The 57,371-nt window shown below is 63.5% G+C and carries 51 protein-coding genes and 3 pseudogenes (2 of these 54 running past the window's edge); 26 read left to right on the forward strand and 28 right to left on the reverse strand.

The window, feature by feature from the left end; all coding sequences use genetic code 11:
- Together NCS67_RS30160 and NCS67_RS32075 are read right to left on the reverse strand one after the other, a co-directional pair.
- Positions 1-969, reverse strand: the 5' portion of a protein-coding gene (locus tag NCS67_RS30160; protein WP_250437761.1) for a UvrD-helicase domain-containing protein. 408 nt of this gene lie to the left of the window's left edge; 969 of the gene's 1,377 nt are visible here — the first part of the coding sequence; the start codon lies at positions 967-969; its stop codon lies off the left edge, out of view.
- 923 nt (positions 970-1,892) lie between these two features.
- Positions 1,893-2,090 carry a TrfB-related DNA-binding protein gene (locus NCS67_RS32075; protein WP_350029148.1) on the reverse strand — a complete coding sequence of 66 codons (198 nt, stop codon included), beginning with the start codon at positions 2,088-2,090 and terminating at the stop codon, positions 1,893-1,895.
- Positions 2,091-2,201: 111 nt separating this feature from the next.
- On the opposite strand from NCS67_RS32075, the gene dcm reads away from it, so the two are divergent.
- The 3 genes from dcm to NCS67_RS30175 are packed head-to-tail and all read left to right on the forward strand — an operon-like array spanning position 2,202 to position 5,372.
- A complete protein-coding gene (dcm, locus tag NCS67_RS30165; RefSeq protein ID WP_250437762.1) occupies positions 2,202-3,581 on the forward strand; it encodes a DNA (cytosine-5-)-methyltransferase in 1,380 nt (459 codons plus the stop codon).
- Positions 3,582-3,583: 2 nt separating this feature from the next.
- Entirely contained in the window at positions 3,584-4,063 is a 480-nt protein-coding gene (locus NCS67_RS30170) for a very short patch repair endonuclease (RefSeq protein ID WP_350029147.1), read from the forward strand.
- Positions 4,041-5,372: an MvaI/BcnI family restriction endonuclease gene (locus NCS67_RS30175; protein ID WP_250437764.1), complete on the forward strand. Its 1,332-nt coding sequence runs from the start codon at positions 4,041-4,043 to the stop codon at positions 5,370-5,372. Before NCS67_RS30170 ends, NCS67_RS30175 begins: the two co-directional genes overlap by 23 nt.
- A 247-nt stretch (positions 5,373-5,619) precedes the next feature.
- Here the strand turns inward: NCS67_RS30175 and NCS67_RS30180 are convergent, their stop codons facing one another.
- The gene (locus tag NCS67_RS30180; protein ID WP_250437765.1) at positions 5,620-6,714 is read right to left on the reverse strand and encodes a DNA cytosine methyltransferase; all 1,095 of its coding nucleotides are present in this window, start codon (positions 6,712-6,714) and stop codon (positions 5,620-5,622) included.
- A 21-nt stretch (positions 6,715-6,735) separates the two neighbouring features.
- Positions 6,736-7,695 carry an ATP-dependent nuclease gene (locus NCS67_RS30185; RefSeq protein ID WP_250437766.1) on the reverse strand — a complete coding sequence of 320 codons (960 nt, stop codon included), beginning with the start codon at positions 7,693-7,695 and terminating at the stop codon, positions 6,736-6,738.
- Between NCS67_RS30185 and NCS67_RS30190 the strand changes: the two genes are divergently transcribed.
- The 11 genes from NCS67_RS30190 (at position 7,594) to NCS67_RS30240 (ending at position 19,547) form a co-directional block, all read left to right on the forward strand.
- The gene (locus tag NCS67_RS30190; protein ID WP_250437767.1) at positions 7,594-8,577 is read left to right on the forward strand and encodes a helix-turn-helix domain-containing protein; all 984 of its coding nucleotides are present in this window, start codon (positions 7,594-7,596) and stop codon (positions 8,575-8,577) included. The genes NCS67_RS30185 and NCS67_RS30190 overlap by 102 nt on opposite strands.
- Before the next feature lie 351 nt (positions 8,578-8,928).
- Positions 8,929-9,603 carry a PIG-L deacetylase family protein gene (locus NCS67_RS30195; protein WP_250437768.1) on the forward strand — a complete coding sequence of 225 codons (675 nt, stop codon included), beginning with the start codon at positions 8,929-8,931 and terminating at the stop codon, positions 9,601-9,603.
- Positions 9,596-10,543, forward strand: coding sequence for a glycosyltransferase family 2 protein (locus tag NCS67_RS30200; protein WP_250437769.1), 948 nt, complete (start codon positions 9,596-9,598; stop codon positions 10,541-10,543). The genes NCS67_RS30195 and NCS67_RS30200 overlap by 8 nt, the downstream gene beginning before the upstream one ends.
- Positions 10,544-10,727: 184 nt before the next feature.
- The gene (locus NCS67_RS30205) at positions 10,728-11,999 is read left to right on the forward strand and encodes a glycosyltransferase family 4 protein (RefSeq protein ID WP_250437770.1); all 1,272 of its coding nucleotides are present in this window, start codon (positions 10,728-10,730) and stop codon (positions 11,997-11,999) included.
- Positions 11,996-12,574 carry a D-glycero-alpha-D-manno-heptose-1,7-bisphosphate 7-phosphatase gene (locus tag NCS67_RS30210; RefSeq protein ID WP_250437771.1) on the forward strand — a complete coding sequence of 193 codons (579 nt, stop codon included), beginning with the start codon at positions 11,996-11,998 and terminating at the stop codon, positions 12,572-12,574. Before NCS67_RS30205 ends, NCS67_RS30210 begins: the two co-directional genes overlap by 4 nt.
- Complete coding sequence (locus NCS67_RS30215; RefSeq protein ID WP_409014186.1) at positions 12,571-13,731, forward strand: glycosyltransferase family 9 protein; 1,161 nt, start codon at positions 12,571-12,573, stop codon at positions 13,729-13,731. The genes NCS67_RS30210 and NCS67_RS30215 overlap by 4 nt, the downstream gene beginning before the upstream one ends.
- A gap of 3 nt (positions 13,732-13,734) precedes the next feature.
- Positions 13,735-15,480 (forward strand): carbamoyltransferase family protein, encoded by a 1,746-nt coding sequence (locus tag NCS67_RS30220; protein WP_033535668.1) that lies wholly within the window; start codon positions 13,735-13,737, stop codon positions 15,478-15,480.
- Between the two features lie 32 nt (positions 15,481-15,512).
- A complete protein-coding gene (locus tag NCS67_RS30225; RefSeq protein WP_051078954.1) occupies positions 15,513-16,529 on the forward strand; it encodes a glycosyltransferase family 2 protein in 1,017 nt (338 codons plus the stop codon).
- Positions 16,526-17,581: a glycosyltransferase family 9 protein gene (locus NCS67_RS30230; RefSeq protein ID WP_250437772.1), complete on the forward strand. Its 1,056-nt coding sequence runs from the start codon at positions 16,526-16,528 to the stop codon at positions 17,579-17,581. Before NCS67_RS30225 ends, NCS67_RS30230 begins: the two co-directional genes overlap by 4 nt.
- Positions 17,568-18,527, forward strand: coding sequence for a glycosyltransferase family 4 protein (locus NCS67_RS30235; protein WP_008345361.1), 960 nt, complete (start codon positions 17,568-17,570; stop codon positions 18,525-18,527). Before NCS67_RS30230 ends, NCS67_RS30235 begins: the two co-directional genes overlap by 14 nt.
- Positions 18,528-18,554: 27 nt before the next feature.
- A complete protein-coding gene (locus NCS67_RS30240; RefSeq protein WP_250437773.1) occupies positions 18,555-19,547 on the forward strand; it encodes a UDP-glucuronic acid decarboxylase family protein in 993 nt (330 codons plus the stop codon).
- 60 nt (positions 19,548-19,607) lie between these two features.
- On the opposite strand, the gene NCS67_RS30245 is transcribed toward NCS67_RS30240, so the two are convergent.
- The 3 genes from NCS67_RS30245 to NCS67_RS30255 all read right to left on the reverse strand — a co-directional run bounded on the left by NCS67_RS30245 (position 19,608) and on the right by NCS67_RS30255 (position 23,234).
- Positions 19,608-22,271 carry an ATP-binding cassette domain-containing protein gene (locus NCS67_RS30245; RefSeq protein WP_008345359.1) on the reverse strand — a complete coding sequence of 888 codons (2,664 nt, stop codon included), beginning with the start codon at positions 22,269-22,271 and terminating at the stop codon, positions 19,608-19,610.
- Positions 22,268-22,567, reverse strand: a complete 300-nt coding sequence (locus NCS67_RS30250; RefSeq protein ID WP_175982411.1) for a hypothetical protein — start codon at positions 22,565-22,567, stop codon at positions 22,268-22,270. Before NCS67_RS30250 ends, NCS67_RS30245 begins: the two co-directional genes overlap by 4 nt.
- Positions 22,568-22,964: 397 nt before the next feature.
- A complete protein-coding gene (locus NCS67_RS30255; protein ID WP_008345357.1) occupies positions 22,965-23,234 on the reverse strand; it encodes a hypothetical protein in 270 nt (89 codons plus the stop codon).
- Between the two features lie 353 nt (positions 23,235-23,587).
- Between NCS67_RS30255 and NCS67_RS30260 the strand changes: the two genes are divergently transcribed.
- Together NCS67_RS30260 and bamA are read left to right on the forward strand one after the other, a co-directional pair.
- Positions 23,588-23,977 carry a hypothetical protein gene (locus tag NCS67_RS30260; protein WP_008345356.1) on the forward strand — a complete coding sequence of 130 codons (390 nt, stop codon included), beginning with the start codon at positions 23,588-23,590 and terminating at the stop codon, positions 23,975-23,977.
- Between the two features lie 36 nt (positions 23,978-24,013).
- Positions 24,014-26,308: an outer membrane protein assembly factor BamA gene (gene bamA / locus NCS67_RS30265; RefSeq protein ID WP_250437774.1), complete on the forward strand. Its 2,295-nt coding sequence runs from the start codon at positions 24,014-24,016 to the stop codon at positions 26,306-26,308.
- 53 nt (positions 26,309-26,361) lie between these two features.
- On the opposite strand, the gene NCS67_RS30270 is transcribed toward bamA, so the two are convergent.
- Complete coding sequence (locus tag NCS67_RS30270; protein WP_250437775.1) at positions 26,362-27,114, reverse strand: winged helix-turn-helix domain-containing protein; 753 nt, start codon at positions 27,112-27,114, stop codon at positions 26,362-26,364.
- Between the two features lie 2 nt (positions 27,115-27,116).
- A complete protein-coding gene (locus tag NCS67_RS30275) occupies positions 27,117-27,410 on the reverse strand; it encodes a DUF2866 domain-containing protein (protein WP_051078953.1) in 294 nt (97 codons plus the stop codon).
- 206 nt (positions 27,411-27,616) lie between these two features.
- On the opposite strand from NCS67_RS30275, the gene NCS67_RS30280 reads away from it, so the two are divergent.
- Entirely contained in the window at positions 27,617-29,224 is a 1,608-nt protein-coding gene (locus NCS67_RS30280) for an ATP-binding protein (RefSeq protein ID WP_250437776.1), read from the forward strand.
- Between the two features lie 3 nt (positions 29,225-29,227).
- On the forward strand, positions 29,228-29,920 hold the full coding sequence (locus tag NCS67_RS30285) for a response regulator (RefSeq protein WP_008345351.1): 693 nt from the start codon (positions 29,228-29,230) through the stop codon (positions 29,918-29,920).
- Between the two features lie 8 nt (positions 29,921-29,928).
- Here the strand turns inward: NCS67_RS30285 and NCS67_RS30290 are convergent, their stop codons facing one another.
- Positions 29,929-31,233 carry an ATP-binding protein gene (locus tag NCS67_RS30290; protein WP_034471160.1) on the reverse strand — a complete coding sequence of 435 codons (1,305 nt, stop codon included), beginning with the start codon at positions 31,231-31,233 and terminating at the stop codon, positions 29,929-29,931.
- An 11-nt stretch (positions 31,234-31,244) separates the two neighbouring features.
- Positions 31,245-31,964 carry a response regulator gene (locus NCS67_RS30295; RefSeq protein ID WP_008345349.1) on the reverse strand — a complete coding sequence of 240 codons (720 nt, stop codon included), beginning with the start codon at positions 31,962-31,964 and terminating at the stop codon, positions 31,245-31,247.
- A 387-nt stretch (positions 31,965-32,351) separates the two neighbouring features.
- Between NCS67_RS30295 and NCS67_RS30300 the strand changes: the two genes are divergently transcribed.
- On the forward strand, positions 32,352-33,497 hold the full coding sequence (locus NCS67_RS30300) for a porin (RefSeq protein ID WP_008345348.1): 1,146 nt from the start codon (positions 32,352-32,354) through the stop codon (positions 33,495-33,497).
- Between the two features lie 63 nt (positions 33,498-33,560).
- Here NCS67_RS30300 and NCS67_RS30305 read toward each other — a convergent pair.
- From NCS67_RS30305 to NCS67_RS32135, 4 genes and pseudogenes are all read right to left on the reverse strand, one after another.
- Positions 33,561-33,959 (reverse strand): annotated as a pseudogene (locus NCS67_RS30305) (fumarylacetoacetate hydrolase family protein); the annotation flags it as partial.
- Complete coding sequence (locus NCS67_RS30310; protein ID WP_239295323.1) at positions 33,902-34,453, reverse strand: shikimate dehydrogenase family protein; 552 nt, start codon at positions 34,451-34,453, stop codon at positions 33,902-33,904. The gene NCS67_RS30310 and the pseudogene NCS67_RS30305, both read right to left, overlap by 58 nt.
- Positions 34,450-35,208 (reverse strand): hypothetical protein, encoded by a 759-nt coding sequence (locus tag NCS67_RS32130; RefSeq protein ID WP_502801889.1) that lies wholly within the window; start codon positions 35,206-35,208, stop codon positions 34,450-34,452. The genes NCS67_RS30310 and NCS67_RS32130 overlap by 4 nt, the downstream gene beginning before the upstream one ends.
- A 100-nt stretch (positions 35,209-35,308) precedes the next feature.
- Positions 35,309-35,659 (reverse strand): annotated as a pseudogene (locus tag NCS67_RS32135) (CoA-transferase); the annotation flags it as partial.
- 127 nt (positions 35,660-35,786) lie between these two features.
- Here NCS67_RS32135 and NCS67_RS30320 point away from each other — a divergent pair.
- A complete protein-coding gene (locus tag NCS67_RS30320) occupies positions 35,787-36,128 on the forward strand; it encodes a helix-turn-helix domain-containing protein (RefSeq protein WP_250437777.1) in 342 nt (113 codons plus the stop codon).
- Positions 36,129-36,130: 2 nt separating this feature from the next.
- On the forward strand, positions 36,131-37,459 hold the full coding sequence (locus NCS67_RS30325; protein ID WP_250437778.1) for a type II toxin-antitoxin system HipA family toxin: 1,329 nt from the start codon (positions 36,131-36,133) through the stop codon (positions 37,457-37,459).
- A 9-nt stretch (positions 37,460-37,468) separates the two neighbouring features.
- Here the strand turns inward: NCS67_RS30325 and NCS67_RS30330 are convergent, their stop codons facing one another.
- From NCS67_RS30330 to NCS67_RS30380, 11 genes are all read right to left on the reverse strand, one after another.
- A complete protein-coding gene (locus tag NCS67_RS30330) occupies positions 37,469-38,776 on the reverse strand; it encodes a chloride channel protein (protein ID WP_008345342.1) in 1,308 nt (435 codons plus the stop codon).
- Between the two features lie 48 nt (positions 38,777-38,824).
- Complete coding sequence (locus NCS67_RS30335) at positions 38,825-39,223, reverse strand: MarR family winged helix-turn-helix transcriptional regulator (protein ID WP_008345341.1); 399 nt, start codon at positions 39,221-39,223, stop codon at positions 38,825-38,827.
- A 49-nt stretch (positions 39,224-39,272) separates the two neighbouring features.
- Positions 39,273-39,674 (reverse strand): hypothetical protein, encoded by a 402-nt coding sequence (locus NCS67_RS30340; protein WP_008345340.1) that lies wholly within the window; start codon positions 39,672-39,674, stop codon positions 39,273-39,275.
- An 11-nt stretch (positions 39,675-39,685) separates the two neighbouring features.
- Positions 39,686-42,946, reverse strand: a complete 3,261-nt coding sequence (locus NCS67_RS30345; protein WP_250437779.1) for an adenylate/guanylate cyclase domain-containing protein — start codon at positions 42,944-42,946, stop codon at positions 39,686-39,688.
- A gap of 70 nt (positions 42,947-43,016) precedes the next feature.
- Complete coding sequence (locus NCS67_RS30350) at positions 43,017-43,781, reverse strand: bestrophin-like domain (RefSeq protein ID WP_250437780.1); 765 nt, start codon at positions 43,779-43,781, stop codon at positions 43,017-43,019.
- A 10-nt stretch (positions 43,782-43,791) separates the two neighbouring features.
- Complete coding sequence (locus tag NCS67_RS30355; RefSeq protein WP_175982406.1) at positions 43,792-44,319, reverse strand: hypothetical protein; 528 nt, start codon at positions 44,317-44,319, stop codon at positions 43,792-43,794.
- A 9-nt stretch (positions 44,320-44,328) separates the two neighbouring features.
- Positions 44,329-46,386 (reverse strand): alkyl/aryl-sulfatase, encoded by a 2,058-nt coding sequence (locus tag NCS67_RS30360; protein ID WP_250437781.1) that lies wholly within the window; start codon positions 46,384-46,386, stop codon positions 44,329-44,331.
- A gap of 180 nt (positions 46,387-46,566) precedes the next feature.
- Positions 46,567-48,105: a purine-cytosine permease family protein gene (locus NCS67_RS30365; protein WP_175982404.1), complete on the reverse strand. Its 1,539-nt coding sequence runs from the start codon at positions 48,103-48,105 to the stop codon at positions 46,567-46,569.
- 85 nt (positions 48,106-48,190) lie between these two features.
- The gene (locus tag NCS67_RS30370; protein WP_250437782.1) at positions 48,191-49,141 is read right to left on the reverse strand and encodes a LysR family transcriptional regulator; all 951 of its coding nucleotides are present in this window, start codon (positions 49,139-49,141) and stop codon (positions 48,191-48,193) included.
- 10 nt (positions 49,142-49,151) lie between these two features.
- Positions 49,152-50,618, reverse strand: coding sequence for an NAD(P)/FAD-dependent oxidoreductase (locus NCS67_RS30375; protein ID WP_250437783.1), 1,467 nt, complete (start codon positions 50,616-50,618; stop codon positions 49,152-49,154).
- Positions 50,619-50,651: 33 nt separating this feature from the next.
- Positions 50,652-50,999, reverse strand: a complete 348-nt coding sequence (locus NCS67_RS30380; RefSeq protein ID WP_008345333.1) for a cupin domain-containing protein — start codon at positions 50,997-50,999, stop codon at positions 50,652-50,654.
- 201 nt (positions 51,000-51,200) lie between these two features.
- Between NCS67_RS30380 and NCS67_RS30385 the strand changes: the two genes are divergently transcribed.
- From NCS67_RS30385 to NCS67_RS30395, 3 genes and pseudogenes are all read left to right on the forward strand, one after another.
- The gene (locus NCS67_RS30385; protein ID WP_008345332.1) at positions 51,201-52,046 is read left to right on the forward strand and encodes a helix-turn-helix transcriptional regulator; all 846 of its coding nucleotides are present in this window, start codon (positions 51,201-51,203) and stop codon (positions 52,044-52,046) included.
- A gap of 113 nt (positions 52,047-52,159) precedes the next feature.
- Positions 52,160-53,107 (forward strand): annotated as a pseudogene (speB, locus tag NCS67_RS30390) (agmatinase); the annotation flags it as partial.
- Between the two features lie 19 nt (positions 53,108-53,126).
- The gene (locus tag NCS67_RS30395; RefSeq protein WP_250437784.1) at positions 53,127-54,596 is read left to right on the forward strand and encodes an aldehyde dehydrogenase family protein; all 1,470 of its coding nucleotides are present in this window, start codon (positions 53,127-53,129) and stop codon (positions 54,594-54,596) included.
- A 69-nt stretch (positions 54,597-54,665) separates the two neighbouring features.
- On the opposite strand, the gene hfq is transcribed toward NCS67_RS30395, so the two are convergent.
- Both hfq and NCS67_RS30405 read right to left on the reverse strand, forming a co-directional pair.
- Complete coding sequence (gene hfq, locus NCS67_RS30400) at positions 54,666-54,944, reverse strand: RNA chaperone Hfq (protein WP_008345329.1); 279 nt, start codon at positions 54,942-54,944, stop codon at positions 54,666-54,668.
- A gap of 225 nt (positions 54,945-55,169) precedes the next feature.
- Positions 55,170-55,835, reverse strand: coding sequence for a TetR/AcrR family transcriptional regulator (locus tag NCS67_RS30405; RefSeq protein WP_008345328.1), 666 nt, complete (start codon positions 55,833-55,835; stop codon positions 55,170-55,172).
- Positions 55,836-56,023: 188 nt separating this feature from the next.
- On the opposite strand from NCS67_RS30405, the gene NCS67_RS30410 reads away from it, so the two are divergent.
- Both NCS67_RS30410 and NCS67_RS30415 read left to right on the forward strand, forming a co-directional pair.
- Entirely contained in the window at positions 56,024-57,151 is a 1,128-nt protein-coding gene (locus NCS67_RS30410; RefSeq protein WP_008345327.1) for an HlyD family secretion protein, read from the forward strand.
- Positions 57,144-57,371: the start of an MDR family MFS transporter gene (locus tag NCS67_RS30415; RefSeq protein WP_034474155.1), read on the forward strand. Its footprint extends 1,347 nt past the window's final position; 228 of the gene's 1,575 nt are visible here — the first part of the coding sequence; it begins with the start codon at positions 57,144-57,146; its stop codon lies beyond the right edge, outside the window. The genes NCS67_RS30410 and NCS67_RS30415 overlap by 8 nt, the downstream gene beginning before the upstream one ends.

Below are 57,371 nucleotides of genomic sequence, written 5' to 3' on the forward strand. Positions count from 1 at the left end.
GCGAAGGCGGATTTCGGTGCCAGACGCGGCGTCGCTGTGACCCATAAGCATTTGCCAGACGCGCAACGCTTCCCCGTTCGTGCGCGTCAGAATGGCCATCGAATGCTGTGGAAGTTGGGCCCGCACTCCGGCGCCGAGTTTCTCGTCCGTGGAAAACAGCGGAAGGTCACCGAGAAATCTCTTCATGGCCGCAAGTTTCGCGTCGGCATCGATCGACGAAGTGCCAAGAGTTTTGCGCAGACCCGCGGCCATTGCAGCAAGCTGCTTCGTGGCGCGATGGTTTTGTATGAGCGCGATCTCTCGCAGGCTCGGCCCCATCCGCTGCCTCAGCCCAGCCCATGGGTCGGCAGGGGCGAGGCCGTTCTCGCTTCGGGCAGCGAATCGATAGATCGACTGCGCCGGGTCGCCAAGCACGGTAAATCCGCAACGTTTTTCCGACTTTGGATTGAGATGCCGAAGTAATGCCATCACCATTTCCGCGCGGACGCCCGGCAGATCCTGAAACTCATCGACAATCACATGACGAATCGTCGAGAGCCGATCGCCGAATGGGGTTTCCGCCCCAAGCTCTTTGGTCACGCTCGCAATGTTCTCATCGTGAGACCTGCGCAAAAGGTCGGCGGCATCCACGCCGTTCTGACGCAGCATGCGGAACGCCCACGCATCGAATGTGCGAATTGCGAGATGACGCAGATCCTCGACGATAGCCTCGTCCTGTACAGTGAGACTTGCAATTCGACGCATAAGTGCAGCGACAGCACTGCGCGAAAAGCTTAGAACGAGAATCTGCGCCGGCCGAAGCCCCTGTTGCAACAGATGCGCGAGACGCATTGCGGCGATTTGCGTCTTTCCGGTGCCGGGCCCCGCTTCAACGAGAAGCCAATCATTGACCCGCGCTTCAAGCACGGTGCGTTGCTCGGGATTCGGGAGGAAGCCATTAGCAAAAGCGACATCGCAACGGCTATTCATGCAACTTCTCCGCAGTGACCAACATTTGCGATGTTGAAAACCAATTCTCGCTGGAAATCAGCATTGGTCGCAGTGCGCGCTCCGATTAACGTCGCTATCCCACGACGTGGCGACAGCATCGTTGCTTTCGCCGAGCCAAGATCATTCATCGTCGCCTCGCCTCGCACCACGTCGCACCACGTCGCATCGCATAGCATCGCGTCGCCGTAGCGCGAGATGAGCAGAACATCCCCGTCCGACGAAGTCGCACAGCCATCGGTTGTCGATACATCTTCCCCTCGCGTCTTTGTTCTCGATATTCTCAACGAAGATGCAACCTACGACAGAGTCGTCATGGCACACCGGATGTATTACGGCTGAAGCCTGCAAAAACTTAAGTACGGCCCCGAACCAAATTCGATCCTTGGGGGATCCTTGGTGTTAGGCATCAAACGGACTTCTGAGACCGAAAGGGCTTACGTTTCTATGCCGATGGGCAGGCAATGAGAATGTCTTTCATTGACTAGCGTGCGGGAAAAGAATGTCACCACTGAGTTCGCAGGTAGTCTCAGCGTCTACCGCCTGCCGGACATTAAGATCAGGTCCTGATGACAGCGAGGCGTGCAAACGCGAGCGACAATGCAAGGGATCGCAGACTCTTCATAGAAAGGTAATCTACCGATTTGGCTGGCGCAGACTCTAGCCGTCGCTGCAAACACGTTTGAACCGTGACGGCGTGAGGTCGCTTACGGCATCGCACGCATTCGGCATTCAGCGAAACTTACGTCTGCGCACTAGACGCGGCCATTGACCGGGATGCGGCAGCGTTCACGCCACGAATCCACTGAAATAGGCGTGTTGACGCAGCCTTTTGGACAAGCCGTTATGTTTTCGATACGCCGCTGCGGAATATCGGGCACACCTTTGGCGTTGGCGAATGTGTATCAAGTTTCCGATTTCAATCGGGACAGAGCTTCTTCTGCCATGCGGCGAACGTGCAAGGCTGATCCGGGCGGCAGCCAGACATCAACGTGCTCCCAATGAGGAAGGACTTCGTGTGCGGCGGCAAGCACGGTCTTTATAAGCGCACCGATCCGTTGCTTTGTCATTCTGCTCTCTTGCGCAGCTTGGACCTGCGACATCCCGTCGACTGAGCTAGTCAAGCCTCGTCCTTGTTGCTAATCGCCTATTCTCTCCGCTGGGTCAATTGAGTGATAAAATATCACACGAGCAACCCATCACCAAAAGCCACCATGGATGCGTCCCTGGACGAGTTCGATCTCGTCAAACAAGTACTCGAAATCTACGACCAAAAGTATGTTGCGGCCTTTCTCAACGAGGTAGCTCCGGGCTCTTGGTGTCGCGAGACCATCAATCGATGGATTAATGGGAAGGCTTCGCCACGTTTGCGACACATCGAGTACTGCGCCTTGAAGACGCTGTTACCGTCGCGGCCAACGCGTACGTCATACGAGTTCGACTTCATTGACCTCTTTGCTGGTATCGGAGGAATCCGGAGAGGCTTTGAGGGCGTTGGCGGGCGGTGCGTTTTCACAAGTGAATGGAACGAGCAGGCCGTTAGAACGTATAAAGCTAACTACTATTCGGACCCTCGCTACCACAAGTTCAACGACGACATTCGGAAGGTTACCCTTAGCGATCAGGGCGACGTCCCGGAAGCAGATGCTTACCGCCACATCGACGCAAATATTCCTGACCACGACGTGCTGCTCGCCGGGTTTCCTTGCCAACCGTTTTCGATAGCGGGTGTCTCAAAGAAGAATGCCTTGGGGCACGTTCACGGTTTCGAATGCAAGACGCAAGGTACGCTCTTCTTCGATGTCGCCCGCATTCTAGCGGCCAAGCGCCCGGCCGCGTTCGTTCTGGAAAATGTCAAGAACCTGAAGAGCCATGACAAAGGACAGACATTCAAGGTTATCGTCGACACTCTGCGGGAGCTCGGCTATTGGATAGCCGACCTCGATGCCTCCGGGTCCGACGATCCGAAGATCATCGACGGCGCGAACTTCGTTCCTCAACACCGGGAGCGGATCGTGTTGGTGGGTTTCCGGGAAGATCTTGGTCTGCATACCGGATTCACCCTACGTGACATCTCGAAGAAATTTCCGAAGCAACGGCCAATGCTTGAGGAGATCTTGGATACGAAGGTCGACGACAAGTACATCCTCACGCCGAAACTATGGGAGTACCTGTACAACTACTCGATCAAGCATAAGGCAAAAGGCAACGGCTTCGGGTACGGCCTAGTTAAGGGATCCGACATCACGCGAACGCTGTCGGCCAGATATTACAAGGACGGATCCGAAATATTGATTGATCGCGGCTTCGCTCCGAACAAGGATTTCCATGATCCAGAAAACCTTCGGAACCGTCCACGTCGGCTTACGCCACGCGAATGCGCCCGCTTAATGGGGTACGACGGAGTGGGAAAGTCCGAGTTCAAGATTCCGGTCTCCGATACGCAGGCTTATAAACAATTTGGTAATTCTGTTGTTGTACCCGTTTTCGCCGCTGTCGCGAAGCTGATGAAGTCGCGAATCGTGAAATCGCGAACGATCACTGTCCAACGCGATCTCTTTACCGACGACGCAGCCCAAAGCATTGCGGCATAGCTGTGACAGACGTCCATAGCCCCGAGGTGCGTTCTAGAAATATGAGGGCAATCAGGGCTAAAAACACTCGCCCCGAGATGCTTATCAGAAGCGCGCTGCACAGGAGAGGACTTCGTTTTCGTTTGCATGCGCGGGAGCTGCCGGGCTCCCCCGACCTAGTGCTTCCAAGGTTGCGCTCAGTGGTCTTTATTCACGGATGCTTCTGGCATGGGCACAACTGCCATCTGTTCAAATTGCCGCGCACTCGAACGGAGTTCTGGATGGAAAAGATTGAACAGAATATGCGGCGCGATACAATCGCGCAGGAAGCTTTGCGCACACTTGGCTGGCGCGTTGCGACAGTCTGGGAGTGCTCAATCAAGGGGCGGCGCAAACAGCGTTTCGATACAGTGATTGATTCGTTGGAGACGTGGCTCCTCGACTCTCAGGCTTTGACCATAGAACTGAGGGAGTCCGACATTGAACGAGTTTCAGTCCCTTGAATCGCTGCTCGCGCGGTTCAGGGAACTCGGTACGCGCCACGTCTACTGCAAGCTTCTTGCAGAAAATGACAACAGCAAGCAGCAGATTTACCTCGGAGGAAGCTTCGAAGTTCTGAAACTCTTGGTGTTCGGGACTATCGAGGCAAACACGAGCGTCAAGTACCAGAACTTCAAGGCGCGCATGCCGCTCTCGTGGATCGATGCACAACTTCACGTTGCGGAGGCTCATGGCGCACAACTGATTTTATACCCGCAATACCCCGAAGTTCGTCTGTCGGGCTTTATTAAAGGATGCCCGCTGGCTCCCGGCAACGATTTTCAGCCGATTCCGAAAGCCGACCGCCGGTTCAATAACGGCCCCGACGGCAGAGTACTATTCCTCGCCGTAGCAGAAAAAATGGTTTTCGCGTATCTGGCGAGAGCCGACTCTGCGATCGCCAAGGCAATTCACGACAATCCGCCTAGAGCGGCATTGCTGGACGGCGGAACACTACGTGAAGTGGGCATCGGCGAAGCAACTGACGCTCGGGAGGAGCTTATCCGGAGGCTGAGTGAGATCCACCGCACGAGCCCCCATCTTTCGATGCGCCTCGATCGCTATGGCAACCGCGTGACTTATACCGCTCCGAACGGCGGAGGCTACACGCTTGAGGCATTGCTGGATATCGTGCCCAACGGAAGGTCCGCGCCTGACTTCATGGGTTGGGAGCTGAAGGCATATAGCGGATCGAGAATCACCCTGATGACACCCGAACCCAACGCAGGCTTCTACGGCCAACATGGCGTTGAAGCCTTCCTAAGGAAGTATGGACGCCGACTTCCCGGGGACACTATATACTTCACAGGTTCGCATAAGGTCGGTGTTCGGTCGCAGACGTCCGGACACACGCTTGTGATCGAAGGCTTCGACGCTTCGTCAGCTAAGCTAAAGGATGTTGGCGGCGGCATACGCCTTCTCGATTCCGCGGGCGACATCGCAGCCGAGTGGACATTCTCCGGTCTCGTTGAGCATTGGGGAAGGAAGCACGCCGCAGTCGCGTACGTTCCTTATGCGAAGACCGCCGAGACTCCTCCGCACTATTACTACAGAACTCCTGTCCTTTTGGGGGAAGGGACTGAATTTGCGCTTTTTCTTCAGGCGATGGTAGACGGTGCTGTGATATACGATCCGGCGCCGAAGCTTGTGGCAGCCAGCGGCCCGCTGTCGAGAACGAAAGCACGAAGCCAGTTTCGCATATCAACGAAGAATCTAGCTTCTCTGTACAGGAAATTTGAGGCCGTTCTTCTCGACACCGGAACCGCAACATAGCGTACGAGATGATCAATGTCCTGGCATCGTGTCAGTCGATTGAACTTCAGAAATGACGTGCAAGCTGGAGCGGGCGGATCAGTCACGTTGACTCGGTAGTTCGGCTTCCCAGACAGAGCCGCCATCCACCGCATGGATACGATTGGCGGCTTCGTGCTAAAGGGGCGATCCTCTGCCACGTTGCGACTCGGCTGACGCAAGCTTACTCATTCACCCCCCGGTACTGCTGCCGGGCGGAACCGCGAGGTCATTGAGCGCGTCGAGCGCGCAGAAGCGCATTGCGCAACGCACCCGCGTGCGCCGCAATGAACGGCGGAGGAAGAGCATTCCCGATCATCAGCGCAATCGCTTCCTTGCCATGGGAGACGTCAAAGCAATATTCCGGTGGGAAGCCCTGTAGCAATGCGGCTTCGCGCAAGGTGATCGTCCTGTTCAACGACGGATGAAGAAAGCGGCCCTTCGACGGGTTGTGGCATCCACTGGTAATAGTAGGCGCGACATCGTCCCAGGCCATCCGCCCGTAAACGTCACGAAACCCGCCACTTTTCTTGTGGCAAGCCAACTGAAATTCGTCGCCAAGGTCTGACCGGCTGCCGCCATTCTTCGGAATGCGGGCAATGATCTCGCGGACTGCAGGACTGCGCTTCTCAGGCATAGCTTGAAGCCGGTCCTTTGTTCGGGAAGGCGCCGCTAACCCCCCCAACGCCTGACGCACCGTGACCCGCTGGTCGGCCCTTGGTGCGACACGCGGCTCATGCACAAGGGAAGCGAGCATAATCAGGCGCTTTCTTCTTTGAGGCACGCCGTAGTCGGCCGTGTCCAGCACGTGCACGACAGCCTCATACCCGAGGCTTCGAACCTCTTCCAGCATGTTGTTGAACCGCTGATCCTGAGCCAGCGCCGGGACATTTTCAAGCATGATCGTCTTCGGCTGCATCGCGCGGACATAACGCAAGAAATCGTGCACTAGGTTGTTTCGATCATCTTCAACCGAAACGCGTTGATTCTTGGTACGAAGACGCGAGAACCCCTGACAAGGTGGGCAGCCCGCGAGCAGGTCCAGCTGACCTGGCTTAAGCCGCGCTTCCCGAAGGATTTCATTTGGATCAAGGTCCCGAATGTCGCGGTGATAGAGCGCGACATCCGGATGATTAAGGCGGTACGTAATTTGCGCCTTAGGATCGATTTCTACAGCGGCCACAACACCGAAGCCGGCATCTTTCAAGCCACGACTCAACCCTCCGCAGCCGCTGAATAGATCTACAGCGGTCAGAGATCGCTTGTTCGTGTTCTTTTGCTTGCTGTTTGACATGGTGAGAATAAATTCACTATGGTCGGGCATGTTTTCTTATGAATGGCCCTACTATCGCACGCTCGCCAGCCATGCGGTTAATGTGTCCCTAAGTTCAATAAGATGAGCCGAGTCGGCCTTGCATCTTGCCAGAGACATCTCTTCATAGCTGTCCGTTTGCTCGCTGTTAGCCTTGCGGCCGAGCGCATCAGAGGCGATGTTGTGAAGAATGGCCTTGCACTTTTGGGAACGTCCGGCCGCTTCAAGCGGCACCAGTCCCTCCGCGTGGAGTATCAACTCTTCCGGGCAACTTGTCGGTATATACCGGAGGTTCTCATACACCCATGCAAGGTATTTGCGCTGTGCAATGACACGTTGCCCTTCATTGCCGCCCGCCGCGCCTCCGTCGATCTGGAACGAAGGCTTCGCTCCAAGCTCAGCAAATATCTTGTCGCCAAGCTTTGGATTATCGGCAGGCGGGATGGTTTCCGGATGTGATGTCTTATCGGACATCCGCTTATCCCCGTCAAGCAAGACGAGGACGCGTGTTCCAGTTTCTGCGAAGACGGGCATTCGATAGTTGAGTATTGATTCCGCTCCTCCCGCGGCTACCTCAACCCGAAACACGCTTCTCGCCGCCTCGTCTGCAATAAGCGAGACAGCCAGTTCCACGACGCTCTTAGCGAGACGATCTTCGACGACAACAAGCAGATCACGACCATGGTCCGCGCCTAGTCGACGGAATGCTGCATACGGATGCGTGCCCGGAAGCACTGAAAACGAGCCATCGGGAAGTTGGAAGAACGTCTTTATCGCATCATCAGGAAGCGACGAAACCAAGTGCGGCGAGTGGGTCGAGAAAATGATCTGCATCTGCTTCTGCCGGGCCGACTTCGTAAGGAACGCGAGCAATCTTTCCTGAGCCCCAGGATGCAAGGATACCTCCGGTTCGTCAAGCAACAGAAGCGTCCCCCGAAACCAGCCTACGAGCATGTCGAATTCGGCGCGGACTGTTCGGTGCGGGTTTACCATCGGCGGCTCGCGCGTATTCCATTCGAATGGCATCACCATCCGGAATACGAGCTGACGCTGACGATGAACAGTCACGGCAAGCGCTATATCGGCGATTCGGTGAACGACTATCAGGCCGAGGATCTCGTCCTCGTGCCGCCTGATTTGCCGCATACGTGGTCGTCGAACCGGTCGATCGACTCGTCGTTGCCGCAAGTCGCGATCGTCATCTGGTTCGACGGCGACTGGGCGCGGCGCATGGCGGACTGCTGCCGCGAATACGAGCCGCTTCGCAAGCTCCTGCGCCGTGCGGCGTGCGGGCTGGCGTTCGAGCCTCCCGCCGGCGAACGGATGCGCAGCCGTCTCGGACAGTTGCTCTCGACCGCGCCGCGCGAACGCCTGAGCGCCGCGCTCGATGTCCTGTGCACGCTCGCCGATGCGCCGGGCCACCCGCTCGCGTCGCCGAGCGCTTTCAATCAGACGAACGCGGGGCCGTCCGGTCACGAGCCCGAGCGCATCAATCGCGTTCTTTCGATGATCGATGCGCGCTTTGCCGAACCGCTCCGGCTATCGGAGCTATGCGAAGCGGCGAGCCTTTCGGAGCGCACCTTGACGCGCTATTTCGTGCAGCACATCGGCGAGAGCGTCGGGCGATACATCGCTCGCGTTCGAATCGGCCATGCGTGCCGGATGCTGGGCGACACGTCCCTGCCGATATCGGTCATCGCTGCGCGCTCGGGATTTGCGAACGTCGCCAACTTCAATCGGCAATTCAAGGCCGCGAAGCAAACGACGCCGGCGGAGTACCGGCGTCAGTTCATCGATGCAGGCGCGCTCGTCAAGGACACGGCGAACAGCCTGACCGAACGGCCGCCTTCGCTTCAGCAGAAGCGGCGGCGTTGAAGTTATCGCGATGCGCTGAGCCTATGCTCTGCATCGCGCGACAATCTCAGATAGCCCACGATCGTCCGGCTCGCCTTCTTGTGCGCCGGCGTGCTCACGCTCTTGTTAAGCGTCGGTCGCGGCCGATGCGCCTGGGTCGGAGCGGACCCCGGCGGTGCCTTCATGCGAATGGGCTGAAGTCGTCTCCGCGTTGCGATTAGCTTGGGTTCCTAATCAATCGACACGCGCCGACCGCGCACGATCAGACGATTACCTGCAGACCGGCGCGTCGAGGCACGCACATTGCGCAGTGGCTTCGGATCGATTCATCGAAAGCAACCGGCCATGCCTCTCTCCGCTCAAAGAACCCTGGTGATTTCCCCGCATCTCGACGATGCCGTCTTCAGTTGCGGCGCCCTGCTCGCCGCGTCGCCGAGCGCATCCGTCTGCACGATATTCGCGGGTGCGCCGGACACGGCGCTCGCCACCGACTGGGACGCGCAGTGCGGCTTCGCGGACGCACATCAGGCGATGCGCGAGCGCCGTGTCGAAGACAAAGCCGCGCTGCACGTCCTGGGCGCTCGCGCCGTGCATCTCGGCTTTCTCGACTCCCAATACACGCAAGGCGGCACGAGCGCGACCACCGCCAAGATCGCTTCGGCCATTCGCGACGTGATGCGCGAGACGGATTGCACTACGCTCCTCATCCCGCTTGGCCTCTTTCATTCCGACCACGCGCTGGTTCATACGGCCGCGCGCGAGGCGTGCCTTTCGGACGCGACGGCATGCATTGCGTACGAAGACTGTCTATATCGGCGCATGGATGGCCTCGTGCAGCAACGGCTCGTCGAACTCATCGGAAGCGGCATCGAAGCGACGCCGCTGCTCGATCCGATCGATGCCGCCACGCTCTCGCGCTGCATCGAAGCGAAGCAACGCGCGGTGCAATGTTATGCGAGTCAGCTCAAAGCCTTCGGGCCCCACGGCTATGACGACGTGCTCGCGCCCGAACGCTTCTGGACTCTGCGAGCCGTCGACCATGGCTGAACCGGCAACACTTTCCGAGCCCGATCGCGCGCGGCTCACCGTCGTCGTGCTGACGTACAACAGAGCCGATCAGGTGCTCGACACGCTCGCAAGACTTGCCGCGCTGCCGGACCGCATCCGCATCGTAGCGGTCGATAATGCGTCCACCGACGGCACGGCCGAGCGCATTGCGGCGCAGTTTCCATCGGTCGAACTCGTCGAGGCGCCGGACAATCTCGGCGCGGCCGGACGCAATCTCGGCGTCGCTCGCGTCGCGACGGAGTACGTCGCATTCTGCGATGACGACACCTGGTGGAGCGCCGGATCGCTGTCGCGCGCCGTCGCGATCCTCGACGCGGCGCCGCGCGTCGCGGTGCTCAACGCGCGCGTCGTCGTCGGTGCCGACGGCGCGGCGGACGAGACCTGCCAACGAATGCGCGAAAGCCCGCTGCCGCATCGTGGCTTGCCCGGTCCCGCGCTCGTCGGCTTCATGGCGGGCGCGTGCGTGTTCCGCACCGACGTCTTCCGGCAAGTCGGCGGCTACGAGCCCAGGCTTTTCATCGGCGGAGAAGAAACGCTCGTCTCGCTGGATGTCCTGTCCGCCGGCTACGAGATGGTCTATATGGATGACCTCGTCCTTCATCACCATCCCTCACCGCTGCGCGACAGCGCACAACGGCGCAGGCTCCTCGCGCGCAACGCCGCGTGGGTCGCATGGATGCGCCTGCCATTCGACCAAGCCCTTCACGCCACCGGAAAAGCCTTCCTCGTGGCATGGCGCGAGCGCACGCTGATGCGCGATTTACCGATCCTCGCAAGCGGCATCGCATGGGCGATGACCAGGCGCCGCGTGATCCCCTCGCGCGTCCAGGACATGCGCCGCGTCGTGCGCGAAGACGATTTGCGCCGCGCCAGGCAGACGAAATCGTCGGCGTCTTTCGGTTCTACACGCCCCACGTAAAAACGCGTGCGTCGCGCGACGAACCAAACGAAATTTGGTTCGTCCCGCATCGAACCGCAAATCGTTTCGCAGTTCTCGCCAGTTCGACAACGAGTGGCACAGGGAATGCTGAACGCTGGTGACTGATCCACGCGATGGCGCGCCGCGCACACGCACATTGGGATCGCAAGATAAGGGGACTTCCGTGAAAATCGCATTGATCAGTGAGCACGCATCGCCGTTGGCGATCGCGGGTGGCGTAGACAGCGGCGGGCAAAACATCTATGTGGCGAATGTCGCGCGTCAGCTCGTTCGCATCGGTCACGACGTCGATGTGTTCACGCGTTGCGACCGTTCGTTATTGCCGCTCGTCTCGCGCTTCGAAAACATCCGCGTGATAAATGTACCGGCCGGTCCGCCCGTGCAGTTACCGAAGGAACAGCTTCTGCCGCATATGGATGCGTTCGCCGGCTTCATGATCGACTTCATGAAGAACGAAGCGCAACCGTATGACATCGTGCACGCGAACTTCTTCATGTCGGGCCTCGTGGGTCTGCGCATCAAGGACGCGCTCGGCGTGCCGCTCGTCACGACGTTTCATGCGCTGGGGCGCGTGCGACGCCTGCATCAAGGCGAATCGGACGGCTTTCCCGATGCGCGCTTCGATATCGAAGACGAGCTCGTCAGGCGCTCCGATTCGGTCATCGCCGAATGTCCCCAGGACGAGAACGATCTGATTCATCTGTACGACGCCGATCCCGCGCGCATCGACCTCGTGCCGTGCGGCTTCGATCGCGCGGAGTTCCATCCGCTAGACAAGGCGGCAGCGAGAGAACGTCTCGGCTGGCCGCAAGACCGGTTCATCGTGCTGCAACTCGGGCGCATGGTGCCGCGCAAGGGCGTCGACAATGTCGTGCGCGCGCTCGGCATGCTACACGGTGAGCATGGCGAAAGTGCCGAGCTTTATGTGGCGGGCGGCAATTCCGACGAAGCGAACGAGAACGCGACGCCGGAGATCGGCAGGCTGCGCGGGGTCGCGCGCGAATGCGGCATCGAAGAGCATGTTCACTTCGTGGGCCGTCATGGACGAGGTGAACTGAAGCACTTCTATAACGCAGCCGATGTCTTCGTGACGACGCCGTGGTATGAGCCGTTCGGCATCACGCCGCTGGAGGCGATGGCTTGCGGGCGGCCCGTCATCGGTGCTGCTGTCGGCGGCATTCGCTACTCGGTGGCGCACGGAGAAACCGGCTTGCTCGTGCCGCCGAAGAATCCGGCCGCGCTCGCGGATGCGCTCGTCGCGCTCAAGCGAGATGCCGCGCTCGCCACGCGAATGGGCGAAGCGGGCCTCGCCCGCGCGAACGCAATGTTCACATGGTCGAGCGTCGCGCAGGCGCTCGCACAGGTCTACGCGCGACTTGCGGGCGAGGAAGGACAAGCCGCCGCGCGCGTTGCCATGGGCGGAGCCGCACGATGACGCAACCACTGCGGCCTGCGATCTTCATCGACAAGGACGGCACCTTGCTCGACGATGTGCCCTGGAACGTCGATCCGCTGAAGATGCGCCTCGCGCCGGGCGCGCTCGACGCGTTGCGCCTGTTTTCGTGGCTCGAACTGCCGATCTTCGTAATCAGCAATCAGAGCGGCGTCGCGCTCGGCAAGTTCGACTTGCAGGCACTCGATCGCGTCGAAGCGCGTTTGCGTGAACTCGCAGCCGAAGCGGGCGCGTCGTTCGCCGGCATTTACTGGTGCCCGCATCATCCGCGGGGCGTCGTGCCTGAATTCACGCGCGCGTGTGAATGCCGCAAGCCCGCGCCCGGCCTGCTGTTGCGTGCGGCGCGCGAGCATGGCATCGATCTTTCGCAGAGCTGGTTCATCGGCGACATTCTCGATGACGTCGAAGCCGGTCATCGCGCGGGCTGCCGCAGTGCGCTGATCGATAACGGCAACGAAACCGAATGGCTCAAAGGCGTTGGACGCGAGCCGGATATCGTCGCGAAGGACCTGTACGAGGCGGCGATTGCAGTCGTCAATACGGAGTGTCCCGCATGAAGCCCATGCTTGCACCCGTCGTCGAAGCGCATGCGCGCAAGAGCGCCGCGAGCCAGGCGCGCGAATGGGGCGCGGATGTCAAGCGCATTCTCTGCATCCGTCTCGACAATCTCGGCGACGTGCTGATGACGACGCCCGCGCTGCACGCGTTACGCGCCGCGCAGCCGGGCAGGCATCTGACCTTGCTCGCATCGCGTGCGGGCAAGGCGACGGCGCCTTTCATCGATGCAATCGACGATGTGATCGAATACGACGCGCCGTGGGTCAAGCAGGATGCGCCCATCGACGCCCTCGCCGATCTCGCCATGCGTGCGCGCCTTGCATCGGCGCATTTCGATGCAGCGGTGATCTTCAGCGTCTACAGCCAGAATCCGCTGCCCGCGGCCATGTTGTGTCATCTCGCCGGCATTCCGCTGCGGCTCGCGCATTGCCGCGAGAATCCGTATGGTTTGCTCACCGACTGGGTTCAGGAGACTGAACCGCAGCACGGCACACGGCATGAAGTGGAGCGGCAACTCGCTCTCGTCGCAAGAGTCGGTGCGAAAGCCGACGATACGCGCATGCGCTTCTCCGTGCGCCCCGCCGATATCGACTCGCTGACGCAAAAGCTCATCGCCCGCGATGTCGATATGGACGCACCGTTCATCGTCGTGCATCCGGGTGCGAGCGCGGAGTCGCGCCGCTATCCCGTCGAACGCTTCGCCGAAACGATCGAACGTCTCGGCGCTCAATTGGAATGGCCGATTCTCGTGACGGGCTCGCGAAGCGAAAGTCACTTGTGCCGCGCCGCCTGCGGCACGAGTCCCTACGCGCACGATCTGTCCGGCGCGCTCGAACTCGGGGAACTCGCCGCGCTCATCCAGCGCGCTCGCGTTCTCATCTCGAACAACAGCGGACCGGTGCATCTCGCATCCGCGCTGGGCGCGCCCGTCGTGGATCTCTACGCACTCACGAATCCGCAGCACATGCCGTGGCAAACATCGCATCGCGTGCTGTATCACGATGTCTCGTGCCGCTGGTGCTATCGCAGCGTGTGTCCCGAAGGCCATCACGCGTGCCTTGTCGGCGTCGAGGTAGACGAGGTTGTCTCCGCCGCGCTCGAGCTCATCGAAGAAGAACATGCATCGCCCGTCCATCCGATAACACAGGCAAGCTAAGCTATGTACACACTTGGAATCAACGCGGTTTATCACGACAGCGCCGCGGCGCTGGTCAAGGACGGCGTCGTCATCGCGGCGGCCGAGGACGAGCGCTTCACGCACGTCAAGCATGCGAAACGGCCGGTGCCGTTTTCCACATGGCAGCTTCCGTTCGATGCAATCGACTATTGCCTGAAGGAAGCGGGCATCGAACTCGCGGATGTGGATCACATCGCGTATTCGTACGATCCGCATCTGTTTTCCGGCATGCCGAAGGACGCAAACGCGAACATATCCCTGCCGATGATGCCCTCGGCGCAAGCGATGACGAACCCGTCCGAATCGCCCTGGGATCCGCTGTTCCTGAGCTATATCGTCAATGCGAAGGGTCAGTTGATCGACGGCGCGCCGCATCATCTGAAGCGGCGTTTCCTAAGCGGCGGACGCGCCCCGCGCTTCGCGTGGCATAACGTCGATCATCATCTCTGTCACGAAGCGAGCGCGTTTCTCGCCGCACCTTTCGACGACACCGCCGTACTTACGATGGACGGTCGCGGCGAAGGCGTCACGACGAGTCTCGGGCAATTCGTGAATGGCGAATACACGCGCATCAAGCAAGTGGAACTGCCGCACTCGCTCGGCCTGCTCTATGAAACGGTGACGGGCTATCTCGGCTTCCTGCACTCGTCCGACGAGTACAAGGTGATGGCGCTCGCGTCGTTCGGCAAGCCCGCGTATGTCGATCAGTTTCGCGAGATCGTGAAGTATCGCCGCGACGGCAGCTATACCGTCGATGCGCCGCGTCTCGTCGAGCGCTTCGGTCCCGCGCGCGAACGCGGCGGCCCGCTCACGCAGCATCATTTCGATATCGCGCATTCATTGCAGGTCGTTCTGGAAGAGACCGCGCTCGAACTCGCGAAGTGGCTGCACGAACGTACGGGTCTGAAGAATCTCGCGATGGCGGGCGGCGTCGCGCTCAACTGCGTGATGAACGCGCGCCTGCGCGATCGCGGACCGTTCGATGAAATCTGGGTTCAGCCCGCCGCCGGCGATGCGGGCACGGCGCTCGGCGCTGCCTTGTGGACCGACTATCAGCAACGCGCGAAGACCGGCGATCGCGGTCGAAAATGGCGCATGGATCACGCATATCTCGGACCGTCGTTCGATGACGACGAGATCGAAACCTTCCTCAAGTGGACGCGCGCGCCGTATCGCAAGCTCACGAATATCGCCGAAGAAACCGCGGACATTCTCGCGCAGAACCGCGTCATCGGCTGGTATCAGGGACGCACCGAGTTCGGCCCGCGTGCGCTCGGCGCGCGTTCGATTCTGGCATCGCCCATCGATGCGTCCATGCAGGCGCGCCTCAACGAGATCAAGGATCGCGAGGACTTTCGTCCGGTTGCGCCCGTCGTGATGGAAGAGCACGCAGCCGACTGGTTCGTCGATGCACGCGTCGCGCCGTTCATGCTCTTCGTGTTCGACGTGCGCGACGACATGAAGACGCGCATTCCCGCGGTCACGCATATCGACGGCACCGCGCGCGTGCAGACCGTCAATCGCGCGCAGCATCCGCTTTACTACGATCTGCTCGCGGCGTTCAAGGCGCGCACGGGCGTGCCGGTTCTCGTCAATACATCGTTCAATACGCGCGGCGAGCCGATGGTGAATACGCCGCGCGACGCACTCGAATCGTTCTGGACGTCGCCGCTCGATGCGCTCGTGATCGGCTCGTTCCTTGTCGAAAAGCCGGGCGCACACGCATGAGCACCTACGCCGAACTCTTCGATCACGGCGCGATGAGCGCGGCCGATGCACCCGCGATACCGCGCGGCGATTTCATCCCGGACGTGACCGTGGTCGTGCCGACGTATCGCCGCCCCGCGATGCTCGAACGCTGCGTGCTGGCGCTCGCGGCGCAGACCTACGATCCGGCGCGCTACGAGATCATCGTATGCGACGACGGCCCCGACGAAGCGACGAAGGCATGCGTGCAGCGCCTGTCGCAATCGCGTGCGCGGCGCGGCCCGTTGATCCGCTACGTTCCCGTCACCGCGACGCAGGGTCCGGCGGGCGCGCGCAACGCGGGCTGGCGCGCATCGCTTGCGCGGCGCATCGCCTTCACCGACGACGACACCATTCCCGATCCGAACTGGATCGCCAATGGCATGCGTGCGCTCGATGCGGGCGCGGATGCCGTGTCGGGCCGCATCGTCGTGCCGCTGGGACCACGCCCGACCGATTACGAACGCGACGCCGCGGGACTCGCCAGCGCCGAATTCGCGACGGCGAACACCTTCGTCACGCGCGCCGCACTCGAACGTACGGGCGGCTTCGATGCGCGCTTTACGGCGGCGTGGCGCGAGGACTCGGACCTGCAATTCGCGCTGATGAAGGCGGGACTCGTCATCGCGCGTGCGGAAGACGCAACCGTGCTGCATCCGGTGCGCCCTGCGCGCTGGGGCGTGAGCATATCGCAGCAGAAGAAGAGCCAGTTCGATGCACTGCTCTACAAAAAGTATCCCGCGATGTTTCGCACGCGCATCCGCCGCAATCCGCCGCTTTTGTACTACGCGATGCTCGCGGCGCTCGTCGTTGCGATCGGATCGTTCGCAGCACACGCGCCGCGCACCGGGTCGCTCGCATTGCTTGCCTGGGCCGCGATGACCATATGGTTCAGTATGCAACGATTGAAGACGACTGCGCGCACGCCGTCGCACGTCGCGGAAATGCTGTGGACGTCGGCGATCATTCCGTATCTGTCGATCTACTGGCGCATACGCGGCGCGTTCAAGTTCAGGGTCTTCTTTCTATGAACGTCGAGCGCATCGTCATCTTTCGCGCATTGCAGCTCGGCGACATGTTGTGCGCCGTGCCTGCGTTGCGTGCATTGCGCCGCGCCTATCCGCAAGCACATATCGCGCTTATCGGTCTGCCTTGGGCGGCAAGTTTCGTCGAACGATACGCGCATCTCGTCGATGAACTCATCGTGTTTCCCGGCGCTATCGGTTTTCCCGAGCAGCAGGAAACGGATGCACATCTGCCTCGTTTTCATCAAGCGATGCGCGCACGTCGCTTCGATCTCGCGATTCAACTGCATGGAAGCGGCGGCGTGGCGAACGATATCGTCGAAGGCATCGGCGCGCGTCTGAACGCGGGCTTTCTGAAGCCGGACGAAGCCATGCGTAAAGGCGTCTTCATGCCATGGCCCGACGATCTGCCCGAATCCGCGCGATACACCGCGCTCATGCAGCGGCTCGGCATCGACGCAAACGATCTCGATCTCGAGATTCCGCTGACCGATGCCGACAATCGCGAATGCGATGCGCTGATCGAAGCGTGCGCGCTCGATAGCGAGCGGCTCGTGCTCGTGCATCCGGGCGCGCAGCTGCCTTCCCGTCGATGGCCCGTCGAGCGCTTCGCCGACGTGGCGCGCGCGTTGTCGCGGCGCGGCTGGCAAGTCGCCGTCACAGGCAGCGCGGGTGAAGCCCCGTTGACGGCGCGCGTTGCGCAAGGTGCCGGCATCGATCTCGCCGGCCGCACGTCGCTCGGCTCGCTCGCGGCGCTCGTCGCGAAGGCGCGGCTCATCGTATGCAACGACACGGGGCTTTCGCATGTCGCCGCAGCGATGCGCACGCCGAGTGTCGTCGTCGCGTCGGGCAGCGATACACGTCGCTGGGCGCCGCTCGATCACGCGCGTCATCGCGTGCTCGCGGACTGGCCCTCGTGCCGTCCGTGCGCGTTTCGCGAGTGTCCTTACGGTCATGAATGCGCGATGAACATAAGCGTGCAATCCGTGATCGACACGGCATTCGCCCAGCTTGAATCGACCGTCCGAGAGGAGACGCTTCTTCATGCCCACGACTAGTTCCCGGCGTCTGCGCGTGCTTACCTGGCATATTCACGGCAATTATCTTTACTATCTGAGCCAGGCGCCGCACGACTTCTATCTCGTCACGCGCCCCGGTTATCCGCCGGGCTATGCGGGCACGGCGGGTGCGTTGCCCTTCGGCCCGAACGTGCATGAAATTCCGGCGAGCGAAGTGCAGTCGCAATCCTTCGATGTCGTGCTCTTTCAGCACAAGCGTCAATGGGACGACGACCGCATCAATCTGCTGAGCGACGCGCAACGCCGGCTGCCGCGCGTCTACATCGAGCACGATCCGCCGCAGGAAAACCCCTTCGAACAGAAGCACTGGGTGCAGGAACGCGACACGCTGCTCGTGCACGTCACGCACTTCAACAAGCTGATGTGGGACAGCGGCGAAACGCCGACGCGCGTCATCGAACACGGCGTGATCGTGCCCGAAGGCGTGCGCTATAGCGGCGAACTCGAACGCGGCATCGCGGTGATCAATCATCTGCGCCAGCGCGGCAGGCGGCTCGGCAACGATGTCTATGCACAAGCGGCCGCGCGCGTGCCGCTCGATCTCGTCGGCATGGATGCGCAGTCGGCGGGCGGCATCGGCGAGATCGGCAATCTGGAGCTTGCGGCGTTCAGCGCGCGCTATCGCTTCTTCTTCAATCCGATTCGCTGGACGAGCCTCGGGCTCGCCATCGTCGAAGCGATGACGATCGGCATGCCGATCATCGGTCTCGCGACGACCGAACTCGCCACCGTGATCCGCAACGGCGAAAGCGGCTACGTGCATACCGACACGCAGGCGCTCATCGACGCGATGCAGCACCTGCTGCGCGATCCCGCCGAAGCGCGGCGTCTCGGCGAAGGCGCGCGGCGCACCGCGCTCGAACGATTCAATATCGCGCGCTTCGCCCGCGACTGGGACGAAACGCTGCGCTTCGTATGCAGTTAGCACACACATAGAAAGGATGAAGGCGACATGAGAGAAGCCTATAGAAAGCGGATTCTGGTGACGGGCGGCGCAGGCTTTCTCGGCTCGCATCTGTGCGAGCGGCTGCTCGCGCTCGGGCACGATGTGCTGTGTGTCGATAACTTCTACACCGGCACGAAGGACAACATCGCGCATCTGCTCGACAGCCCGAATTTCGAACTGATGCGGCACGATGTGACATTTCCGCTTTACGTCGAAGTGGACGAGATTTACAACCTCGCCTGCCCCGCTTCGCCGATTCATTACCAGCACGATCCGGTGCAGACGACGAAGACCAGCGTGCACGGCGCGATCAACATGCTCGGGCTTGCGAAGCGCGTGCATGCGCGCATCTTCCAGGCATCGACGAGCGAAGTGTATGGCGACGCGCATGTGCATCCGCAACAGGAAGCGTACTGGGGCAACGTGAATCCGATCGGTCCGCGCTCGTGTTACGACGAAGGCAAGCGCTGCGCCGAAACGCTCTTCATGGATTATCGGCGGCAGCACGGACTGTCGATCAAGATCGCGCGCATCTTCAACACGTACGGGCCGCGCATGCATCCGTCGGACGGACGCGTGATCTCCAACTTCATGATGCAGGCGCTCTCGGGCGAGCCGATCACCGTGTACGGCGAAGGCTCGCAGACGCGCTCCTTCTGCTATGTCGACGATATGGTCGACGCATTCATCCGCCTGATGGACACGCCCGATGAACTCACCGGACCCGTCAATCTCGGCAATCCGCACGAGCTTTCGATGCTCGAGATCGCGCGGCGCATCATCGAGTTGACGGGATCGTCATCGGAGATCGTGTTCAAGCCTTTGCCGATGGACGATCCGTGGCATCGTCAGCCGGATATCGCGCTCGCACGCGATGCCCTCGGCTGGACACCGACGACGCCGCTCGACGAAGGCCTGCGTCGCACGGCGCAGCATTTCCGTGGCGTGATCGAGGCGATGCAGGGACGTCACGCGCTCACTATCGCCACGTCAGGTTGATGCTTCCGTTCAACGGCGCAGCATTGCATCGTCACATTCGAACGCGCGCTCGCGCCGCCCTCATCGAAGCGATGTGCGCGCCGTCACGTCGCCGATCGTCGCGATCAGCTTCGGCGCGGCGACCGGCTTCGTCAGATGCGCCTGAAAGCCCGCGGCCTGTGCGCGCGAACGTGCATCCGCCTGCGTGTGTCCCGTCAGCGCGATCGCGGGCATGCGTTCGGACAGCGACGCGCCGCGGCGCGACTCTTCCTCGCGAATGAGTCGCAGCACGTCGTAGCCGTTTTGTTCGCCGCCTAGCACGATGTCGCACAGAAGCGCGTCCGGCCACTGCGCGCCGGGCAGTTCGCGCAGACGCGCAAGCGCTTCATCGCCCGATGCGCAAGACATGACGCGCGCGCCCACCGATTCGAGCACGGCTTCGAGCGCATCGCGCGCGTCTTCCTGATCGTCGAGCACCATCACGGTGATGCCGGCCAATGCATCGTCATGCGTGGCTTCGGACGCTTGCGGATCGTCGAGCACGGGACGCAGCGGCATCGTCGCGACATACGCGACATGCTCGTCGATATAGCGCACCGTGAAGCCGCCGCCCATTTCGTTCAATGCGGATTCGAGCCGCCGCATCTGCTGCGAAGACAGATCGGCGGGACTCGCGCGCTGACCGATCACCGTGAGATTCGCGTGATTGTCTTCGCGGAACACGCGCAGTTCGATGCGCTCGCCGCGCGCCGCCGAGCTCATGTGCGAACGGCACAGATCGGCCACGATCTGCTGCAGCACGCTGGCATCGCCCGAGACGCGCAAGCCCGGATCGCTGATGACCGTGTAGAGATTCACGCCGCGCGTGACGATCTCGTCGTGCAGCGCATCGACCACGCCTGCGACGAGCGCATCCAGTCCGAGCGCCGTCGCGGACACCTTGCGTTGCGCGTGCTTCAGCTCGCCCTGCTGCCATTGCAGCGACCACATGCGCGCGTACACGCCATCGCGCGCGAGCAGTTCGTCGTGCTGTCCCTGCTCGACGATGCGTCCATGCTCCATCACGAGAATCCAGTCGGCATCGACGACAGTGGACAGCCGGTGCGCGATGACGATCGACGTGCGGCCCTCCGCGAGCCTGTCGAGCTCGTTCTGGATCGCGCGTTCGGAGCGCGTATCGAGCGCGGACGTCGCTTCGTCGAACACGATGATGCGCGGATTCTTGAGTATCGCCCGCGCAATCGCGATGCGCTGACGCTCGCCGCCGGAGAGCCGCACGCCGCGCTCGCCGACGCGCGTCTCGTAGTCGTCCGGCAGACGCTCGATGAAGCCGTCGAGTTGCGCCGCGCGCGCCGCCCGCGCGATGTCCGCGCGCGTCGCGCCGGGACGCCCATAGCCGATGTTGTAGGCGATCGTGTCGTTGAAGAGCACGGTGTCCTGCGGCACGATGCCGATGGTCGCGCGCAGGCTGTTCTGCGTGACCTGCGAGATGTCCTGACCGTCGATGCGTATCGCGCCCGCCGTCGGCTCGTAGAGCCTGAACAGCAGCTTCACGAGCGTCGACTTGCCCGATCCGCTGCCGCCGACGACCGCGAGCTTCTTGCCCGGATGCGCGCGAAAATCGACATCGCGCAGAATCTGCCGCGCCGGATCGTAACCGAACTCGACATGATCGAACTCGATCTCGCCCGCCGTCACGACGAGCGGCTTCGCGTGCGCTTCATCGACATCCTCGCGCACGCGGCCGCGCGACAGCAGAATGTTGAACATGCGCTCGACGTTGACCATCGCGTCGTTGGTCTCGCGAAACACGAAGCCGAGCGTGTTGAGCGGATTGCACACCTGCACGATATACGCGTTGACGAGCACGAGATCGCCCACGCTCATCGTGCCAGCGACGACGTGTTGCGCCGCGCGCAACATCACCGCCGCAATGCCGATCGTGATGATCGTGCTCTGCCCGACATGCAGCAGCGTGAGCGCGCGCTGATTGGCGATGCGCGCATGCACCCACTGCTCCAGCACGCTCGAAAGACGCCGCGTTTCGATGCTTTCACTCGCGAAGAACTTCACCGTTTCGTAGTTGAGCAGGCTGTCGACGAGACGGCCGTCCGATTGTGCTTCGAGGCCGTTCACCGCGCGCTGGAAGCGCATGCGAAAGCGCGTGAAGATGACCGTCCACACCGAATACAGCACGAACGTCGCGCCGATGATCGCCATGAATTCCAGCGAATACGCATGCACCATGACCGCGACGATCGTGCCGATCTCGATCATCACCGGCACGATCGTGAAGAGCGATGTGCCGAGCAAAAAGCCGATGCCGTCCGCGCCCTTCTGCACGTCGCGCACGACCGCGCCGGTTTCGCGCCGCGCATGAAAGCGCGCGCCGAGCGCATGAAGATGCGCGAACGTGCGCTCGGTGAACGACGCGACCGTGCGCTGCGTGACGATGCTGAAGACGACGTCGCGCGCTTCGTTGAGCACATCGCCGAGATAGCGCAGCAGCACGTAGGCGAGGACGAGAAAGACCGGAAAGACGACGCTCGATGCGGGATGACTGAACTCGTCGATGACGCGCTTGAGCATCAGCGGCACCCCGACCACCGCGAGCCGCGCGCCGATCATCAGCGCGACCGCCGCGGCGGTCTGATAGCGCCAGGCCCACACCGCGCGCCACAGATCGGCGCCGATGCGCCTGCGCACACGCGCGCGCTCCTGATCCTCCGTTACGCGGGCCGTCACTCCTTCCAGTCCTTGCGCTTGCCCGCGCCGGGATTCGATGCGCCCTTCGTCGCGGATTGCGCGTTGTTCTTCTGCACGCGCTCTTCTTCCATGCGGCTAAGCGTGGCCGGGTCCGTGCCCGACTGGCCCGCGGCGCCCGCGCCGCCGGCGACACCCGCGGATTTCCCGGACGCCTGGTTTCCCGATGTGGAATGGCCTGGCGGCGCACCGTTTTGCTGGGCGTTTGCGAGCGTGACGCCCGACAGCGAGACGCACGCGAGCGTGTGGATCATTCCCGATCGTAATTTGCGATTCATGGCGTTCTTCCTGCAACAGGGAGTGGTCAGCACTGGTGTGTCGATCAGCAACCCGTGCGCCCGGGACCGCGATGACGGACCGAATGGGAAGCGTCAAGGGGCCTGAATCCAGCATGAATCCACGTCATCATCGGGGCGCCCGAAGTCTTGTCCGACAGCGAATCGATATCGCGGGAGGCATCTCAGGCTGTTTTGCAATTCGTGAAGCAATGCCATGCACTCTTTACTATTGCAACCGATCTGTCGTAGACGAATCTGACGCCATTCCTGTTCGGAAACTCTACGCTCGAATTGCGTGAGCGTGAGGTCGATCCTCGAGAGAGTCTGCCTATCCATCTTGTCGTAGTGGGATTGAGATCGAAAGGACTCGACCCAGTACGTTTGCAGGCAATTGCCTTCAATGAGCCTTGCGCGCCGCCTCTTCCAGCCGCAAGGACGATTCGAGAACTTCGCTCGAAGACGTGACGAATTCGCGTGCCCATTGCGTGGCGGCGCGCTCGGCGGCGCTCCGTGTTCCATACGCCACGTTGGTCGGAAAGGTCGCTTTGGGCACTTCGTCGTGCTTTCGATAATCTCGCTGGCGCGAGAACTGTGCGATCGCGGTCCAGCCATCATCCGGTACGTGTTCTGGAATGATCTCGACAAAAAAACCGCTCATGGAGTACATGATGTCCTTCGTTTAAAAGCACATCTGCTGATGCAAGGTCCGAACGCCCGGAGAAACGCCCGACCGTTCGAGCGCTGCCTTGCCGCGCCGCTTTCGACGGCCACGCAATGCACGTTTTTCCAGACATGCGATGTAAATCAGGCATTCGGATAGCTTAGCCCTTATCGAGCAAATATCGGACCGCGACGCCTAAAAAATCACGCGCATTTCATGATGTGGTTATAGGAAAGCATTCGATTGAATGCGCCGCTTTCTTGGCCGCATCCCGGGCAACATCCGGTAAGAGGCGCGTAACCCAATGCGCGTCGTGCCTTCATAGACTGTGCGCTTTCGATAACCCGCTTCGAACGCACATGCGCCCGGCTCTCACCATCGATTCGCTCGCGAGCTTCCGGCTTAGCGAAGACGGCGGCTATCTCGTCGTCGACGCGCGCTCGGGCTCGTCGGTCGCATTGCATTGCTCCGTCATGCACGAGTTGATCGCCGCGCTCGCGCACGCCATCGCGTGCTCGGAAAGAATCCGCAAGAAAAATCGCGCGGCCAAATTCACGATGCATTGCGCAGGCTGGGAAGTCGCGCTCGATGCGGATGGCACCGGCGCGCTGATTCTCTCCTTCGTCCTTCAGGGCGGCGCGCAGCTCTCCTTTCGCATACGCCGCGAAAGCGCGCTGCAGATCCATGAAGTCATCGGCGCGGCGACCGGCCAGTCCCTGCCCGCCATCGGCGATGCACCGATCCAGTAAGCCCGCGCCGCTCTCTCCACTTTTCCCGATTCCCGCATGAAGCATCACATCTATCGCTCGCTCGCAGTCGCGGCGGGCGCCCTCGTCAGCGCGCACGCGCATGCCGGCAGCAGCTTCATCGTGCGCGACATTCGCGTGGAAGGCGTGAGCCGCGTCGATCCGTCGACGGTCTTCGCCAATCTCAAGATACGGCGCGGCGACACCTTCACCGAGACGGGAGCCACCGATGCGATCCGCGCGCTCTACGACACCGGCCTCTTCACCGACGTGAGCGTGTCGACCGACGGCGACGTGCTCGTCGTGCGCGTCGTCGAAGCGGCGGCCATCGCCGGCGTTCAGTTCGCGGGCGTGCATGAATTCGACAAGGACAATTTGTCGAAGGCGTTGAAAGCGGTCGGACTCGCGCCGGGTCAGACCTACAACAAGGCGCTCGCGAACCGCGCGGAACAGGAACTCAAGCGCCAATATCTGATGCGCGGCTTTTACGCCGCCGAAGTCACGACCACGGTGACGCCGCTCGATCGCGGCCGCGTGCAACTGCTTTTCTCGGTCGCCGAAGGACCGAGCGCGAAGATCAGGCAGATCAATTTTCTCGGCAACACCGCGTTCGATGAAAAGACGCTGCACGACGAGATGCAGCTCTCCACGCCCAACTGGTTTTCCTGGTACACGAAGAACGATCTTTATCAGAAGGAGAAGCTCACCGGCGATCTGCAAAACCTGCGCTCGTTCTATCTCGATCGCGGCTACCTCGAATTCAGCGTGGAATCGACGCAGGTTTCGATCTCCCCCGACAAGAAGGACATGTATCTGACGATCATGCTGCACGAAGGCAAGCCTTACACCATCACGAGCGTGAAGCTCGCGGGCAATCTGCTCGGGCGCGATGCGGAATTGGCGCGGCTCGTGAGCATCGAGCCGGGCGAGCTGTTCTCGGCTAACAAGCTGCAGCAAGTGACGCAGACGCTCGTCGACAGGCTCGGCGGATACGGCTACGCCTTCGCGAGCGTGAACGCGCAGCCGGACATCGATCAGGCGCATCACACGGTCGCGCTCACGTTGCAGGTCGATCCGGGCAAGCGCGTGTATGTGCGCCGCGTCGAAGTGATCGGCAATACGCGCACGCGCGATGAAGTCGTGCGCCGTGAAATGCGCCAGTTCGAAAGCGCATGGTTCGACAGTCAGGCGCTCAAGCTCTCGAAAGACCGCATCAGCCGTCTCGGCTATTTCACCGATGTCGATGTGACGACCGTGCCCATCGAAGGCGATCCGGATCAGGTCGACGTGCAGATGAAAGTGACAGAGAAACCGACAGGGGCGATCACGCTCGGCGCGGGCTTTTCATCGACGGACAAGGTCGTGCTGTCCGCCGGCGTCACGCAGGACAACGTGTTCGGCTCGGGCACGAGTCTCGGCGTGAACGTCAATACGGCGAAGACGTATCGCACGCTGAGCATCACGCAGACGGACCCGTACTTCACCGTCGACGGCATTCAGCGCATCACCGATGCGTATTACCGGACGACGTATCCGCTCTACTATTCGAGCGATTCGAGCTTTCGTATCGTGAGCATGGGCGTCGACACGAAGTTCGGCATTCCGTTCTCCGAATCGGACATGGTGTACTTCGGCGCGGGCGTCGAGCAGGATCGCTTCAATACCGATTCGGATACGCCGCAATCGTATCTGGACTACGTGAGCGAGTTCGGCCGTGTGGTGAACAACGTGCCGCTCACGGCGAGCTGGAAGCGCGACCATCGCGACAGCGCGCTGGTGCCGAGCCGCGGCTATTATTTGCAGGCCAACGCGGAAGTGGGCACGCCGCTCGGCAACACCGAGTACTACAAGACCGATTTCACCGCGCAGTATTACCACTCGTTCTCGCGCGGCTTCGTGTTCGGCGTGAACCTTCAGGCGGGCTATGGCTCGGGTCTGGGTGGCAAGTCGTATCCGATCTTCAAGAATTACTACGCGGGCGGCATCGGTTCCGTGCGCGGCTACGAGTCGAGCTCGCTCGGTCCGCGCGACAAGACGACGAACGATCCGATCGGCGGCTCGAAGATGGTCGTCGCCAACATCGAGATGACGTTCCCGTTGCCGGGCACCGGCTACGACCGCACCTTGCGCGTGTTCACCTTCGTCGATGGCGGCAACGTCTGGGGCGACGAAGGCAACAGCACCGGATCGAACGGCCTGCGTTACAGCTACGGTATGGGCCTCGAATGGATTTCGCCGATCGGCCCGCTGAAGCTGAGCCTCGGTTTCCCGATCGTGCATCACAGCGGAGACACGTATCAGAAGTTCCAGTTTCAGATCGGCACCGCGTTTTAAGGCTCTCTACGTGAATCTTCGGCGAAGAGCCCGGCCCGTCCCGGTTCGGCGATCTACGCATGAGCGGGCATGACCGCGCCGAGCTTCGCGCCATTCGGACTGAACGCGTAGCCGCGCCCGCGTATCGTCTGAATGAGGCGCGGCTCTGCGGGATCGTCCTCGACGATCTGTCGCAAACGGCACACGAGCGCATCGACCGAGCGCTCGGACAGCGCGCAGCCCTGCTCGCTCAACTGACGGGTGAGGCGCAGGCGCGACATCACCGTCATCGGATTGCGCGCGAACAACGCGAGCAGTTCGAGGAGCCTGTCGTGTACGTCGATGGCCACGCGCTTGCGCTTCAGCGTGCGCTTCGCCGGATCGAGCACGAAGTCGCCGAGGCGCAGCTTGCCGTTGCCGGGCGTGACCGGCAATGCACGCCCCGCGCGATGACGCAACAGATTGCGCATCCGCGAAAGAATCTCGCGCTCGTTGCAGGGCAGTTGCACGAAGTCGTCGGCGCCGAGATCGAGACAGGTGATGGCGTCCATCCAGCCGTGCGGCGCGCCGATGACGAGCACCGCGATATCCGGATGCAGCGTGCGCAGATCGCAGAGCACGGCTGCCGTGGGCGTGTCGGTCAGTTCGTTGCTGAGCAGGATCAGCGAAGGCTTCGTGTGCTCGATCTCGACGGCGAGCGTCTCTGCATTCGAGATCGTTCGCATCGCCGGGTAATAGCTCGAAAGAAATGCGCGCAGTTTTTGCCGAACGCCGTCATCCGGCTCGACGATGACGATGCGATGCGGCTCGTGCGTACCGGACATCATCGTTACGCCCTCCGCAGCTTCGGACGGCCGAGCGCGGCCGCATCGAGCGCGACGTGACGTTCGCCGTTGGCGTGCAGGCGCATGCGCTCGCGGATTTCCGGTTCCGTCGCGCTCACGTGCACCGCGATGAACGAGCGTTCGCCGCGAAAGTTGATCCATTCGACGACACGGCAGGACGCGCCCCACGGCTGCACGATCGGCGCGGAAAGGCGGCAGCCGCGCAGTTTCGTCGCGGGTTCGTCGGCGATCTGCGCTACATCGGCGGAACTTCGTCCGGGCCAGGACGGGCGCTTCATATCGGCCTCCTTTCGTTCGGTGCGTGGCATGGCGTAACTCCGTGGTTTTCCCTTGAGATTGCCAGCGACGTTAGCGATCAATGCCGCATCCAGCATGGAGAAAAAATGGAGAAGTCGTGGAGATTCGCGAGGAAACTGCGTGACGAAGGCCGCATCAACTAGAATCGGCCGTCATTCAATCCGCCTGCCACGCGAAGGGTTCCTCATTGAAGTTTCGTTTTGGCATCGCCTCGAAGATCTTTCTGCTCGTGCTGGTCGCGTGTCTCGTCATCACGTTGACGATGGGCTACGCCGTGCGCGTCAGCTTCGAGAACGGCTTTCTGCATTACGTGCGCGAACGCGATGCGGGGCGCGAACGCGCCGTGATGGCGAAGGTCGCGAGCGAGTACGCCGCGCACGGCAACTGGGCGTTCCTGCGCGGCAACGACGACGCATGGCTCGCGCTGCTCGACGACGCACAGGAGCAGTTCCTGCGGCGCGAGATCGAAGACATGCGCGCGACCGTGCCGAGCGCGTGGCGCAGCTTTCCGGGCAGCGGGAGCGTGGCGCGCATCCTCGGGCCGCTCGGCGAGCCGTGGCACGGTCCGCACTGGGGCATGCGTCCTTCGAACGCGTTGCCGAACCCGTCGCCTTTCGCGCCGCCCGAATCCGCACCTCTGCGCGATTCGCTGAATACAGCGCCCGAAATCGAATCGGCGGATCGCGTGCGCGGGCATAGACGGGAACGTCCGCCTGCCGCGCTGTTCGATGCGGATCGCGCGCTCGTCGCATCCACCAACGAGCCGCCGCCGCCGGATGCGCCCGCGTCGCCCGTGCGCGTGCATGGCAAGATCGTCGGCTGGCTCGCAACCGCCGGGCCGACGCCGCTCACCGACGCCGCCGACATCGCGTTTCAGGCGCAGCAGATGCGCGCGACCTGGCAGATCGGCGGCGTCGCCGTGATACTCGCCGCCGTCGTCGCGATGGTGCTCGCGCGCCTCGTGCTCGTGCCGGTGCGCCGCGTGATGGCCGCGACGCATCGGCTCGCGAGCGGTGACTATTCGATTCGCGTGCCCGCGAAGAATCGCGACGAGCTCGACAAGCTCGCATCGGACTTCAACTCGCTCGCCGATTCGCTGGAGCGCGCGGAACGTTGCCGGCGCGAGTTCATCGCGGACGTGTCGCACGAATTGCGCACGCCGCTCGCCGTGCTGCGCAGCGAACTCGAAGCGATCGAAGACGGCGTGCATATATTCGATGCCGCATCGCTCGCCTCGCTGCAGACGGAAGTCGCGGCGCTGAACAAGCTCATCGAAGACCTGTACGACCTGTCGCTGAGCGATGTCGGCATGCTGCGCTATCGCAAGGCGCCCGCGCAGGTGAACGCGCTCACGCGCGCGTCCGTCGATGCGATGCGTCAGTCGTTCCGCGCGAAGCGGCTCGCCATCGATGTCGAATGCAGCGATGCGCTCGCCTCCGCCGATGTCGATGTCGACGCCGCGCGTTTCGTGCAATTGCTGAAGAACCTGCTGCAGAATTCCCTGCGCTACACGGATCCGAACGGGCGCGTGCGCGTCGCGCTCGCGGGCGCACCCGACGACTGGACGCTCAACGTGCAGGACTCGTCGCCGGGCGTGCCGACGTCCGCGCTGCCGCATCTCTTCGACCGTTTCTATCGCGTCGACGAATCGCGCAGCCGGCAAAGCGGCGGCGCGGGACTCGGGCTCTCGCTATGCAAGGCGATCGTCACGGCGCATGGCGGCAGCATCCGCGCGGACGATTCGGCGCACGGCGGCGTGTCGATCACCGCGCGCTTTCCTTCCCACCGCGAGTAAGCGATGCCCGTAACTTCTCCCGCCCATGTCCTGATCGTCGAGGACGAGCCGAAGCTGGCCGCCGTGCTCGCCGACTATCTGCGCGTCGCGGGTTACATCGTGACGACGCTCGCCGATGGCGCGCAGGTCATCCCGTTCGTGCGTCAAACGCCGCCTTCGCTGATGCTGCTCGACCTGATGTTGCCGGGCCGCGGCGGACTCGATATCTGCCGCGAATTGCGGACGTTTTCGGAGCTGCCGGTCATCATCCTGACGGCGCGCATCGACGAGATCGATCGTCTGCTCGGACTCGAAACCGGCGCGGACGACTACGTGTGCAAGCCGTTCAGCCCGCGTGAAGTGGTCGCGCGCGTGAAGGCGATCTTGCGTCGCGCGGGCGGCGCGAACGCAACCGCGAGCGGCGCGGCGGCCAGTGCGCTTCAAATCGATCCGCAGTTTCATCGCGTGACGCTCGACGGCCACGAACTGCGCCTCACGCCGATCGAATTCCGATTGCTGCATCTGCTGCATGTGTCGATGGGCCGAATACTGCCGCGCTCGTTTCTGCTCGATAACGTCTACGCGGATCATCGCGTGGTGACGGATCGCACGATCGACAGCCACATCAAGAATCTGCGCCGCAAGCTGCAGGACGTCCGGCCCGAGGGCGAGATCATCGTCTCGGTCTACGGCGTCGGATACAAGCTCGAAATCTGAGCGAACGTTCAGTTCGATGCGGGCATCGTCACGCGCGCGATCAGGCCCGAAGGCTCGCGATTGATGAGCGCGAGCGTGCCGCCGTGCGAACGCACGATGTCATCGACGATCGACAGCCCGAGGCCCACGCTGCCGGGCCGCTGCGCGCGCGCCGGGTCCAGGCGCACGAACGGCTCGATCACGTCCTGAAGGCGATCTGCGGGAATGCCCGGCCCGTCGTCGGTCACGTCGATCACCACGTTGCCTGCATCGAGCGCCGCCGTCACGACGATCTCCGTGCCGAAGTGAATGGCGTTGTCGATGAGATTCGTGAGAACGCGCTGGATCGCATCCGGCTTGCAGAAGAACGGAATCTGATCCGGCCCGTCGTAGCGGATCGCCGCGCCCGACTCCGCGTATTCGTCGCATAGCGTGCCGAGCAGCGCGCCGAGATCGAGCCACTCTTTTTTCTCCGCGCCCGCATCGCTCGTGAGGAATGCGAGGGCGGAACTCACCATTGTCTGCATCAGATCGATGTCGCGCAGCAGCTTGGCACGCTCGATCTCTTTCTTCTCGGCGTCGAGCTGCAGGCGCATGCGCGTGAGCGGCGTGCGCAGATCGTGGCTGATCGCGGCGAGCATGCGCGTGCGGCTTTGCATCGAGCGCGCGATGCGTTCCTGCATGCGGTTGAACGCATGCGCGGCGCGGCGGATTTCGAGCGGTCCTTCTTCATCGATCGGCGCAACGGTGATGTCGCGGCCGAACGCATCGGCTTTCTCGGACAATCGCCGCAACGGGCGAATCACGCGCGACACCGCCCACGCCGACAATCCCGCGACGCCCACGCACAGAAACGCGAGCGCGCCGAAGAACGGAATCGTGAAGCGATCGGGCTCGCGTTCGTTGCGGTCGGTGCGAATCTCCAGCGTGCGCTGGCCGAGGGGAATCAGCACTTGAAGATTCTGCGTCGGCTGACGCGCATCGCACGTTCGCACCGTCAGCGCCGCGCCCGCGTGCAGTTCCGCTCTGAGCGCGGCTTCGAGATCGTGCGTGTCGAGCGTCGAGCCTTTGCAGATGACGGCATCGTCGACGAGCTTCGCCGTCATGCGCGCGCGACCGGCGGCGGCCAGCACGCGCACGCGGTCCGCGTCGGGCGTCGCGCTCAGCATGTCCACCAGCGCGACGATGCGATACGACGTCTGCCACGGCCACGGCGGGCTCGGCGGCGCGCCGGGATAGAACAGCAACACGATGAAGAGCAACAGCGTCGCCGCCGACGAGCCCGCGACGATCGCGAGAATCTGCCCGAGCGTGGTCGCGAAAACGCGCGGCATCAGGCGGCGCATCACTGGGCGGTCACTTCGGGCTGGAACGCGTAACCGTCGGCGCGCACGGTTCGGATCGGATCATCGAGCGGATCGTCGCCCGCGAGCTTGCGGCGCAGCCGGCTCACGAGCAGATCGACGGAGCGCGTCGCGATCGGGAAGTTTTTGCCGCGCGTGAGACGGATGAGTTCTTCGCGCGATAGCACTTGCCGCGGATGCTGGCACAGCACGAGCAGCAAGTCGGTTTCGGCGCCCGTCAACGGCACGCGCAAGCCGGCGGGCGAGCGTAGAAAGCGCCGGTACGGATAGAACGTGAAGCCGGAGAACGTCATCACGATTTCGCTTGCCGGCGCGCGCGCGGCGGCCTCGTTCGTCTGGCCGCGGCGCAACACGACGCGGATGCGCGCGAGCAGCTCGCGCAGATCGAAGGGCTTCGACACGTAATCGTCCGCGCCGAGTTCGAGGCCGACGACCTTGTCGGTCGGTTCGGACAGCGCGGTCAGCATGATGATGGGCGGCCCGCCCGATGCACGCACGCGACGGCAGAAGCTCAGGCCGTCTTCGCCGGGCAGCATCACGTCGAGCAGCACGAGGTCGAAGCCGCCGCGCGCGAGCAGTTCGTGTCCGGCTTCCGCGCTTCCGGCGACCTGCACGCGAAAGCCCTTGCCGCGCAGATAATCCGCGAGCGATTCGCTGATTTCCGGGTCGTCTTCCACGAGCAGCAGTTGAGATTCGTTCACTTCGTTGCACCGGTTCGAGAGCGGGCGGCGTCGCGCCTCAAGACGAGATTGTCCATCAATCCGGACCTCAACTTCATGTCAATCCGGACACACTCGGCCATCTTACTCAGTACGCGGATGTCGCGCGCAGACCACAACGTCCTTCCGATTCGCACAAGGCATTACCGCAGGTAATCGCGATTCGCGCCGCATTGCGGCATCGCGCGCACGCGAACGCATTGGTGCTCAAGGGATTCCTCTTTCGCTGTGCTCCGCAGGCGCACGCGTTACACAACATTCGGTAACTCGCGTCCAACGAAAGCACGTCATGTGCCGTGATTTAATCCGCCGTCCGATGCGTCGACCGATCGATCGGAAAGAACCTCAAGCTCTCTTGGAGATACCACAGTGAAGAAATCCCTATTCACGCTGAGCGCGCTGGCCGCGCTCGGCACCGTCGCCGGCACGGCGCACGCGCAAAGCAGCGTGACGCTCTATGGCCTCATCGACGCGGGCCTCACCTACACGAACAATCAGGGCGGCGCGCATAACGTTCAGGCGACGAGCGGCGCCGTCAACGGCAGCCGCTGGGGCCTGCGCGGAACGGAAGATCTCGGCGGCGGCCTGAAGGCGATCTTCACCCTCGAAAGCGGCTTCAGCATCATGAACGGCAAGCTCGGCCAGGGCGGACGCGAGTTCGGCCGTCAGGCGTTCGTCGGACTGTCGAGCGATCGCGCGGGCGCACTCACGCTCGGCCGTCAGTACGATTCCGTCGTCGATTATCTCGGCCCGCTCGCGCTCACGGGCACGCAATACGGCGGCACGCAGGCCGCGCACCCGTTCGACAACGACAACCTCGACAACTCGTTCCGCGTCAGCAACTCCGTGAAGTACCAGAGCCTGAACTACGGCGGCTTCAAGTTCGGCGGCCTGTATGGCTTCTCGAACGATGCGGGCGGCTTCGCGACGAATCGCGCGTATAGCGTGGGCGCATCGTACAACTACGGTCCGTTGAACGTAGCGGCGAGCTACATGCAGCTGAACAACGCGGGCGCGACGCTGAATTCGAGCGGCGCAGTCAGCGATGACGCCACGTTCAGCGCAAGCCGTCAGCGCACGTTCGGCGCGGGCCTGAGCTACACGTTCGGCGCGGCGCAAGCGGGCTTCGTCTTCACGCAGACGCGACTCGACGGCGCGACGGGCATCGGCGCATCGGCATCGGGCACGACCAACGGCATCACGCTCGATGGCGGCAGCGCGCGCTTCACCAACTACGAAGTGAACGGCCGCTACAACCTGACGCCCGCGTGGTCGGTGTCGGGCGCGTACACCTTCACCGACGGCCATCTCGAAGGCGTCGATCCGAAGTGGAATCAGTTCAGCCTGCAAACGGCTTACGCGCTGTCCAAGCGCACCGACGTGTATCTGCAAGGCGTGTATCAGCACGTGAGCGATACGGGCGATTCGGGCATCACGGCGGCGATCAACGGACTGTCGGCATCGTCGACGAACAGCCAGGTCTCGGCGACCGTGGGCTTGCGTCACCGCTTCTGATCGAAGCGTGAGCGAACGGCGGACGCGTATGTCCGCCGTTTTTGCGTCGCATGGGTTGCGGCGTTACTGATCGTCCCAGCGCGCGACGGTCTGTTCCTGAACGCCGAGCCCTTCGACGGATAGCTTCATCACGTCGCCCGGTTTCAGGTATTGCTCGGGCTTCATGCCGAGGCCGACGCCCGGCGGCGTGCCCGTCGTGATGACATCGCCCGCTTCGAGCACGACGAACTGGCTGATGTACGAAACGAGCTTGCTGATCGGAAAGATCATGTCGGACGTCGATGAGTTCTGGATGCGCTTGCCGTTCAGTTCGAGCCACAGCGGCAGATTCTGCACGTCGCCGAGTTCATCGGGCGTGACGAGCCACGGACCGAGCGGACCGAAGGTGGGCGCCATCTTGCCTTTCACCCATTGACCGCCGTGTTCGAGCTGGAACGCGCGCTCGGACACGTCGTTGCAGACTTCGCGCGATCGATATCGCAGAGCGTGATGTGCGCGACGCCTGCATCCGCGAGCGATACCGCGATGGCCGCGCCCGCGCCGCCGCATCCGAGCACGAGCGCGCGCTTCGCTTTCACGTCGTGGCCCTTCGCGAGCAGGCCGCGCACGAAGCCTTCGCCGTCGAACATGTCGGCGTGCCAGCGGCCTTCGTCATCGCGACGCAAAGCGTTCACCGCGCCGATGCGCCGTCCGCGCGAATGCACTTCATCGGCGATGGCGAGCGCACGTGTCTTGAACGGCGACGTCACGAGCAGGCCGTCGAGGTTCTTCAGGCGCAGCAGCGCGGGCAGAACCGCATCGATCTCGCTTGCCTCGATGTGCATCGGCACGAGCACCGCATCGATGCCCGCATCGGCGAACTTGCGCGTATAGACTTCGGGCGAGCGCACCTGCGCGATCGGATCGCCGATGATGCCGTACAAGCGCGTGCGCCCCGTGATCGACGCGGCGCTCATGCGCGGCTCCCGTACCACTCGGCGATGCGTTGCGAACGATGCCTACATTCCCGGGCCACCGTTTCATCCTTGATGCCCATGAGTTGCGGCGCGAAGATGCGCGCGTCCATCTCGTGCACGTCGGTGGCGATGGCTGGACCGAAATCCATCTGCGCGAAGACATCGCGTTCGATATCGATGCCCGGCGCGACTTCGATCAACTCCAGCCCTTTATCGCCGACACGAAACACCGCGCGCTCGGTGATGAACAACGCGGAATTGCCGCGCTCGTGCGCGAGCGGCGCGCTATAGCAGATCTGTTCGAGCGAACGCACGAACTTGCGATGCCTGCCTTCCTGCAGGATCCGCGTCTTGCCGTTCTCCCATTGCACGTCGAGCCCGCTCGCGGTGAGCGTGCCGCTGAAGATCACGCGCTTCGCGTTCTGGCTGATGTTGATGAACCCGCCGACGCCGACGATCTTGTCGCCGAAGCGGCTGATGTTCACGTTGCCGTGCGCGTCGACTTCCGCGAACGAGAGGAACGCGAGATCGAGACCGCCGCCATCGTAGAAGTCGAATTGCGACGGCTGCTCGATCATCGCGGCGAAGTTCTGCGCGCCGCCCGAATCGCGGCCTGTGATGGGCGCACCGCCGATCAGCCCTTGCTCGTTGGTGAGGATCACCGAGTCGAGCAGGTCTTCTTCCGCGGCGACGGTCGAGAGTCCCGTCGAAATGCCTGCGCCGAGATTGCACACGGCATGCGGATACAGCTCCATCGCCGCGCGCCGCACGATCAGTCTGACGCTGCTCCGGCTCGACGACGACGAAGTCCACGAGAATGCCGGGGATCTTCACTTGCTTGGGCGGCAGCGTGCCGCGCCGCGCCATGCGTTTCACCTGCACGACGACGATGCCGCCCGCGCGCCGCGTCGCCTGCGCCATCGCGAGCATTTCGCCGAGCACGGCTTCCTGTTCCATCGTGACGTTGCCGTCTTCGTCGGCGGTGGTGCCGCGCAGGAACGCGATATCGATCGGGAACGGCTTGAAGCGCAGCCATTCCTCGCCGTCGATATGCATCAGCTCGACGAGCATCTCTTCCGTCGACGGACTCTGACGCGCGCCCTGCTGACGCGGATCGACGAACGTGCCGAGCCCGGTCTTCGTGATGAGGCCGGGACGCCCGCCCGCCATTTCGCGCATCAGTTGAGACCTTGACGACGAGGCCATTGGGACAAACCCAAAGTACGAGGCATCGACGGGCACGCATCGATTTACAGGCTATGATCTGTTTTCACGCTTAACAAATCAAAGGCTGTAAAATGGCTTTACAGATCAAAACCTGTAGGAGCACGCGATGGACTATTCGCTGAAAACACTGAGCCAGCTCAGGCCGATCCTGATCGGCTTTCGCAAGGCGGCGGGCCTCACGCAAGCGGCGGTCGCGGCGCGTCTCGGCGTTACGCAGCAGACGTACGCGCAACTCGAAGCCAATCCGGCAGCAGTGAGCGTCGAACGTCTCTTCAAGGTTCTACGCGTGCTCGACGTGGAACTCGCGCTCACGCGAGCGGAAAAGGCGAGCGAAGCCGCGTCGATACACCCGCCGTCGCCCATCGCGGCCAAGGCCACCGCCGCGCGCCCCGCACGCAAGCGCGCCACGGCCGCCGCTGCGGCCTCGAAGAAACGGGAGAACTGGTAAACATGGCGCGCCGCACGCAATCCGGCCGACTCGACCTGTGGATGAACGGCCTGCCCGTCGGGCATTGGGAAACAGGCGCGGCCGGCGAACGCCTCGTCTATCGCGACGACTGGATCGCCGATCCTCAAGGCCGTCCGCTATCGCTGTCGCTGCCCTTCACGCCGGGCAATCAGCCGTGGCGCGGGCAAGTCGTCACCGACTTCTTCGACAATCTCCTGCCCGATAGCGAGCCGATCCGCCGCCGCATCGCCACGCGATTCCGCACCGGCGGCACGGCGCCGTTCCAGTTGCTCGCGCAGTTGGGCCGCGATTGCGTCGGCGCCCTTCAAATGCTGCCGCCCGGCGAAGCGCCCGTCGATCTCGACACCATAAAAGGCCGTGCGCTCACCGCATCGCAGATCGCGCGTCTGTTGCGCGAGACCACATCGGCGCCGCAACTCGGCCAGCACGAAACGGTCGACGAGCTGCGCCTGTCCATCGCCGGGGCGCAGGAAAAGACCGCGCTTCTGCGTCACGGCAAGCGCTGGCTTCTGCCCGAAGGCAGCACGCCGACCACGCATATCTTCAAGCTGCCGCTCGGGCTCGTCGGCAACATGCGCGCCGACATGCGTACGTCGGTCGAGAACGAATGGCTCTGCTCGAAGATCGTCGCGGCGTTCGGCCTGCCCATCGCGCGATGCGAAATGGAACGCTTCGACGATCAGAAGGTGCTCGTCGTCGAGCGCTTCGATCGCCGTCTGTCGAGCGACAAATCGTGGATCCTGCGCCTGCCGCAAGAGGACATGTGTCAGGCCACCGGCACGCCCGCGCTGCTCAAGTACGAGTCGGACGGCGGTCCCGGCATCGAACGAATCATGGAGGTGCTCGCCGGATCGACGCACGCCGCACAGGACCGTCTTCGCTTCTTTCGCACGCAGATGATCTTCTGGATACTCGCCGCCACCGATGGTCACGCGAAGAACTTCAGCATCGCGCATCTGCCCGGCAACCGGTATGAATCGACGCCGCTTTATGACGTGCTCTCGGCGCATCCGGTCATCGGTACGCGGGCCAATCAATTCGCCGCGCAACGCGTGCGCCTCGCGATGGCCGTGCGCAGCAAGAACGCGCACTATCTGATCGGCGAGATTCAGCGGCGGCACTGGATCGCGCAGGGGCGGCGCGTCGGCCTTGCCGCGAACGATGTCGAAACGATGATCGATGAACTCGGCGCGCGCACGCCGCACGTCATCGATGAAGTGGCCGCACGCTTGCCACGCGATTTCCCGATGGACGTCGCCGAGACGATCTTCGACGGCATGCGCCGCCTCGCGCGCAAGCTCGCATCGTGACGCGCGGCGTCACTTGCCCATGTACTTCTGCGCGAGCGCTTCGTAGAGCGGCGGTGCGAACAGCTTCGACACCTGGCTCGCAATCAGCGCGGTGGCCATCAGCGACAGCACGAGCGCGTGACCGTTGATCATCTCGATGACGATCACGAACGCCGTGATCGGACTCTGCGTGACGGCGGCGAGATAGCCGACCATGCCGAGCGCGATCAGCATCGGCAATTCCATGTTGCCGAACACGAGATGCAGCGCATTGCCGATGCCCGCGCCGATCGCGAGCGACGGCGCGAAAAGTCCGCCCGGCGCGCCCGGCAGATACGACCCGACCATCGACGCCATTTTCAGCAACGGATAGCTCGCGCCGACTTCCGTGTGGCCTTCGAGCATGCCGCGCGCTTCCGCATAGCCGCTGCCGAAGGTATGGCCGCCCGCCACCACGCCGATGACCGCGATGACGAGCCCGCACGCCGCGCCGAACGCCACCGGATGCGTCTGACGCCAGCTCGCGAGACGGCCCGGCATCCAGCGCTCCGTGTTGAGCAACAGCCAGCAGAAGATGCCGCCCGCGATGCCCGTCACCACGCCGAGCAAAACGACGGCGAGCGCGAGCGATTCGGGGAAGTGTCCGGTGAGATCGATCGTGCCGAAGTAGACGTAGTTGCCTTGCAGCGCGAGCGAAACGATGCCGGCAAAGATGATCGCCGTAATCAGCACGCCGCTCGTGCGCTGCTCGAAGCTGCGCGTGAGCTCTTCGATGGCGAACACCACGCCGGCGAGCGGCGCATTGAACGCCGCCGACAATCCCGCAGCCGCACCCGCGAGCGCGAGATTGCGTTCCAGCGCGCCGCCGCGCATGTTGCGCAAGCGTGTGGGATAGAAGCGGCGCAAGCTGAACATGAGCGCCGCGCCCACATGGATGGTCGGCCCTTCGCGTCCGATGGTGAAGCCGCCGAGAATCGACAGAAACGATATGGCGATCTTGCCGACGAGAATGCGCAGCGTGAGCAAGCGCGGCCCGAGCTCGCGCTTGTCGTGCAGCATCGCGATGACCTGCGGAATGCCGCTGCCTTCGGAGCCGGGAAAGAAGCGGCGCGTCAGCCAGACAGCGAGCGCGCCGATCGCGGGCGTGAGCAGCAGCGGCAACCACCAGTAGACGGCGACGACGCGCAGAAAGGCGTCGTACCCGAAGTCGATCAGCCGTGCATACATGACCGCGACGAGCCCGGTCGCGATCGCGCCGAGCCAGAACACGCCGTAATGCAGCCACAGTCTGCGCGCGCGCAGGATGGTGCGCCGGTCGATGAATCCAGGAATGTGCATCGGGGAAGCCGCCTTAAATTTAAGGCACATTGTGACATAAAAGTTGCATCACACTTCCTGCGGACCGAACACCCAGCCGAACGATCCATAGTGCGCCTTGTGTTCTGCAGCGAGCCTGAGCAGGCACCGCTCGCCCTTCGCGGTGAGGTGAACCTGCACTTGACGGCGATCGGTCTTGTCGGTTTTGCGCGTGACGAGTCCCGCCGTCTCGCATCGCGACACCAGCGCCGCGGTGCCGTTCGGCGCGGCCTGCAGCCGCTCCGCGAGCTCGCCCACGGTGGCCCAGCGCCGTTCGGGAAATCCGCGTACATGCAGAAGCAACTGGTACTGAAGCGTCGTGATGCCGGCCGCGTTGCAGACTTCCTCCGACACGCGCAGGAACTTGCGCAGCTCGTAACGGAAGCTCGACATCGCTTCCAGATCCTGCTTGTTGATGCTCGATGACATTGGCGATCCTGATTCGAGATTGGCTTGCTCGCGGATCATACGACGCCGGCTACCCGAACACGCGTCGCCACGCCACCCGAAGGCGCCGCGCGCGGTCCTCGAACAGATACGAAGCGAGCAGCGCGAGAAGCATGGAGACGGCGCCCGTCAGCACATGCTCGACGTAAGGCAGACGGTAGTGGCCCGGATGCGCATACGCGTCGCCGATCGCGGTGAGCACGCCGACGAGCGCCGCATTGCCGTACCGGTTTCCGTAGAGTTTCGCGGCGGGCGTGAAGGTCAGAAGCAGCGCGAGCAGTCCGGTCAGAAGGCCGGTCTTGAACGCCACCATCCAGTGCGCGGCGCTGGCGATATTGCCCCAGCTGCCGGGCATGCACGTCATGCATGCGCTCGTCGGCTGCCAGAAGCGTTGAACGAAGACCTTGATTCGACGCGTCCATTCGTTCCACATGATCGCCGTCCTCATCGACGCAGCGCGTCATCGATTGCTGCGAGCGCGTAAAGCAAGCCGCGCTTCCTGCCCTCTTGCGCGAGCCGCTGTAGCGCATCCGTCGACGCCGCTTTCCGGTCGCCCTTGCCATGCGCGACGAGCGCGCGCGCCCGCGCCACGACGAATGCCGAAAACGGCGATGGCTCGCGTCGCGCGTAATCTTCGAGCGCCGCAGCGTGATGCGCGGCCGCGTCCAGAAGTCCGCGATCGAGGCACGCGTCTATCGCGTCGCGCCGAAAGAGAAAATGGTTGTGGCTCACCGCGCCGCTGGCGAGCAGAGCTTCGCCTTTCGCAAGCGCGCTGTCGAAGACCGCGACGTCGTCCGTCGAACGCGCCAGCACGCCGAGATACGCGGCGCCCAGATACGTCATGCCGGTCTCGCGGCTGATCGACAGCGCCTCTTCGATATCGTCGAGCGCGTCGCGCCGGCGTCCCGCGACACGATGCAATTCCGCGCGCAACGCGAGCGCCTCGCCTTCGAAGCGCCTCGATTTCAGTTCGCGCGCACAGCGCAGCGCCGGGCCGACATGCTCCCACGCGCGATCCCACTGCGCGAGATCGTGCAGGCAGTGAAACGCCGCATGATGCGCAACCGCGAGCGCCCGCAATTGCCCGACCTTCTCCGCCGCGGCCACACTCGCGAGCGCCGCATCGAGCCCCGCGTTCGCCGCGCCCGCGAACCATGCGGTAATCGCGTGCATCGGCAGATTGGCGACTTCGATCCGTCCGAATCCGTGACGCCGGCACAGCTCGATGCAGCGGCTGAAGGCGTCGTTCGCGCTGATCATCCGTCCGCGCATGTACTGCGCGTCGCCGATTCCGCCGAGCGCGGCGGCCTCCAGTTCCGCGTCGCCCGCTTGCTGCGCGAGCGCGAGGCTGCGTTCGTGTTCGCGCACGCAGCCTTCGATATCGCCGCGCGGAAAACACAGGTTGCCGCGCAGGAAATGGATGCGCGCTTCCTCGCGCAGCAGTCCTTGCGCGGTCGCGGCCGATGCGGCGCGATTCAGATCGGCCCACGCACCATCGAGATCGTCGATGACGCGCTTCACCGTCGCGCGCCCGATCCACGCGTGACAGCGCGCCCTGTCGGTCGTGGCGAAGCCGAGCGCGGTTTCGAACGCCGCGAGCGCCGATGTCATGTCGCCCGCGTCGTGCAGGATCGTGCCGCGCAGGCATTCGAGCGCGGCGCGGTCGCTGTCCGCATCCGCGATTTCGAGCCCGCGCGCGACGAGCCGAAGCGCCGCTTCATGCCGATACGCCGACGCCTGCACGCGCGCCGCGTCGCAATAGGCGAGCGCCGCTGCGCGATCCGCGGCGCGATCGAGATGCTCGGCGCGCAGAACCGGATCGCGCTCGCCGAACCACTGCGCCGCGCGACGATGCAACGCGCGGCGACGGCTTTTCAGCAGCCCGTCGTAGATCGCGTCGCGGATCAGCGCGTGGTGGAAGATGAAGCCGGCGCCCTGGCGTCGCACCAGGCGATCCATCGACGGCGATTCGAGCGCGGCGCCGGCGCCGGTTTCATCGACGAGAAAATCGACTGCATCCTTCTCGACGAGCTGCCCGAGCACCGACGCCGCCTGCAAAGCGGTCTTGCCGGCGGAATCGAGCCGGTCGAGCCGCGCCTGCACGAGACTGCGCACCGAGCCGGGCACGCCGGATTCCGCGCCGTCCTGCGCGTGGTTCAGCAACTGTTCGAGAAACAGCGGATTGCCCGCCGCCCGCGCGATGCAGCGCTCCGCGAGATCCGCCGTCGCGCCGGGAAACGATTCGGCCATGACGCGCGCCTCGCTTGCGCTCAACGGTCCGAGATCGATGAGCGAATACGGCGCGCCGTGCGCGGCGTGCCAGGACGCGTCGAAGGTTTCGGATAACGGTCGCGCGGTCAGTACGAGCACGGCCGCGCAATCCGCCGCCGTCGCGGATAGCGCCGCGAGGTCCGCCAGCGTCGGCGCATCCGACCAGTGAATGTCTTCGACGGCAAGAACCCGCGGATGCCGGCCGCTCGCGCGACGAACGAGCCGCGCCACGACATCGCGCCGGCCGCGAACGCGCATCGCGTTGTCCATTGCCTCGAAGACCGTGCGATCCGCGAGCGGCATGGGCATGTCGAGCAGGTCTTCGAGAAAGAGCGCATCGCCTTCATCGATCGAACCGGCGGCGATCGCCTGGGCGATGCCCTGCCCTATCGTTGCGTCATCGTTCGGATTGTCGAGCGCGAGCAGTCCGCGCACGAGCGATTGAATCGCGCCTCGTCCGGTCGCCGCGCCGAAGTCGAGCACGAGCCCGCCGTGACAGACGAATCCCGCATCCCGCGCGGCGCTTTCGAACGCTTCGACGAGGCGCGTCTTGCCGATGCCCGCCTCGCCGCGCAGCACGATCGTGCGTCCATGGCCCGTCGCGCGGCACGAGCCGAGCACGGTCCGGAACGCGAGCAGATCTTCGCAGCGGCCGACCATCGGCCGGATCGGCGGCGCGTGTCGAATGCCGGCGATGCGCCATGCCGGAACCGGACCGGCGAATCCCTTGACGGACAGCGCGCCGCGTTCGACGCAATCGAGACGCTCGGCCAGATGACGCCGCACGGCCTCCGATATGAGGATTTCTCCCGTGCCGGCCGCGTCCGTGAGACGCGACGCGAGATTGACGGTGTCGCCCGTGACGGTGTACGCCCGATGCGTCGCGCTGCCCGTGCCGCTCGCGACGACCTCGCCGCCCGCAATGCCGATGTGCACGCAAACCGCGCGACCGAGCGCGCGCGACAGGCCGGGCATCGCGTCGTCGATTGCGAGCGCGGCGCGCACGGCGCGTTCGGCATCGTTTCCATGCGAGACCGGCGCGCCGAAGACCGCCATCACCGAGTCGCCGACGTGCTTGTCGACATGGCCGCCATGCAGCTCCACGATGCGATCGACCTGCTCGAAGTATCGATCGAGCACGTCGAGCACTTCTTCCGCGTCGATTTCCCGGCTCATCTGCGTGAAGCCGCACAGGTCGGCGAAAAGCACGGCGACTTGCCGCCGCTCTCCTTCATCGCCCGGTTTGATGGACGCATGCGGCAGTCCGGCCAGCGCATCGAGCAGCTTGCGCCGATGCCCGACCGGCGCGACGCCGAGTTCCTTCAGGTCGTCGGCGGTGAGATTGCGCAGCACGTCGGCGTCGATGGCGTTCTCGCGAAACACCGGCTCGTACCGTTCCATTCCGAGGCTGCGCAGCCAGGCGGCGACGTCCACGATCTCTCCTGGGCGGAAGATCTGCTTCCACTCAAAAAGATAGCACGCAGCCGGACGCGCGCCATGGCTCTCACGCTCCGATCGACTGCAGCAACCGCGTGAGATCGCGCGGCTCGACGCGGATCAATCCGCCTTTCGGACTGTCGATGTCGGCGATCAGCGCGAGTGACAGCGCGACCGTCGCCGGAAGAATCGTGATGAGCAGCCCTTTGGTCAGCTTGCCCTTCGCGCCGTAGCCCTGCATCACGCAGCCGAGCAGCGCGATGATGATCATCAGATACCACGCGCCCAGCGGAATATGGTTGATGCGCGCTGCCTCCGAGTAGTCCTGCGAGTTCAGCACGTCGTTCATGCCGGCGACGACGAGCGCGCCGATGGGCGTCGGCTGATCCTTCGCCACTTGCGTCGCGAGCTGCCACAGCTCCGTTTCGACATTCGACGTATCGCGGACGATCGTCGCGAGCGCATCGGGCGCGCGCGTCGTGTAGTTCGCCAGTCTCAGCTTCGTATAGCGGAGCAGCGCGGACTTGATCTTCGCGCCGGTCGCGGCATCGGCGAGATCGGCGCGCGCATATTCGGTGCCGATCGCGTTCGCCTCGCTTTCCTCCAGCGTCTTGCGCAAGTCGTAGCGATTCACCGCCATCGACAGGCTGAAGCCGACGAGCAGCGCAAGCAAGGTCAGCGTGGAAGTCTGGATGATGTTGAAGTCTTCGCGATCCTCCGGCGGCAGCACGGCGAAGCGCCGCAATACGTGCGCGCCGCACGCCACCGCGCCGATGAACAGCGCGAGCAGCACGACGAACAAACCTTCCGGATGATCGACTAAAACCGTCATCGGCGCTCCTTCAGCGCGCGTCGGCCACGGAAGATTCGGCGCTCGCGAGCATCGTCGCCAGCGTCGTTCCGGCGAGCGCCGGCGCGTCGACGTGAAAGAGCGCATCGCCGAGCGCCGCGCGCGCGCCGATCCGTCCGGCGAGCCATGCGCGCAAGCCCGCCTCCGGCATCACGACGATGTTGCTGCGCCGCGATGCGTCGGTTGCCGTCACGTCCGGCAGCTCGGGGACGATGTCGGGATCGAAGCCATCGACGGTCGCGCGAAAGAACCCCCACGTATCGCTTTCGACGAGGAACACGTAGAACTCCGGCAGCGCGAGAAGCTCGTCCGGCGTGTGCGTTTCCTCGATGCGCGCCTGCAGCAGATTCAGCGCATCGATCGCCGACATGCGCGCGCGCGCCGCGGCGAGCGGCCCTTGCCCGGTATCGGCGGGATCGATCAGCCCGGCCTCGATGGCCTTGCGCGCGGCGACCGCGACCGTCAGCGCCGCCGGATGACCGACGCCGAATTCGATCTTGAAGTTGCAGATGGCGCACATGTCGGCCCCTCAAGGCGTGACGATATTGAAGTAAAACTCGAACGTGTCGAGCCAGGTGAGAAACGCGCCGAGCTGCTGGCTGTTGCCGTCCACCTTGGCTTCGCCGGACATCACGAGCTTCTGCATGTTCGTCGTGCCGAGCATGATGTTGTTCAGGTTCTCGCGCGTCATCGTGATCGATGCATCGGCCGCGCCCGACGTCGTGCCCTTCGAGTAATGGATCGCGCTGTTCTCCACGCCGAGCACGACCTGCTCTTTCGTGTCGGTGAGCGTGAGATTGAACGTGACGGTCTTGCCCGCCGCGCGTTCGCCATTCAGACGGATGCCGAGAAAGTCGAGGAACATGTCGAGCGGCATCGCGCGGATCGTGTCCGGGCTTTGCGGCTGCGGCGCGGGCACTTTCTGAATGCCCTTGCGCAACTCCATCGCGCCCGTCAGATAGAAATTGCGCCACGGCGCGGATTCGGCCTGATAGCCGAGCTGCTCATAGGCGTCCGCGAGCAACTGCTTCGCGGCGACGTTCTGCGGCTCCGCGAACACGACGTGATTCATGACTTCGGCGACCCATCGATATTCGCCCTTGTCGTAGGACGCGTGCGCCTTCCTGATGACCGCCGCCGCGCCGCCCATGTATTCGACGTAGCGCTTGCCGCTTTCGGTCGGCGGAAGCCTGTGCAGATTCGCGGGTACGCCGTCGAAAAAGCCCAGACGCAAGTTGTATTGCGCGACCGCGTCGTGATAAACGGTGCCGTAATAGCTGCGGCAATACCAGTGCTTCGCGAGGCTGTCGGGGAGACGAATCGCTTCGCCGATTTCGAGCGGCGTCTGTCCCATGTTCGCGAGCCGCAAGGTCTGATCGTGCAGATACCGGTACATGTCGCGCTGCGCGCGCAGAAACGGCTGGATGCGGTCATTGCCCCACGTCGGCCAGTAATGCGAGGCGAACAGCACTTGCGCATCCGCGCCCCACATGTCGATGGACGTCTGCAGATACTTCGACCAGAGCAGCCCGTCGCGAACCTTCGCGCCACGCAGCGTGTAGAGATTGTGCAGCGTGTGCGTTGCGTCCTCGGCCGCGCAGAACGCCTTGAATTTCGGCAGGTAGAACATGAATTCGGACGGCGCTTCCGATTCCGGCGCCATCAACACCTCGATCTCGACGCCGTCGAGCGTCATCTTCTGCCCGGTCTTCTCCGCGAATATCGTCGGGAAGGCGAGCGTGATCGTGCCGACGGACGTCGTCTTCCCGAGGCCGCCATCGACGATGCCGGTCGGGCTGCGCGGCAGCAGCGAGCCGTACATGTAGCTCGCGCGGCGTCCCATCGCGTTGCCGGCGATGACGTTCTCGCCCACGGCGGCGTCGGTGAATCCGACCGGCGCGACGATCTTCACTTTCCCCGATTGCAGATCCTGATCGCTGACGAGCCCGCGCACGCCGCCGTAGTGATCGACGTGACTGTGCGTGTAGATGACGTGCGTGATCGGCTTGTCGCCCAGATGCGGAATGACGAGTTGCTTCCACACCGTCGACGCGACCTCCGTCGTGATGAACGGATCCACGACGATATAACCCTGATCTCCGCGGATGATGCTCATCACCGAAAGATCGTAGCCGCGCACTTGCCAGATGCCCTCGACGACCGTGAACAGGCCGTGATTCATGTTGAGCTTGGCGTTGCGCCACAGGCTCGGATTGACTGTGGGCGGCGCATTGTTGTCCGGGCCGCCGTTCACGAACGCGAACGTCTGAAGGTTCCAGGCCGGAAAATTCCCTTGGCCGGGAATCACCACCGGTTCGGGCAGCGTGGCGATCAGGCCGCGGCGCGCGTCCTCGAAGTCCTGTGCATCCGCGAAGTTAAGGAAGTTGGCGTACTGCTGATTGATGTCGAGCGTCGCGCGCGTCGCCGGCTTCGACGCCGCGCCCGTCCCGCCCGATGGCGACGCGTCGGCCTGCGCCAGCGCATCGCCGACGACGCCCGACAGGCCCGTCGCCATGCCGGCGACCGCAACGTTCTTCAGAAAGACTCGACGCGCTTCTGCATCGGCTGGATGTTTCGGCTCGGACATCTCGTCTCCTGCCGGGGAATGCCGGAACGCGATGTATTCCGTCTCGGATCGCCTTTGCGATCCGCACTGAAACACACGCGTGAATAACGTCCATGTGTTGAACCGATACTGGAAAAGCGCTGGATCAACGGTGGATTAAATCTATCGTCCGAATGTTCGAATAGACGAGCGTTATGAAAGTCAATCCTCGCGCACGCGCGCCGTGATCGGAACGTGCGCGCTCGTGCGTGAAGATTCGCGCGACGCGCCGACGAGACGGCGCCCTTGCGGACCGTGAACGGCGTCGGGTTCGGGAAAGAGCCGCAGCATCGTCAGATACAGCGCGCCGCCCACGACGAACGAAACCGGCACGCTGAGATCGCAGCCGCCCGCGAGCGCGCCGAGCGGCCCGGCGAACTGTCCCGGCAGATTCACGAACGTCAGCCCGATGAACGCGGCCGGCAGCCATGCGCCCATCGCGCGCCAGTTCCAGCCGTGGCTATACCAATAGTGGCCGCCGCGCCCGCCGCGATTGAACACTTGCAGATCGTCGGCCAGATAGAAACCGCCGCGCTGCACGAAGCCGATCACCATGATCGCCATCCACGGGCAACTGAAGGTGCAGATGAGCGTCGAGAACGTCGCCACGCTTTCCACGAGGTTGAACGCGAAACGCCCCACGAAAATGAAGCCGATGGCGAGCAGGCCGATCAGCGCCGTCGCGCGCACGCGGTTGAGGAACTTCGGGAACATGCTCGACGTGTCGAGGCCCGTGCCGTAGAGCGCGGTCGTGCCCGTCGACAGTCCGCCGATGATCGCGATCAGACACATCGGCAACAGGAACCAGCGCGGCGATACCGCAAGCAAGCCGCCCACGTAGTCGTTCGAGCTGATGAAGCTCGGCGCTTGCGTCGCGATGATCGTCGCGGTGACGAGGCCGAAGAGGAACGGCAAGAACGTCGCGATCTGCGCGAGAAACACGGCGCCCATCACGCGGTGGCGCGGCGTTGATTGCGGAATGTAGCGCGCCCAGTCGCCGAGCGTCGACGCGAACGAAACCGGATTGCTCAACGCGACCAGCGCCGCGCCGACGAACGCCGCCCAGAAGCCCGCGCTGCCGTGCTGAAGCGTGCCCGCGTAGTGGACGTCGAAAGGCTCCGCGAACGCGAATGCGCCGAGCACGAACATGAGGCTCGCCGCCCACACGGCGATCTTGTTCACCCACAGCATGAAGCGAAATCCGTAGATGCAGACGATCAGCACGAGCACCGCGAACACCAGATACGCCGTGCCGAGCGTCCACGGATTGACCGGCAAGCCGATCATGTCGTGCGCGCCGCCGACGAGCGCATCGCCCGAACTCCATACGGCGAGCGAGAAGAACGCGACCGATGTGAGCACCGCGAGAAACGATCCGACGATGCGGCCATGAATGCCGAAGTGCGCCCCCGACGACACCGGATCGCTCGTGCCGTTGCGCGGCCCGAAGAGGCTCATCGGCGCGAGCATGCAGGTGCCCGCGAGCACGCCGATCACGATGGACCACACGCTCGCTTCGAACGAAAGGCCGACGAGCACCGGAAAGCTGCCGAGCACCGAAGTCGAAAACGTATTGCAGCCGCCGAACAGCAGGCGGAACAGATCGATGGGCCGCGCGTATCGCGAAGCGTCGGGAATGCGCTCGAAACCGTAGGTTTCGATCTTCGTGATGCTGGTGCTGTCGCTGGTGTTGTCTGCCATGTTGTCTCGCTCCATTGTTATCGGCGGTCATTCCGTTGCGTCGGAATGCGCGCCGTAATGCGTCATCAAGGCGTCGTCAAGGCGTTCACATCGGGCACGTTGCTACCGCGCGTCCAGGCTCATCGTGATGAATCTCGCGCGCGCCATAGACGCCGAAAAGGTCTTCACAGAAGGATCGAACGATGGCTTTGTCGGCCATGTCGCGCTTCATCGCGAGATGCAGCGGCACGTCGAAGCCGAACGCGGTGCGTCCCAGCACGCGGATCAGTCCGCGCTGCTCGAAGGCGTCGGCGTGATGCGCGGGCAAATAGCCGATATGACTGCCCGACAGGATCAGCACGGTGGCCGCGTCGATGCTGTCCGCGATCGCCGTCACGCGCCGCTCGCCGATGCCCGCGAGTTCTTCCGGCACCGGATAGCTGCGCCAGATCCAGTCGTGCGCGCGCAGATCGTCGAGCGTCACGAGCGGGTCCGCATGAAAGAGCGGATGTCCGCGCCCGCAGCAGATCACTTGCCGCTCGTTGAACAGCCTGCTGTACGACAGCCCCGCGACGCGATGCCAGAAATAGCCGATCGCCAGATCGAGTTCGCGATTGACGAGGCTTTCTTCGAGTTCCTGCGGCGGCGCGACGTGCATCGCGAAACGCACGGCCTGATCGCGCTTGCGAAATGCGCCGATAGCTTCCGCGAGCCGCGCGTTCTCGACATGCGATGCCTGTCCGATCAACCCGATCGACAGCGTGCCGACCAGCTTGCGATCGATGTCGCGCACCTGCGCGACGAATTGCGATGTCGCGCCGATCAGCGCCCGCGCCGACATCACGAAACGCTCGCCTTTGGACGTCAGCCGAAAGCCGCCGCGTCCGCGTTCGCACAGCCTGAAGCCGACGCGCGCCTCGAGCGCGGAAAGCTGCGAGCTGATGGTCGACTGGCGCACGCCGAGCGACGCTTGCGCGGCGGTGATGCCGCGCGCGTCGACGACCGCGAGGAAGACGCGCACGAGGCGAAGGTCGAGATCGGATGTATTGGAGAACATGTCGTCGCGCTCACATCGGGAAGCCCATCGCCTTGATGCCCTTGATCCACGCGCGCTTCCAGCCGCCCTCGGCATCGGCGCCGTCGAATGCGTGGAACGTGACTTTCGCGGCGAGCCATCGCACCGGCTCGGGCGGAATGTAGGTCGGGCTTCGATTGGCGATGTCGAGCGCGCGCTCGGGACTGTCGCGATCGAAAAGGATGTTCAGGCCCATGAACGCGCCGAAGCGGCTCGCGGCCACGCCGAAGCCGGTGTAGCCCGCGACGAACACGGCCTTGTCGCCGAGATAGCGCTTCGCGAATACCGATCCGCGCGAGCAGTAGTCGATCGGACCGCCCCACGCGTGCGAGAAACGCACGTCGCTCAGTTGCGGGAACGTCTTGTAGAACGCCTCCGCGAGACGGTAGTACGTGTCGCGCTGCCGATCGCGCGGCGGATTCGGATCGCCATCGAAGTGATAACTCACGAGGCCGCCGAAGATGATGTTGTTGTTCTTCGTGAGGCGGAAATAGTTGAGCTGCGTGCGCGTGTCGTAAATGCCCTGACGCTGCCTCCAGCCGATGCGCGCAAGTTGCTCGCCGGTGAGCGGCTCGGTCGCGAGTACGTGATCGCGCACTTGCAGGACGCGCCGGTTGATATCCGGAATGCCGACTTTCGCGGTGCCGCTGCCCAACAGCACGCGCGGCGCGCGCACGCTGCCCGCGGGCGTCGTCACGAAGACGGTCGCGCCTTCGTCGATCACGTCGATCAGCGGACTGTGCTCGTAAAGCCGCACGCCGAGTTCGAGCGCCGCGCGTTTCAAACCCCACGCGAGCTTCGCCGGATGCACGATGCCGCTACGATTGCGCGACCACAGCGCGCACGCGAACAGCGGCGAATCGAGTTGTTCGCGCGTGGCCGCGGCGTCGAGCAGTGTGACGTCGTGGCCATACGATCTGTGCAGATCGTAATCGGCACGCAGATGGTCGATATGCTCGGGATCGACGGCGACCGTCATCTCGCCGTTCCATTCGATATCGGCGTCGATGCCGTAGCGTTCGAGCGTCTCTTCGAAGCCGTCGAGATTGCGCTGGCCGAAGGCTTCGAGCTCGGCGATATCGTTCGGAAAGACCCGCACGGCGTTGGGCAGGCCGTGCATCACCGATGTCGAGATGATGCCGCCCGCGCGCCCCGATGCGCCGTGCGCGACCCGTCCTGCTTCGATCAGCACGACGTCGAGTTCGGGCATCTGCTCTTTCGCCTGCACGGCGGCCCACAAGCCGGTGAAGCCGCCGCCGACGATCAGCAGATCGGCGCGTGTTTCGCCCGCGAGCGACGGTTCGGCGGGCGGCTCGGCGGGATTGTCGAGCCAGTAGGGAGAGAGCTTCGTGCGGGCGAGCGCTTCTTCGACGGTCAGTCGGGCCGGCTTGCGGCGCACATCGCGCGATGCGCCGGGTGCGGCGAAGTCGGCTTCGAACAGTTGCGCGCTTTCGTTCATGACGTGTCTCCTCCTCGGGCGCGGTGCGCGACGTTATTGCTGCGGTTCGAGCACGACGTAGAACTTCTTCGCGTCCTCGATCGTTTCCCAGCGGCCCGCGAAACCGGCCGGCAGCAGATAGCCCTCGCCCGCCGCGAACTCGCGGCGCGCGCCGTTCATATCGGTCAGCGCGATGCGGCCTTCGACGAGCCAGACGGCTTCGTCGGCGGTGGTCGCGGGGAAATCGACGGCGCCGACCTTGCCTTCCCACCAGCCGATCACGTAGTTGCCGGTCTTGCCTTCGGCCGCGCGCCAGTCGCTTTCGTCCATGCCGTAATCGAGTTGCGTGAATTGCCCGATGCCTGCGCCCAGCGGCGCGATGTCCTGAATCAGCTTGCTCATGTGTTTCCTTCGGTGCGTCGTTTTCAATGAATCGGTGCGCCAAAGTTACCGGGTCGACATGCCCCGGTATGCCCCCCCGCAGGGGGGACAAGCCGCGTTTCAGCGATCTGCGGGTAAATACCTAGTTACCTCGAAATCCCCGTCTGGCGGGCGATACGGCGCTTGATCTACAATCGGACAGCCTTTTCTTTGGGGCGCGCCATGCTGCTCAACGTACCCCCGCTCAATCAGGATCAAGCCGCGTTTCCGCTGTCTTTCAAGACGCTCGGCAAAGTCATCGAAGCTGTCGGCACGCCGGATTTCGTGCCGCGTCTCACGCTGCTTCTCAATGAAGTCGTGCCGCTCAATGTCGTGCACATCGAACGTTCGCGCGTCGATCGCAGCAAGCCCACGGGGTTTCGCTGCGAGTGGATCGGCAGCAGCGGCGTCGGCATGGACACGAGCGTCATCTCCGATGTCATGACGCTGTACTACGACCGCTTCTACGACAGCGATCCGCTCTTCGCGGGCATTCGCGGCAAGGTCGGGACGATGCTCGTCGTGCGCGATATCGGCGCGATTCCGCCGGGCGAATTCCGTCAGCGGCTCTTCGACGAAGCGTCGATCGCGCACGAATGCGTGCTCGCGCGCGGCACGCCGCACGCGCAGGATTCCATCGCGCTCGAACGCGCGCTCGATGCGCCGCCGTTCACGCTCGCCGAGATGAACCGCTTTCGCAACGTGAGCGAGTTCCTGTTTCCGCTGCTGGAGCTGCATGCTTCGACGAGCGCCGCGAAACGCGTCGCGCATCCGACGTCGTTCCTGCATCCGCTCGCTCAGTTCGATGCGCGCATCGCCGAGGATCGCGTGCGTCTGTCGAAGCGCGAATACGAGATCTGCACGCATCTGATCACGGGCCGCACGGTGCCCGAAGCGGCGGAAATCATCGGTGTGCGAATCGGTACGGCCGAGTCGTATGTGAAGCGCGCGTTCGCGAAGCTCGGCGTGCGGACCAAGCGCGATCTGATCGCGTGGGGGCAGGAGCATCCTCGTCTGCACGCCACCTGAAGCCGCGTTCACATCGAACCGGCTCGATGTGAACATCTCCATTTCGTGATTCGCGCGGCGCTCGCCTCGCCTAACATCGCCCCGTCCTTACAACGATGACGGGAGACGTATCGATGCAGCGCGAACTCAATCAGCCGCTCGGCGGCAACGACATGCCGCGCTTCGCCGGCATCGCGACCATGATGCGGCTGCCGCAGGCGGCGAGCACCGTTGGTCTCGACGCGTGTTTCGTCGGCGTGCCGCTCGATATCGGCACGTCGAACCGTTCGGGCGCGCGCTTCGGGCCGCGCCAGATCCGCGCGGAATCGGTGCTGCTGCGTCCGTACAACATGGCGACGCGCGCCGCGCCCTTCGATTCGCTGCAAGTGGCCGATATCGGCGACGTCGCGACGAATCCCTACGACCTGAAGAATTCGATGCGGCTGATCGAATCGGCGTACGACGAGATCGTCGCGAGCGACTGTCGCCCGATCACGCTCGGCGGCGATCACACGATCGCGTGGCCGATCCTGCGCGCGCTGCACAAGAAGTACGGCAAGGTCGCGGTCGTGCACGTCGATGCGCACGCGGACGTCAACGACACGATGTTCGGCGAGAAGATCGCGCACGGCACGCCGTTTCGACGCGCGGTCGAGGACGGCCTGCTTCGCTGCGATCAGGTCACGCAAATCGGTCTGCGCGGCACGGGCTATCACGCCGACGACTTCGACTGGTGCCGCAAGCAGGGCTTCACCGTCGTGCAGGCCGAAGCGTGCTGGAACCGGTCGCTCGCGCCGTTGATGGAAGAAGTCCGCGCGCGCGTGGGCGACGCACCGGTGTATCTGAGCTTCGATATCGACGGGCTCGATCCCTCGTTTGCACCCGGCACCGGCACGCCGGAAATCGGCGGCCTTTCCGTGCAGCAAGGCCTTGAAATCGTGCGCGGCATGAAGGGCCTGAATGTCGTGGGCGCGGATCTCGTCGAGGTCTCGCCGCCTTACGATCAGGCCGGAACGACGGCGCTCGTCGGCGCGAATCTCGCATTCGAGATGCTCTGCGTGATGCCGGGCGTCGCGTACCGTTTAACCATCGAGGACGATCATGAATATCCGCGACAATCACTCGATTCTTCTGCCGGCCGCGACGATCGCGGGCACGCGCTATGGCGCATCGGTTCTGGAAGCGGGCAACGCGATCCACAACGCGTCGACGGGCGCGGTCATCGGCTGGCAGGAACATGCCGACGCCGCGCAAGTCGATGCCGCCGTGCGTGCCGCGCACGCCGCGCTCGATGCATGGCGCAACCGCACGCCCGCATCGCGCGGCGAGGTGCTGCGCAAGATCGCGCAGTCGCTCGCTGCGAACCGCACGCGTCTTTCGTCGATGCAGCAAGCAGTCAGCGGCAAGCCTCCGCTCGAAGCCGACACCGACGTCAGCGACGCCATCGCCACGTTCGACTACTACGCGGACCTGTGCGCGGACGCATCGCTTTTTGCGACCGAGACGCTGACATTGCCCGACGACGCCGTGACGGGCGAGCGCCATTACGAAGCGGTCGGCGTGGCCGCGCTGATCGTGCCGTGGAATTTCCCGATGGTCACGACCGCGTGGAAGATCGCGCCCGCGCTCGCGGCGGGGTGCACGGCCGTGCTGAAGCCGTCGGAATTGACGTCGCCGGTCGAGCATCTGCTCGCGGAAATCATGACGGCGGCGGGCGTGCCAGATGGCGTCGTGAATATCGTGAACGGCGGCGGCGAAGTCGGCGCGCTGCTCGCGGCGCATCCGCTCATCGACAAGATTTCGTTCACGGGCAGCACGGGCGTCGGCCGCAAGGTGATGCAGACGGCGGCGCAGGACATGAAGCGCGTGACGCTCGAACTCGGCGGGAAATCGGCGCTGATCGTGCGCGCCGATGCGGACATCGAGCACGCGGTCGCGCTCGCAATGGGCGGCGCGTTCACGAACGCCGGGCAAATGTGCTCGGCGACGTCGCGCATCCTCGTTCACGACGAGGTCTATCGCAAGTTCGTGGCCGCGCTCGAAGCGGCCGTGCGCGCGCTCGTGGTTGCGCCGCCGCACGTCGAAAATGCCGCCATGGGCCCGCTCGTATCGCATGCGCAGCGTGCGCGCGTGCAGGCGCTCGTCGAGCAGGGCGTGGCGGACGGCGCGCGCATCGCGTTCCGCGGCGCGCTCGACGGCGCTTGCGCGGACGGCTTTTTCATGGCGCCGGTCGTCGTCGCCGAACCGGATGCCGCCAACGTGCTTTGGACGGAAGAAGTGTTCGGGCCGGTCGCGTGCGTGAAGTCGTTCCGCACCGACGATGAAGCCATCGCGCTCGCCAACGGCACGCGTTATGGGCTCGTCGCAACCGTCGTGACGCGCGATGAAGAAGCCGCACGGCGCTTTCGCCATGCGCTGCGCGCGGGCCTCGTGTGGATCAACACACCGCAGTTGATCTTCCCGCAGGCGTGCTGGGGCGGACTCGGACTGAGCGGAATCGGCCGCGAGCTCGGCGTGGCGGGATTGCGCGGCTATCAGGAATTGCGCCACGCGATCGCGGCGCGCGGATAGTCGGCCCGTCGACGCGCGTGAGCAAGCTCACGCGCGCGTCGCTTGGGCCAACTCGCGCGCGAGACCGGACTAGCTGCGCGGCGGACGCGGCGGACGGTCGCCCGGACCACGGCTCTCGCGATGATTCGGCCGGCCGGGCGCGCCGTGATCTTCGCAAATGGTGGAAATCGCGTGCTTGAAAAGAACCTGGTTTCCGCTCGTCGAATTGAGATAGACCATATAGGTGTCGAACGACTGGATATGGCCCGTCAGCTTGATCCCATTAACGAGATAAATGGAAACCCGCTTGCGTTCTTTGCGCAGCGCGTTGAGAAAATCGCCTTGAATGCTGGCTGGACTGTTGGACATTTATGACCCGTGTTTAACCGAGCGCAGGCACCCCGACCGACCCTCGTCATTCGTGGAGCCTGCTTTTTGTGCTCGGCATGTTTTCTTTGGACAAGTCATTATCCCGTTTCCGCGCCGTTGTTGCGATGAAAAGATAATCGCCCTATATGGCGCATGGCCGTTTCCGTCGAATCGTCGGACAAAATACGACGAATCATGGCCGATAGGGACTGGAAGGCCCGTCCATCATTTGAGCACCGCCGCCTCCACGGCGGCGAGATACGCGGCGAGCGCCCGCTTGACCTCGCGCAGATAACGGCGCGCCAGTTGCACGTCGCCCATTGCGGGACGCAGCTTGACGGCCAGCGCGCCGCTCGCGAGCGCGTGCAGCATGTCCACGTACAGTTCGCGCTCGGACGCTTTCACGCCGGGCATGCGTGCGTCGATCACCTTGCGCATCATGCTGGACTTGCGCTTTTTCTTCGCTTCATCGTGCGGCATGACCGACATCAGAATCAGGAGATCGGTCTTGCGGTCGAAATATTCGATATGCGGCGACATGATCCGATCGATCACCGCTTCCGCCGACAACGCCCGCCAGGTCTCGCTGTCGACCCGCGCAAGTTCGTCTTCGAGTTCCTGCAGCGCCGCCGCGTGGCGGTCCCACAACGCGGCGAGCAACGCGTCGCGATCCGGAAAGAAGTGATACATCGAGCCGATCGGCGTTTGCGCACGCCGCGCGACGCCGTGCATCGTCACGCCTTCCAACCCCTTTTCGACGATCAGCTCGGCGGTCGCATCCAGCACCGCCTCGATGCGCGCGCGCCCGCGCGCCTGCAAGGGCGAACGAGCCGTGCTGGCGCGCTCCGGATCCTGCAATTCGCTTTCATTGTCGGCGCGAGCCTTCTTCATTGTCTCTCCTCGAGCAAGGTCAAACTAGACGCTCGCGTCTAGATTCGTGCATACTAGACGGCATCGTCTAGTTTGGCGAGCGCGTCGCGGTGACATCGTAGTCATTTCTGGCCGCAACGCCCTCGCCGTCCCGCATTCATCGAAGGCTACCGCACCCGCGCGGTGGCGCGAAAGCTCCCGGAGAACACATGTCAGTCACAGCGCCCACGCACGGCGGCCAACCCGCCGACGCCGTCGAACGCAAACCGTCACGCAAACGCCTGCTGATTGCAATCGGCATCGTCGCGGTCGTCGCCGGCATTGCATGGGGCGTGCGCTGGTGGACGGTCGGCCGTTTCGTCGAAACCACCGACGACGCCTATCTCAAGGCCGACAGCGTCACCATCGCGCCGAAAGTAAGCGGCTATATCACCGAAGTGCTCGTCGCCGACAATCAGGCGGTCGAGGCCGGCGCGCCGCTCGCGCGGCTCGATACGCGGCAGTATCAGGCCTCGCTCGATCAGGCGAAGGCCGCGCTCGATGCGCGCGCCGCCGACATCGACCGCGCCGAAGCCGAGCTGAAGCAGCAGCACGCCAACGCCGATCAGGCGAAGGCGCAGGCCGAAGTGTCGCGCGTAAGCCTCGCGCATGCGGAAGACGACGTGAACCGTTATCGTCCGCTCGTCGCGACGGGCGCCGAAACCGCCGAGCGTCTCGCGAGCCTCGTCTCCACGCGCGATCAGGCGCGCGCCACGCTTGCCGCGAATCTCGCCGCCGCGCGTTCGGCATCGACGCAGATCGGCGCGACCGAAGCGCAGATCGCGCAGGCGCGCGCGCAAGTCGAAGCGGCGCAGGCGCAACTGAATCAGTCGAAGCTCGATCTGAGCGACACGACGCTCGTGAGCCCGGTCGCGGGGCGCGTCGGCGATCGCACCGTGCGCGTCGGCCAGTATGTGCAGCCGGGCACGCGCTTGATGACGGTCGTGCCGGTCGAGGCGCTCTATCTGGAAGCGAACTTCAAGGAAACGCAGGTCGGGCGCATGCGCGTCGGCCAGCCGGCGACGCTGCACGTCGATGCACTCAAGGGCACCGAGTTGCACGGCGTCGTCGAAAGCTTCGCGCCCGGCACCGGCGCGCAGTTCGCGCTGCTGCCGCCGGAGAACGCGACCGGGAACTTCACGAAGATCGTGCAGCGCGTGCCGGTGCGCATTCGCGTCGATACGGGTCCGCAAACGCGCAAGGTGCTGCTGCCGGGCCTCTCGGTAACGGTCGATGTCGACACCAAAACCGCCACCGACGACAGCCATCGCATCGCGGCGGAAAATCGCCATGACTGAGGCCGCCGCGCATCCGCATCGCGCGAGCGCGACCGACTGGATCGCGGTCACGGCCGGCGCGCTCGGCGCGCTGATGGCCACGCTCGACATTTCCATCACCAACTCCGCGCTGCCGCAGATTCAAGGCGAAATCGGCGCGACCGGCACCGAAGGGACCTGGATCTCCACCGGCTATCTGATGTCGGAAATCGTGATGATCCCGCTTGCCGCGTGGCTCACG

Source organism: Caballeronia sp. ATUFL_F2_KS9A (assembly GCF_023630765.1).
Classification (GTDB): Bacteria; Pseudomonadota; Gammaproteobacteria; order Burkholderiales; family Burkholderiaceae; genus Caballeronia; species Caballeronia zhejiangensis.

What these genes read in the sequence shown, in the direction of transcription:
- NCS67_RS30230 (WP_250437772.1), top strand. Translation starts at nt 16,526, where the DNA reads ATGAACGTCGAGCGCATCGTCATCTTTCGCGCATTGCAGCTCGGCGAC.
- NCS67_RS30190 (WP_250437767.1), top strand. Translation starts at nt 7,594, where the DNA reads ATGCAAGGATACCTCCGGTTCGTCAAGCAACAGAAGCGTCCCCCGAAA.
- NCS67_RS30215 (WP_409014186.1), top strand. Translation starts at nt 12,571, where the DNA reads ATGAAGCCCATGCTTGCACCCGTCGTCGAAGCGCATGCGCGCAAGAGC.
- NCS67_RS30385 (WP_008345332.1), top strand. Translation starts at nt 51,201, where the DNA reads ATGCTGCTCAACGTACCCCCGCTCAATCAGGATCAAGCCGCGTTTCCG.
- NCS67_RS30395 (WP_250437784.1), top strand. Translation starts at nt 53,127, where the DNA reads ATGAATATCCGCGACAATCACTCGATTCTTCTGCCGGCCGCGACGATC.
- NCS67_RS30235 (WP_008345361.1), top strand. Translation starts at nt 17,568, where the DNA reads ATGCCCACGACTAGTTCCCGGCGTCTGCGCGTGCTTACCTGGCATATT.
- NCS67_RS30240 (WP_250437773.1), top strand. Translation starts at nt 18,555, where the DNA reads ATGAGAGAAGCCTATAGAAAGCGGATTCTGGTGACGGGCGGCGCAGGC.
- NCS67_RS30340 (WP_008345340.1), bottom strand. Translation starts at nt 39,674, where the DNA reads ATGTGGAACGAATGGACGCGTCGAATCAAGGTCTTCGTTCAACGCTTC.
- NCS67_RS30330 (WP_008345342.1), bottom strand. Translation starts at nt 38,776, where the DNA reads ATGCACATTCCTGGATTCATCGACCGGCGCACCATCCTGCGCGCGCGC.
- hfq (WP_008345329.1), bottom strand. Translation starts at nt 54,944, where the DNA reads ATGTCCAACAGTCCAGCCAGCATTCAAGGCGATTTTCTCAACGCGCTG.
- dcm (WP_250437762.1), top strand. Translation starts at nt 2,202, where the DNA reads ATGGATGCGTCCCTGGACGAGTTCGATCTCGTCAAACAAGTACTCGAA.
- NCS67_RS30250 (WP_175982411.1), bottom strand. Translation starts at nt 22,567, where the DNA reads ATGAATCGCAAATTACGATCGGGAATGATCCACACGCTCGCGTGCGTC.
- NCS67_RS30185 (WP_250437766.1), bottom strand. Translation starts at nt 7,695, where the DNA reads ATGGTAAACCCGCACCGAACAGTCCGCGCCGAATTCGACATGCTCGTA.
- NCS67_RS30260 (WP_008345356.1), top strand. Translation starts at nt 23,588, where the DNA reads ATGCGCCCGGCTCTCACCATCGATTCGCTCGCGAGCTTCCGGCTTAGC.
- NCS67_RS30380 (WP_008345333.1), bottom strand. Translation starts at nt 50,999, where the DNA reads ATGAGCAAGCTGATTCAGGACATCGCGCCGCTGGGCGCAGGCATCGGG.
- NCS67_RS30220 (WP_033535668.1), top strand. Translation starts at nt 13,735, where the DNA reads ATGTACACACTTGGAATCAACGCGGTTTATCACGACAGCGCCGCGGCG.
- NCS67_RS30285 (WP_008345351.1), top strand. Translation starts at nt 29,228, where the DNA reads ATGCCCGTAACTTCTCCCGCCCATGTCCTGATCGTCGAGGACGAGCCG.
- NCS67_RS30350 (WP_250437780.1), bottom strand. Translation starts at nt 43,781, where the DNA reads ATGACGGTTTTAGTCGATCATCCGGAAGGTTTGTTCGTCGTGCTGCTC.
- NCS67_RS30375 (WP_250437783.1), bottom strand. Translation starts at nt 50,618, where the DNA reads ATGAACGAAAGCGCGCAACTGTTCGAAGCCGACTTCGCCGCACCCGGC.
- NCS67_RS32075 (WP_350029148.1), bottom strand. Translation starts at nt 2,090, where the DNA reads ATGTCGCAGGTCCAAGCTGCGCAAGAGAGCAGAATGACAAAGCAACGG.
- NCS67_RS30290 (WP_034471160.1), bottom strand. Translation starts at nt 31,233, where the DNA reads ATGCCGCGCGTTTTCGCGACCACGCTCGGGCAGATTCTCGCGATCGTC.
- NCS67_RS30310 (WP_239295323.1), bottom strand. Translation starts at nt 34,453, where the DNA reads ATGAGCGCCGCGTCGATCACGGGGCGCACGCGCTTGTACGGCATCATC.
- NCS67_RS30365 (WP_175982404.1), bottom strand. Translation starts at nt 48,105, where the DNA reads ATGGCAGACAACACCAGCGACAGCACCAGCATCACGAAGATCGAAACC.
- NCS67_RS30320 (WP_250437777.1), top strand. Translation starts at nt 35,787, where the DNA reads ATGGACTATTCGCTGAAAACACTGAGCCAGCTCAGGCCGATCCTGATC.
- NCS67_RS30200 (WP_250437769.1), top strand. Translation starts at nt 9,596, where the DNA reads ATGGCTGAACCGGCAACACTTTCCGAGCCCGATCGCGCGCGGCTCACC.
- NCS67_RS30335 (WP_008345341.1), bottom strand. Translation starts at nt 39,223, where the DNA reads ATGTCATCGAGCATCAACAAGCAGGATCTGGAAGCGATGTCGAGCTTC.
- NCS67_RS30360 (WP_250437781.1), bottom strand. Translation starts at nt 46,386, where the DNA reads ATGTCCGAGCCGAAACATCCAGCCGATGCAGAAGCGCGTCGAGTCTTT.
- NCS67_RS30270 (WP_250437775.1), bottom strand. Translation starts at nt 27,114, where the DNA reads ATGATGTCCGGTACGCACGAGCCGCATCGCATCGTCATCGTCGAGCCG.
- NCS67_RS30225 (WP_051078954.1), top strand. Translation starts at nt 15,513, where the DNA reads ATGAGCGCGGCCGATGCACCCGCGATACCGCGCGGCGATTTCATCCCG.
- NCS67_RS30410 (WP_008345327.1), top strand. Translation starts at nt 56,024, where the DNA reads ATGTCAGTCACAGCGCCCACGCACGGCGGCCAACCCGCCGACGCCGTC.
- bamA (WP_250437774.1), top strand. Translation starts at nt 24,014, where the DNA reads ATGAAGCATCACATCTATCGCTCGCTCGCAGTCGCGGCGGGCGCCCTC.
- NCS67_RS30210 (WP_250437771.1), top strand. Translation starts at nt 11,996, where the DNA reads ATGACGCAACCACTGCGGCCTGCGATCTTCATCGACAAGGACGGCACC.
- NCS67_RS30275 (WP_051078953.1), bottom strand. Translation starts at nt 27,410, where the DNA reads ATGAAGCGCCCGTCCTGGCCCGGACGAAGTTCCGCCGATGTAGCGCAG.
- NCS67_RS30180 (WP_250437765.1), bottom strand. Translation starts at nt 6,714, where the DNA reads ATGCCCGACCATAGTGAATTTATTCTCACCATGTCAAACAGCAAGCAA.
- NCS67_RS30370 (WP_250437782.1), bottom strand. Translation starts at nt 49,141, where the DNA reads ATGTTCTCCAATACATCCGATCTCGACCTTCGCCTCGTGCGCGTCTTC.
- NCS67_RS30325 (WP_250437778.1), top strand. Translation starts at nt 36,131, where the DNA reads ATGGCGCGCCGCACGCAATCCGGCCGACTCGACCTGTGGATGAACGGC.
- NCS67_RS30405 (WP_008345328.1), bottom strand. Translation starts at nt 55,835, where the DNA reads ATGAAGAAGGCTCGCGCCGACAATGAAAGCGAATTGCAGGATCCGGAG.
- NCS67_RS30255 (WP_008345357.1), bottom strand. Translation starts at nt 23,234, where the DNA reads ATGTACTCCATGAGCGGTTTTTTTGTCGAGATCATTCCAGAACACGTA.
- NCS67_RS30355 (WP_175982406.1), bottom strand. Translation starts at nt 44,319, where the DNA reads ATGTGCGCCATCTGCAACTTCAAGATCGAATTCGGCGTCGGTCATCCG.
- NCS67_RS32130 (WP_502801889.1), bottom strand. Translation starts at nt 35,208, where the DNA reads ATGGAGCTGTATCCGCATGCCGTGTGCAATCTCGGCGCAGGCATTTCG.